Raw genomic sequence first — 56,216 nt, 5'->3', positions numbered from 1 at the left:
TGAAATCCGTTGTCGAGCCTCTTGGATTTCACGGATTTCGTAGGTGGCCGGGTCTGGCTCTGTCGAAAGCGTCACCGGAGGGGCTAGGCTTGGCAGGTCGTCTCAATCATTGGACATGTGATCAGGAGAGTGGCTGTAGTGACCACCGAACTGCGTCGTCTGCGCAACTACATCGGCGGGGAGTTCAAGGACGCCGCCGACGGGCGGACCACCGACGTGGTCAACCCCGCGACCGGCGAGGTGTACGCCACCGCCCCGCTCTCGGGACAGGCCGACGTCGACGCCGCCATGGCCGCTGCCGCCGCGGCCTTCCCGGGCTGGCGTGACACCACGCCCTCGGAGCGCCAGAAGGCGCTGCTGAAGATCGCGGACGCCTTCGAGGCGCGCGCCGAGGAGCTGGTCGCCGCCGAGTCGGAGAACACCGGCAAGCCGCTGGGCCTGACGGCCAGCGAGGAGCTCCCGCCGATGGTGGACCAGATCCGCTTCTTCGCGGGCGCCGCGCGCCTGCTGGAGGGCCGCTCGGCCGGCGAGTACATGGAGGGGATGACCTCGATCATCCGCCGCGAGCCGGTCGGCGTCTGCGCCCAGGTGGCGCCGTGGAACTACCCGATGATGATGGCCGTGTGGAAGTTCGCCCCGGCGATCGCCGCGGGCAACACCGTCGTCCTCAAGCCCTCGGACACCACCCCGGCCTCGACCGTGCTGATGGCCGAGATCATCGACTCGATCCTGCCCAAGGGCGTCTTCAACGTCGTCTGCGGCGACCGCGAGACCGGCAAGGCCATGGTCGAGCACTCCACCCCGGCGATGGCCTCCATCACCGGCTCGGTGCGCGCCGGCATGCAGGTCGCCGAGAGCGCCTCCAAGGACGTCAAGCGCGTCCACCTGGAGCTCGGCGGCAAGGCCCCCGTCGTGGTCTTCGAGGACGCCGACCTGGCCAAGGCCGTCGAGGACATCGCCGTCGCCGGCTACTTCAACGCCGGCCAGGACTGCACGGCCGCCACCCGCGTGCTCGTCCACGAGTCGATCCACGACGAGTTCGTGGCCGCGCTGGCCAAGGCCGCCGCCGACACCAAGACCGGCCGGCCGGACGACGAGGACGTGCTCTACGGCCCGCTGAACAACCCGAACCAGCTGAAGCAGGTCGCGGGCTTCATCGAGCGCCTCCCGGCGCACGCCAAGGTCGAGGCGGGCGGCCACCAGGTCGGCGAGAAGGGCTACTTCTACGCCCCGACCGTCGTCTCCGGCCTGAAGCAGGACGACGAGATCATCCAGAACGAGGTCTTCGGCCCCGTCATCACCGTCCAGTCCTTCACCGACGAGGCCCAGGCCCTGGAGTTCGCGAACGGCGTCGAGTTCGCCCTCGCCTCCTCCGTGTGGACCAAGGACCACGCCCGCGCGATGCGCATGTCCAAGAACCTCGACTTCGGCTGCGTGTGGATCAACACCCACATCCCGCTCGTCGCCGAGATGCCGCACGGCGGCTTCAAGAAGTCCGGCTACGGCAAGGACCTCTCCGCGTACGGCTTCGAGGACTACACCCGCATCAAGCACGTGATGACCTCGCTCGACGGCTGATCCAGCGCCGTCGCCCGGGCGACGGCGCACTGATCACCGAAGGGCCCTGACGGGGCGGGCAGTAGACAGCTTGTCTATTGCCCGCCCCTTCGCGTTGTCCGAGGCTTTGGCCATGCCTCAACTCGTCTCCCGTCGCGCCGCGCTGCGCGGCCTCGGTGCCGCGGGCCTGCTCGCCGCCCTCGCCGGCTGCGGCGTGCCCGCCGCGTACGTCCCGGAGGACCGGCGGCGGGCCCCGGACCTCTCGGACCGCGACCGCGCCCTCGCCTTCTCCAACTGGCCGCTCTACATCGACACCGGCGACGAGGACGAGGAGAGCCGTCCGACCCTGGAGGCCTTCACCCGCAAGACCGGCATCCAGGTCCGCTACACCGAGGAGATCAACGACAACGACGAGTTCTTCGGCAAGGTCAGCCCGGCCCTGATGAACCACCAGGCGACCGGGCACGACCTGGTCGTGGTCAGCGACTGGATGGCCGCCCGCTTCGTCCACCTGGGCTGGGCCCAGAAGATGGACCGCCCGGCGCAGTCCAACGTCGCCAAGTACCTGGACCCGCAGCTGCGTTCGCCCGCCTTCGACGAGGGCCGGCTGCACACCGTGCCCTGGCAGTCGGGGATCACCGGCATCGCCTACAACCGCAGGGCGCTGGGCCGGGAGATCAGGTCCGTCAAGGACCTCTGGCACCCCGACCTGGCGGGCAGGGTGACCCTCTTCTCGGGCCTCGACGAGTCCTTCTCCCTGCTGATGCAGGGCGACGGCACCGACGTCACCCGCTGGACCGAATCCGACTTCCACCGGATGTGCGACCGGGTCGAGGAGATGGTGCGCAAGAAGCACGTCCGCCGCTTCACCGGCAACGACTACACCTCCGATCTCGGCAAGGGCGACGTCCTGGCCTGCCAGGCCTACTCGGGCGACGCCATCCAGCTCCGGGCCGACAACCCCGACATCGAGTTCGTGGTGCCCGAGGAGGGCGCCGAGCTGTGGGCCGAGAGCCTGCTCGTCCCCAACCTCGCGCGGCACAAGGCCAATGCCGAGGCCCTCGTCGACCACTACTACGACCCGGCGGTGGCGGCGGAGCTCGCGGCGGCGGTCAACTACGTCTGCCCGGTGCCCGCCGCCCGCGAGGTGCTGGCCGCCTCACCGGACAGGGAGACCGCCGAACTGGCCGAGAACCCGCTGGTCTTCCCCGACGACGCGATGCGCCGGCGCCTCGCGGTGGCCCGGGACATCTCCTCGGCCGAACGCCCCGCCCTGGCCAAGCGCTGGAACGCCATCGCCGGCCTGTGATCATGATCTCGCCCTGCTCGGCGCGCCGGACCGGGGGATCCCCGGCCGGTGGCCGGTCACCGGCATGCAGCCCCACGACGCCCTGGTCGCCCGGGTGTCCGCCCGGGCGGCGCCTCACCGGCCGAGCCCGGCCCTCACGGCGGCCAGTGCGTCCAGCCGGTTGGTGGTGACGGAGTCCGCCCCGGCCCGGAGGACGGCGCGCATCGACCGCCTGGTGTCCGGCGTCCAGGCCGACACCAGCAGCCCGTCCCGGTGCAGGGCGTCCGTCAGCTCCCGGCTGACCAGCCCGAAGCGGTAGTTGAGCCAGCGCGGCTTCACCGCGTCGATCAGCACCCGGCGCGGCGGCGAGAGGGTGGTCCAGGTCAGCGCGATCTCCGCGCCCGGATCGGCGGCACGGACCGCGAGCATGGTGTCCGGGCCGGCGCAGTAGTACGCGCGGTCGCGCGCCCCGCACTCGCGCACCAGGTCGACGACGGTCTTCACGGCCTCGTACGTCGCACCCGGCAGGTCGATCATCAGCCGGCCGGCCCCGGCCTCCGTCAGCGCCTCGCGCAGGGTCGGGACCCGGCCGTCCGTCAGCTCCTTCAACTGCGGGGCGGTGACGGCGTCGAGCCGCACGTCGTGGCCCCACAGCCGCTCCAGCGTCTCGTCATGGAGCAGGACCGGCACCCCCTCGCGGGTCAGCCGTACGTCGATCTCCACCGCGTCCGCTCCGCGGGCGAAGGCGGAGCGGACGGAGGCGAGGGTGTTCTCACGGAAACGGTAGGGATCGCCGCGGTGGCCGACGGCAGTCAGATCGCTCATGCACCCCATTCTCGGGGGCGCCGGCGATCAAGGGGAGTCAGCGGGCGAGCCATTCGGCGGTGTACGCGTCGATCTCCGCCATCAGCTTCGCCTTGCCGGCCTCGTCCAGGAAGGAGGCCTCGACGGCGTTCTTGGCGAGCTGCGCCAGGCCCCGTTCGTCGAGGTCGAGGAGCCGGGCGGCGACCGCGTACTCGTTGTTGAGGTCGGTGCCGAACATCGGCGGGTCGTCGCTGTTGACGGTGACGAGCACGCCCGCCGCCACCATTTCCTTGATGGGGTGACGGTCGAGGTCGGTCACCACGCGGGTGGCGATGTTGGAGGTCGGGCAGACCTCCAGCGCGATCCGGTTCTCCGCGAGGTACTTCAGCAGTTCCGGGTCCTGGGTGGAGCTGGTGCCGTGGCCGATGCGCTCGGCCCCCAGCTCGCGGATGGCTTCCCAGACGGTCTCCGGGCCGGTGCTCTCGCCGGCGTGCGGGACGCTGTGCAGGCCGGCGGCGCGGGCCGCGTCGAAGTACGGCTTGAACTGCGGGCGCGGGACGCCGATCTCGGGGCCGCCCAGGCCGAAGGAGACCAGGCCCTCTGGGCGCAGGTCGACGGCCAGGCGGGCGGTCTCGGCCGCGGCGTCGGGGCCGGCCTCGCCGGGGATGTCGAAGCACCAGCGCAGGATGACGCCGAGCTCGGCCTCCGCGGCCTTGCGGGCGTCCTCGATGGCCTCCATGAAGGCGTTCTCGTCGATGCCGCGGCGGGTCGACGAGTAAGGGGTGATGGTCAGTTCGGCATAGCGGATGTTCTGCCGGGCCATGTCGCGGGCGACTTCGAAGGTGAGCGTGCGCACGTCGTCCGGGGTGCGGACCAGGTCGACGACCGACAGGTAGACATCGATGAAGTGGGCGAAATCGGTGAAGGTGAAGTAGTCGGCCAGCGCTTCGGGGTCGGTGGGGACCTTCGAGTCGGGGTGGCGGGAGGCCAGTTCGCCCACGATGCGGGGGGAAGCCGAGCCGACGTGGTGGACGTGGAGTTCGGCCTTGGGCAGCCCCGCGATGAAGGGGTGCAGGTCGGGCATGGGGGCCTCCGGAAGGACACTCGTGCGGGCGGGTCGGCTTCATCGTAGGCAGGACCCGGCCGTGTCGGTGGCAGCGCTTAGCATGGCCGTACGAGAGAGGGGGGCGCCGCATGACCGACCACAGCCCTGAACCGAGGGACCCGTGGGCGCCGCCCGAGCGGCCGCCGGCCGGCCAGGCCCAGCCGCAGGGGCCCAAGCCGCAGGGGGCCCAGCCGGTGCCGCCGGTGCACGAGCAGCCGACGATGGCCGGCATGCCCGGCGTGCCCCCCGCGCCCGCGCCGTCCGGGTACCCGCCGCCCCAGCCGGCCCCGCCGGCCGCCGCTCCGTACCCGCAGCCCCCGGCGCCCGGTTCCGCGTACGGGTACCCGGCGCAGCCGGCTCCCGGCGCGTACGCCTACCCCGGCCCGCCGGTGCCCCCGGGCTATCCGGGCTATCCGGGCCAGCCCGGCCAGGCCGGGTACCCGGGGCAGCCCGGATACCCCGGTTACCCGGGCTACCCCGGCTACCCGGGACAGCCGGGGTACCCGTACCCGTACGCGACGCCGCCCGCGAGCAACGGCTTCGGGATCACCGCCCTCGTGCTCGGCATCGTGTCGGTGTTCGCCTGCGCCACCATGTTCGGTGCCATCGCCCTCGGTATCGCCGCGGTCGTCTTCGGGGTGCTGGGCAGGGGCAAGGCCACCCGGGGTGAGGCCACCAACGGCGGTGTGGCCCTGTCCGGCATCATCCTCGGCGCGGTCGGCATGGTGCTGGGCATAGGCATGACCGTGCTCGTCTTCCTCGTCCCCGAGATCGACGACTCGGACGGCGGCAGCGACTCCCCGTCCTCCGTGTCCCAGGTCGACGCGCCGCGCGAGCGGGTCTGAGCGACCCGCCGGCCCCGCCCCGGCCCCCGGGTCAGAGCGGGGCGGCCGACAGGAGGGTGGGGACCATCAAGGGCCCGTCCGGAGCGGCGCGGGGGACCGGCAGCCAGGCCAGCCCCACCATCCGGGGGCACGCGCAGTCCAGGTCCCCGTCCACCCCCAGCACCGGCTCGCCGGGCGCGACCTCCACCCGGAAGCAGGTGGTCCACCCGGAGGGGTACGGCGCCTCGTACGCGTACCGCACCTCCAGGGGGCGCAGCCCCGTCTCCTCGGCCACCTCCCGCCGGACCGCCGCCTCCAGGTCCTCCCCGGGCTCCACCCCGCCGCCCGGCAGCGTCCAGTACTCGGCCCCGTCGTGGAGCCCGGACGGGCCCCGGTGCCGCTCGCGCACCATCAGGACGCTGCCGTCGCGCACGATGACCGCGGCCACCCGGCGCCGCCCGGTCACGCGGAGTCCGCCCGCAGCCGCTCCCGGGCCTCCATCAGGGCGAAGCCCAGCAGGTTCAGGCCACGCCAGCGGTCCGGCCGCAGCGCCCGCTCGTCGTCGGCGGCCAGCCCGATGCCCCAGATCCGGTCCACGGGGCTCGCCTCGACCAGCACGCGCGATCCCGTGCCCAGCAGGTAGGAGCGCAGCGCCGGGTCGGAGCCGAACTTGTGCACGCTGCCCTCGACGACCAGCGCGAACCGCTCCCGCCGCCAGACCTCCTCGTCGAACCGGCGCACCAGCCGCCCGGCCTTCTTGGCCGCCGCCGGACTGCCGGCCGCCAGTGCGGCGCGCTCGGCTTCGGCGTCCCCGAACAGGCGTGCCTTCCCGGCCATCATCCAGTGTTCGGCGGTGGCGTACCGGACGTCACCCACAGTGAAGGGGGAGGGCCACCACTGGCTGAGACAGCTCGGTCCGAGCCGTCCGTCCGGCTGCGGACGGTGCCCCCAGAACGGCAGGTATTTCACCCGCTCACCACGGCTGACCTGCTCGATCAACTTGTCGATCATCTCCATGCACGCGAGTCTTGCAGTCTCCACTGACACTTCGTACGGGATTTCGGGGATGCCTCGACACATGGTCGACCGATTCCGTCGCGTAATCAAAAGGCAACAACGGAATCACTTGGCGGGGGAGAACGCCTCTGCCAGGATCGGCACTCAATTCGAGCTGTAGCTACGGAGAGCGTGAGAGCGATGGGTAACCGCTTCCAGGTCAAGGACCGCTTCGCAGACGGCGCGCAGTACATCGACGGCTGGCTGCGGCCGGGCACCTCGGGGCGGTCGCACACCGTCGTCGACCCCGCCACCGGCGCGGAGGTGCTCACCTGTGAACTGGCCGGGACGGCCGACGTGGACGAGGCCGTGGCCGCCGCCAAGCGGGCCTTCCCCGCGTGGTCGGCCGCCACTCCCGGTGAGCGTTCGGACGCCCTGCACCGGCTGGCCGCCGTACTGGCCGAGCAGGCCGAGGACTTCGCGTACGCCGAGTCCCTCCAGTGCGGCAAGCCCCTCAAGCTGTCGACCGAGTTCGACGTGCCGGGGACCATCGACAACACCGCGTTCTTCGCCGGCGCGGCCCGCCACCTCCAGGGCCAGGCGGCCGGCGAGTACTCGGGGGACCACACCTCCTACGTACGCCGCGAGGCCATCGGCGTCGTCGGCTCCATCGCGCCCTGGAACTACCCCCTCCAGATGGCCGCCTGGAAGATCCTCCCGGCCATCGCCGCGGGCAACACGATCGTCCTCAAGCCCGCCGAGCTCACCCCGCTGACCTCCCTGATGTTCGCCCAGGCGGCCAAGGAGGCGGGCATCCCCGACGGCGTGGTCAACATCGTCACGGGCGCCGGCCGGGACGCGGGCGAGCACCTGGTCGGCCACCCCGACGTGGTGATGACCTCCTTCACCGGTTCCACCGCCGTCGGCAAGCGGGTCGCCGAGATCGCGACCGCCACCGTCAAGCGGCTCCACCTGGAGCTCGGCGGCAAGGCGCCCTTCGTGGTCTTCGACGACGCCGACGTCGAGGCCGCCGCCCACGGCGCGGTCGCCGCCTCGCTCATCAACACCGGCCAGGACTGCACCGCCGCCACCCGCGCCTACGTGCAGCGCCCGCTCCACGACGCGTTCACCGCCCGGGTCGCGGAGCTGATGGAGACCGTCCGCCTGGGCGACCCCTTCGCGCCCGCCACCGACCTCGGCCCGCTCGTCTCGCACGCCCAGCGCGACCGGGTCGCCGCGTTCGTCGAGCGCGCCCGCTCGTACGCCACCGTCGTCACCGGCGGCGAGATCCCCGGCGGGGACCTCGCGGAGGGCGCCTACTACCGGCCCACCCTGATCTCCGGCGCCGCGCAGGACAGCGAGGTCGTCCAGTCCGAGATCTTCGGCCCGGTCCTGGTCGTGCTGCCCTTCGACACCGATGACGAGGGCCTGGCCCTGGCCAACGACACCCCGTACGGGCTCGCGGCCTCCGCCTGGACCCGCGACCTCTACCGGGCGAACCGCGCGACCCGCGAGCTCAAGGCGGGCTGCGTCTGGGTCAACGACCACATCCCGATCATCAGCGAGATGCCGCACGGCGGATACAAGGCGAGCGGCTTCGGGAAGGACATGAGCGCCTACTCGTTCGAGGAATACACGCAGGTCAAGCACGTGATGTTCGACAATACTGCGGTGGCCGCGAAGGACTGGCACCGCACCGTCTTCGGGGACCGATAGCAGCTCGCCGCCCGACCAGCGGCCATCCCTCCCGAAAGGGCAACGCGCATGGAGCAGTTCGAGCCCGACCGCCTCTCGGCGGCGCAGACCGCAGCGATGCGGCGCAGCCTCACCAGCGGGCGCGGCGCCCTCACCCGCCGCTCGCTGCTGCGCGCCTCCGGGGTCGGGGCGCTCACCCTGGGCGGCCTCTCCGCCCTCACCGCCTGCGGCATCCCGCCCGCCAGGCGCGAAGGCGGAGCCGTGGCCTCCGACGACCACTCGGACCGGGAGAAGGAGATCAACTTCTCCAACTGGACCGAGTACATGGACACCAGCGACGACGAGAAGACCCGTCCCACGCTGGAGGAGTTCACCAAGCGGACCGGAATCCAGGTCAAGTACACGGAGGACATCAACGACAACGTCGAGTTCTTCGGCAAGATCCGCCCGCAGCTCGCCGCCGGCCAGGACACCGGCCGCGACCTGATCGTCGTCACCGACTGGCTCGCCGCCCGCATCATCCGCCTCGGCTGGGCGCAGAAGCTCGACCCCTCCCACCTCCCGCACGCCTACGCCAACCTGATCCCGCAGTTCCGCAACCCCGACTGGGACCCGGGCCGCGCCCACAGCTACCCGTGGACCGGCATCGACACCGTCATCGCCTACAACTCCAAGGCAACCGACGGCAAGAAGGTCGACTCCGTCACGCAGCTCCTCGACGACCCCTCCCTCAAGGGCCGCGTCGGCTTCCTCACCGAGATGCGCGACAGCGTCGGCATGACCCTGCTCGACCAGGGCAAGAACCCGGCGGACTTCACCACCGCGGACTACGACGCGGCGATCGGCCGGCTCCAGAAGGGCGTGGACACCAAGCAGATCCGCCGCTTCACCGGCAACGACTACACCGCCGACCTCGACAAGGGCGACCTGGCGGCCTGTCTCGCCTGGGCGGGCGACGTCATCCAGCTCCAGGCCGGCAACCCGGACATCAAGTACGCGATCCCGGCCGCCGGATACATCACCTCCAGCGACAACCTGCTCGTCCCCGTCAAGGCCCGGCACAAGGCCAACGCCGAGAAGCTCATCGACTACTACTACGAGCCCGAGGTCGCGGCCCAGCTGGCCGCGTTCATCAGCTACGTCTGCCCCGTCGAAGGCGTCAGGGAAGAACTCGCCAAGATCGACCCGGCGCTCGCGGACAACCCGCTGATCGTCCCGGACAAGGAGATGGCCGCCAAGGCCCACGCCTTCCGCTCCCTCACCAGCGAGGAAGAGACGGCGTACGAGGAGAAGTTCGCCAAGCTCATCGGCGCCTGACCGGACCCACGCACCGGCACCCCCACCCGCGCCCCGTCCCCTTCCCACGACACACCACCGAAGGCCCAGGCCCATGACCGACAAGACCGCGAGCGGCGACGTCCGCCTCGCCGGGATCAGCAAGCACTACGGCTCCTTCACCGCGGTGCAACCGCTGGACCTCACCATCCCCCAGGGCTCCTTCTTCGCCCTGCTCGGCGCCTCGGGCTGCGGGAAGACCACCACCCTGCGCATGATCGCCGGCCTGGAGGAGCCCTCCACCGGCACGGTCAGCCTCGGCGACCGCGAGGTCACCCACCTCCCGCCGTACAAGCGCCCGGTGAACACCGTCTTCCAGAGCTACGCGCTGTTCCCGCACATGGACATCTTCGAGAACATCGCCTTCGGCCTGCGCCGCCGCGGCATCAAGTCGGTCAAGAAGCAGGTCGACGAGATGATCGACCTGGTCCAGCTCGGCGAGCACGCCCGCAAGAAGCCCCACCAGCTCTCCGGCGGCCAGCAGCAGCGCGTGGCCGTCGCCCGCGCCCTCATCAACCACCCCCAGGTGCTGCTGCTCGACGAGCCGCTCGGCGCCCTCGACCTCAAGCTGCGCCGCCAGATGCAGCTGGAGCTCAAGCGGATCCAGACCGAGGTGGGCATCACCTTCGTGCACGTCACGCACGACCAGGAGGAGGCCATGACCATGGCCGACACCGTCGCCGTGATGAACGGCGGCCGCGTCGAGCAGCTCGGCGCCCCCGCCGAGCTGTACGAGAACCCGCGCACCACCTTCGTCGCCAACTTCCTCGGCACCTCGAACCTCATCGAGGCCGCCGTCGAGTCCACCGGCTCCGACGTGACCGTCTCGGCCTCCGGCACCACCCTGCGGCTGCCCACCGCCCGATGTTCGACCACGCCCCGCGCGGGCGGAAAGCTCCTCGTCGGCGTGCGCCCGGAGAAGATCTCCCTGGTCCCGGCGGCCGACGAACACACCATCGCGGCCGGCCGGAACAAGGTCGCGGGCAAGATCGCCGACTCCTCCTTCATCGGCGTCTCCACGCAGTTCGTCATCGACAGCCAGGTCTGCCCGGAGCTGGAGGTGTACGTCCAGAACATCGAGCGGGACGCCCGCCTCGTCCCCGGCGCCGACGTCGTCCTGCACTGGAACCCCGAGCACACCTTCGGCCTGGACGCCGCCCAGTCCGTGCTCGCGGGGACGATGGGCGAGGCCGGCATCGAGACGGTCGAGGAGAGCGCATGACGGCCACCGCGGCGCCCCCCGAGGCCCCCGCACCCGCCGGGCCCCCGGTCCACAAGGCGTCCCTGAAGAAGCGCCTGGTCCCGTACTGGCTGCTGCTCCCCGGCATCGTCTGGCTGCTCGTCTTCTTCGTGCTGCCGATGATCTACCAGGCCTCCACCTCGGTGCAGACCGGCTCGCTCGAAGAGGGCTTCGAGGTCACCTGGCACTTCCAGACCTACTGGGACGCCCTGACCGAGTACCTCCCGCAGTTCCTGCGCTCCCTGCTGTACGCGGGCACCGCGACCGCGCTGTGCCTGCTGCTCGGCTACCCGCTGGCCTACCTGATCGCCTTCAGGGCGGGCCGCTGGCGCAACCTGCTGCTGGTCCTCGTCATCGCCCCCTTCTTCACCAGCTTCCTGATCCGCACCCTGGCCTGGAAGACGATCCTGGCCGACGGCGGCCCGGTGGTCGGCGCCCTCAACGCCGTCGGCTTCCTCGACGTCACCAGCTGGCTCGGCATGACCGAGGGGAACCGGGTCCTGGCCACACCGCTCGCGGTGGTCTGCGGCCTGACCTACAACTTCCTCCCCTTCATGATCCTGCCGCTCTACACCTCGCTGGAGCGCATCGACACCCGCCTCCACGAGGCCGCCGGCGACCTCTACGCCACCCCCGCCACCGTGTTCCGCAAGGTGACCTTCCCGCTCTCGATGCCGGGCGTGGTCTCCGGGACCCTGCTCACCTTCATCCCGGCGAGCGGCGACTACGTCAACGCCGAACTGCTCGGCTCCACCGACACCCGGATGATCGGCAACGTCATCCAGTCGCAGTACCTGCGGATCCTCGACTACCCGACGGCGGCCGCGCTGTCCTTCATCCTCATGGCCATCGTGCTGATCATGGTCACCATCTACATCCGCCGAGCGGGGACGGAGGACCTGGTCTGATGCGTTGGCTCCGCCGCAATCTCGTGGTCATCGCGGGCCTCGCCACGCTCGCGTACATGATCCTGCCGAACGTCGTCGTGACGGTGTTCTCCTTCAACAACCCCACCGGGCGGTTCAACTACGCCTGGCAGGAGTTCTCCCTCGACGCCTGGAAGGACCCCTGCGGGGTCGCCGACATGTGCGGCTCCCTCGCCCTGTCCCTCCAGATCGCCCTCTGGGCCACCATCGGCGCCACGGTCCTCGGCACCGCCATAGCCTTCGCGCTGGTGCGGTACCGGTTCCGGGCGCGCGGCGCGGTGAACTCGCTGATCTTCCTGCCGATGGCCATGCCCGAGATCGTGATGGCGGCCTCGCTGCTCGCCCTCTTCCTCAACATGGGCATCCAGCTGGGCTTCTGGACGATCCTCATCGCCCACGTGATGTTCTGCCTCAGCTTCGTCGTCGCCGCCGTCAAGGCACGCGTCCTGTCCATGGACCCGCGCCTGGAGGAGGCCGCCCGCGACCTCTACGCCGGACCGGTGCAGACCTTCCTCAGGGTCACCCTGCCGATCGCGGCCCCCGGTATCGCGGCGGGCGCGCTGCTGTCCTTCGCGCTCTCCTTCGACGACTTCATCATCACGAACTTCAACTCGGGCAACACCGTCACCTTCCCCATGTTCGTGTGGGGATCGGCCCAGCGCGGTACGCCCGTCCAGATCAACGTCATCGGCACGGCGATGTTCGTCGTCGCGGTGCTGGTGGTCCTCGCCGGCCAGTGGGCCGGCAACCGCCGCAAGAAGGCACAACCGAAGTAGACCCCGTAGGGAGTTGGAAGCCATGGCCCCAGTCGCCATGCGTAGTGTTGCGAAATCCCTTTCCGAAGCGAAGCCGGTCTCGTACTGGCTGGACGACCCCGGCCGCCCGGCGCCGCAGCCGGCCCTCACCTCCGACGAGCGCTGCGACCTGCTGGTCGTCGGAGGCGGCTACAGCGGCCTGTGGACCGCGCTGATCGCCAAGGAGCGCGACCCCGGCCGGGACGTCGTACTGATCGAGAGCAAGGAGGCGGGCTGGGCCGCCTCCGGCCGGAACGGCGGTTTCTGCGCGGCGTCCCTCACCCACGGCCTGGCCAACGGCATGGCCCGCTGGCCCGGCGAGCTCGCCAAGCTGGAGGAGCTGGGCGCCCGCAACCTCGACGCCATCGAGGAGGCCGTCGCCCGCTACGGCATCGACTGCGACTTCGAGCGCACCGGTGAGATCGACGTGGCCACCGAGCCGCACCAGGTCGAGGAGCTGCGGGAACTGCACGAGGAGGCCGTCAAGCTCGGCCTCGGCGACGGCTCCGAGTGGCTGGAGGGCGAGGCCCTGAGGGCGGAGGTCGACTCGCCGACCTTCCTCGCGGGCCTGTGGGACCGCGACGGCGTCGCCATGCTCAACCCCGCCAGGCTGGCCTGGGGCCTGAAACGGGCCTGCCTGGAACAGGGCGTGCGGATCTACGAGAACACGCGCGGCCTGAAGATGGCCCGGGCCGGCGCCGGGATGACGGTGGAGACCCCCTACGGGACGATCCTGGCCCGCCGGGTCGCCCTGGGCACCAACATCTTCCCCTCGCTGGTGCGCCGCATCCGGCCCTTCACCGTCCCGGTCTACGACTACGCGCTGATGACCGAGCCGCTGGACGAGGAGCAGCTCGCCTCGATCGGCTGGAAGAACCGCCAGGGGCTCGGCGACAGCGCCAACCAGTTCCACTACTTCCGGATCACCAAGGACAACCGGATCCTGTGGGGCGGCTACGACGCGATCTACCCCTACCGGGGCAAGCTCGACTCGGAGTACGACCACCGCCCCGAGACCTACCTCAAGCTCGCCGAGCACTTCTTCACCGCCTTCCCGCAGCTGGAAGGAGTGCGCTTCAGCCACGCCTGGGGCGGGGCCATCGACACCTGCTCCCGCTTCTCCGCCTTCTTCGGCACCGCGCACCGCGGCAGGGTGGCCTACGCCACCGGGTACACCGGGCTCGGCGTGGGCGCCACCCGCTTCGGCGCCGAGGTGATGCTGGACATGCTCGACGGCCTGTCCACCGAGCGCACCCGGCTGGAGATGGTGAGGTCCAAGCCCATGCCGTTCCCGCCCGAGCCGTTCGCCTGGACCGGGATCGCCCTCACCAAGTGGTCGCTGGCCCGCGCCGACGCCCGGGGCGGCCACCGCAACCTGTGGCTCAAGACGCTGGACCGCCTCGGGCTCGGCTTCGACAGCTGATGCGTACGGGTGTACGCCCGTACGTCCGTACGCCCCGGCGCACGCCCGCGGTCCGTCCCGTGACCCGATTCACCTCCATGGCGTAGTGCGACCCGCGTCATAGCCCCGCCCGGCCCCGCTCTCTCCCGGTGAGGACCCTCACCGCGACGAGACGAACGGAGGCCGGGCGATGACGCTCCCGGGAGCGAGGACCGCAGTGGAATGGCTGGTCGAGGCGGCGGCGGATCCGGGCGCCTGCCGGTGGGAGTGGGAGCGCAGTCCCCTCGGGGTCGCCCTGCTGCCCGCCGGCCGGCACTGGGACCTGCTCATCGTGCCCGGGGGACTGGGGCAGGGCGCCCTCGGTGTGCTGCGCATGCTCCCCGCCCCGCCCGGCCCGGTGCTCGCGGACTTCGGCGACGCCCGGGTGGGCTTCTTCGTGCCCCCGGGCACGGCCTCCCGCTGGATCGGCACGGGCGTACGGGGAGCGGGACGCGGAAGCTGGATCGCCGTCCCGTACCCGGGCAGGGCCACGGGCGGCCCGCGCTGGCTCGAACTCCCGGACGGCCGTGGCACCCTCACCGACCCGGCACTGCTGGAGCTCGCGCTGCACGAGGCGGCGGCGAGGGCCCTGGCGGGGGAGGGGCGAGGGGCCCGCGCGAAGCCTTGACGAGGGGGTTGGCCCGGACCGCGTCGGTCGCCGTTCGTGCCCGGATCCTCCGGCGCGTCCGCCCTCAGGGCGAGTTCAGCCGGAACCTCGACTCCTGCTACGGCCGCTGACGGCCGCCGGCCACCCGGTGGACCCCCAGCAGCAGCGGTACGCACAGCAGGGCGCTGGCCAGCACGTCGAGCGGCCAGTGGAAGCCGCGCAGCACCAGGCCCGTGGCCGTCGCCGCCGACAGCACCAGGGCGGCGGCCATCGGCCAGGGGCGGCGGACGAACGGGGCGAGCAGCAGGGCCGCGCCCACGTACGCCGTCAGGGCCGTCGCCGTATGACCCGAGGGGAAGTAGCCGGCCGCCCAGGGCTCCAGCGGGCCGGGGCGGGCGGTCCACGTCTTGAGGGGGACGACCAGCGCCGGCACCAGGGCCATCGCCAGGCCGGCCGCGAGCGCCGCCAGGCGCCGCCCGCGCCAGGCGGCGTACGCCATGGCCAGCGCGAGGACGGGTACGGCGACCTGCACGTTGCCCAGGTCCGCGAGGCGCTCGGTGACGGCGTCGGGCACGGTGCGCACGAGGGCGCCGCTGAGGGCGTGGTCCGGGACCAGGAGCGGCCCCGACACCAGGACCTGCCAGGTGATCAGGGCGAAGAGGCCGAGGCACAGGGCCGTCGGGAGGATGGCCGGCCGTCCCGGAACAGGGGGGATGGTTCCGGGACGGCCGCCCGGATCGGGTTGCCGCGCGCCCCGGGGGGTTTGGGGCGGACGGCCGTCCGATCTGAGAGGAGTGTGCGCGAACGCATGACCAGTACGGCGCTGGGGAAGCCCGGAACCGGTGTCGCCCCCGGTCACCCGGGAACGGTCTGTCTCACTCATCTGCAGAAACCGTACGCCAGCGAAAGGGGGACCGACAGCGGGAACGCGCTCCCGCCATCGGCCCCCCACAGCTTCTTCACAGCGCCCGACCGTTACCGGTGGTAGAGGGCGGGCGCCGCGTTCAAGCGTTCCAGTCCTTCGAACTGGACGTTCGGTCAGATGCCCGCGAACGCCGCCTCGATGACGTCCAGACCCTCGTTCAGGAGGTCCTCGCCGATGACGATCGGCGGGAGGAAGCGGAGCACGTTGCCGTAGGTGCCGCAGGTGAGGACGATGACGCCCTCGGCGTGGCAGGCCTTGGCCAGAGCGCCGGCCGCCTCCGGGTTCGGGGTCTTGGACTCCGGGTCCTTGACCAGCTCGATGGCGATCATGGCGCCGCGGCCGCGGATGTCGCCGATGATCTCGTACTTCTCCTGCATCGCGGACAGGCGCGACTTCATGATGGACTCGATCTTCTTCGCCTTGGCGTTGAGGTCGAGCTCCTTCATCGTCTCGATGGAGCCCAGCGCACCGGCGCAGGCCACCGGGTTGCCGCCGTAGGTGCCGCCCAGGCCGCCCGCGTGCGGGGCGTCCATGATCTCGGCGCGGCCGGTCACGGCGGCCAGCGGCAGACCGCCGGCGATGCCCTTGGCGGTGGTGATCAGGTCGGGGACGATGCCCTCGTCCTCGCACGCGAACCACTGGCCGGTGCGGCAGAAGCCGGACTGGATCTCGTCCGCGACGAAGACGATGCCGTTGTCGTTGGCGAACTTCACGATCGCCGGCAGGAAGCCCTTGGCCGGCTCGATGAAGCCGCCCTCGCCGAGGACCGGCTCGATGATGATCGCGGCGACGTTCTCGGCGCCGATCTGCTTGGTGATCTGGTCGATCGCCTGGGCGGCGGCCTCGGGGCCGCAGTTCTCGGCACCGGTGGGCCAGCGGTAGCCGTAGGCGACCGGGACGCGGTAGACCTCGGGGGCGAACGGGCCGAAGCCCTGCTTGTACGGCATGTTCTTCGCCGTCAGCGCCATCGTGAGGTTCGTACGGCCGTGGTAGCCGTGGTCGAAGACCACGACGGCCTGGCGCTTGGTGTACGCACGGGCGATCTTGACGGCGTTCTCGACGGCCTCGGCGCCCGAGTTGAACAGGGCCGACTTCTTGGCGTGGTCACCCGGGGTCAGCTCGGCCAGGGCCTCGCAGACCTCGACGTAGCCCTCGTACGGCGTGACCATGAAGCAGGTGTGGGTGAAGTCGGCGAGCTGCGCGGTGGCGCGGCGCACGACGGCCTCGGCGGAGCCGCCGACCGAGGTCACGGCGATGCCGGAGCCGAAGTCGATCATGCGGTTGCCGTCGACGTCCTCGAGGATGCCGCCGTCCAGGCGCTTCGTGAAGACGGGGAGCACGGAGCCCACGCCGCCGGCCACCGTGCCGAGGCGGCGGGCCTGCAGCTCCTGCGACTTGGGGCCGGGGATCGCGGTGACGAGCTTGCGCTCCTGCGGGAGAGCAGTCATGGAGGGCTCCTGGGGGGTTTTCGGACGCACTTGTGTCTTTGTCCGCAGGCTAGGCCCGGGGGAGGGGGTAAGGCATGCTCCGTTCGGGAGTGGTACCCGCGTGTCCTTGTCCGTGACGGCCATAGGAAGGAAGCGGTGCGTCGCCCGCGGATCAGCGCGGGGTGCGGGGCGGAGGGCCTGGCCGGGCACTAGATTGAGCGCCGCGGCGCGTTGGCACGGGCAGGGGGCAGGGGTTTCATGAACAGCGAGGGCACGTACGACGGACAGTCGACCCGAGAGGGTCACGTCCCCCGGCCGGCGGGCCCGCCGCCGCCCCTCGGGACCCCGCCGAAGCCGCAGCACGCGCCGGCCGTCGGAGCCCCCTTCACGGACTGGCTGCGCACCGCGCGGCCGACCGCCGATCCCGGGGTGTGGCGCTTCGGGCACGTGCCGCGTGCCGAGAAGGAGCCCGAGGAGGGATCCGACCGGTCCCTGCTCCGCGGCGCCGCCCTTTCCGCCATGGCCTGCGTGCTCGTCTGGTCGGTGATGCGCAACGGCTACCTCCCGTACTGGAGCGCGCCGCTGAAGCTCACGCCTGACGAATGGTGGGCCCCGTTCACCGGCGCACCCGTCAAGGGGACCGGCGGTGAGGTGGCCCAGCCGCTCTACGAGCTCCTCTTCGACGCCGCTCTGCTCTACGGCTTCGGGCGCCTGGGTGCCTGGGCGACGGCGTGGCGGCGTGTGGTCGTCGCGCGCGGCCGGATGCTTCAGGCGGGGGTGGCTGCAGGCGCCTGCCTGATCACCCTCTGGCTGGTGGCGGAGCTGTCGCTGCCGGTCAGGCTCGTCGTGTACCCGTTCCTGCCCCTCGTCCCCGGGGACGTGAACGGCAACGAGTCCACCATGGCCCAGGCGGACACGGTCATCACCGTACTGATCGCGCTCGCCTTCCTGTGGCCCGCGCTGCACCGATCTGCGGCCACCGCCACACCGGCGCTCCGGGGATCCCGGTCCGCCGAACCACACACGGTCGAGCCAGGCTCGTCCGCCGACCCCGCCGACTGGCCGGACGTGCGCGCGGCGGGACTGGGTGGGGCCGCCGCGCGGCTCGCGGCCGAGGCCGGGGGTGGGCGGATGAACGATGTGGACTTCGCGCGGATCCGGCGGGCCTGGGAGTCCGTCCGGGCCGACCCGACCCGGCTGCGGGCCTTCGACGACGCCGTACGGGACAGGGGCGCAGGCGCCTGCGTGCACCCCTCCGGCGACCGCGACCTGCCGGTCCGCGCCGCCCGGCACGACCTGCTCACCCGGCAGGTGCTGCTCGGCACCGTCGAGGACGGGGAGCGCAACCCCTACGCCCGCCGCGGCACCGGGCTCGCCCTGGACCCCGGGGTGCTCGGGACCTCCCTGCTGGCCGTCGGCCCCTCCGGCACCGGCAAGACGGCCCGCCTCGTGCGGCCCGTCGTCGAATCGCTCGCGCTCCAGGCGCTGGCCGGACAGACCGCCGTCGTCGCCGTCGGCGCGGCCGGCTCCCAGCTCGGCCCCGACGACGCCTACGACATCGTCGTGCGCGTCGGCGACCCCGCCTCCGTCCACGACCTCGACCTCTACGGCGGCACCGCCGACCCCGACGAGGCCGCCGGCCTCCTCGCCGAGGCCTTCGTCGGAGACGTCCCCGGCATCGACGTACGCCGGGCCGCGACCACCCTCGCCCAGCTGATCGGCCCCTTCCGCGAGGCGTACGGCCGCTTCCCCGCCGTACCCGAACTGCGCGAACTCCTCGACGGGGTGCCCTCCGCCCTCACCGCGCTCCGCCAGGCACTGGAGGGCACCGGGCGGCAGGCCATGCTCCGCGAGCTCGACGCGCGCCTGCGCCAGCAGGGGGCCCCGGGCGACCCCGGCCCGGCCCTCGCCGACCGCGCCGCCCTGCTCGACCGGCCGGCGTTCAGCGGCTTCTTCGACGTGGGGGCGGTCGTCGGCGGCTCCGACCGGCGCGGGCGCCCCTTCTCGCTGCGCGCCCTCGAACACCCCGTCCGGGTCCGCGTCGACCTCCCCGAGCGCGCGCACGCCGACGCCTCCCGGATGCTGGCCCGGCTGCTCCTCGCCCAGTTCAACGCCGCCGCCGCGGCCCGCGCCGACCGCTCTCTGTTCGCCTTCCTCGCCCTCGACGACGCCTCGCACACCCTGACCCCGGAGACCGTCCGGGGCGTGCAGCGGCTGCGCTCGGCCAACGCCGGCGTGCTGCTGACCCTGCGCACCCTGGACGACGTACCGGAGCCCCTGCGCACGCCGCTGCTGGGCGCGGTCGGCTGCCGGATGGCCTTCTCCGGGGTCACCACGTGGGACGGGCAGCGCTTCGCCGAGGCCTGGGGCACCGAGTGGGTCGAGACCCGGGACGTCACCCACCGGACGGTCTTCGCCGACCAGCCGCTCACCCGGGCCATCCACGCCTTCCGCAAGCTGGTCACCGGCAAGGCCGTGACCACCGACGCCGTCACCGTGCGCCAGGTCGAGCGCGAGCGCTGGTCCGCCTCCGAGCTGGCGCACGCCGTGCCGCCCGGCTGCGCGGTGCTGTCGCTGACCTCCGTCCGGGGGGAGCGGGCCGCTCCGCTGCTGCTCCGGCTGTCGGGAACCGGCTGAGCGGACCCGTACGGGGTGGCAGAATCGAAAGGGGCCGTTCATACGACATGGCGAAAACCCGTGCCGGGCCCCCTCCCCCCGCCCTCCCCGTCTGGAAACCGATGCCGCTCACCCTCGCCTCGCTCGTCCAGCACTCGGCGCTGAAGCTCACCGTCCGGGCCGGGGAGAACCGCCTCGACACCCCGGTGCGCTGGGCCCACGTCAGCGAGCTCGCCGACCCCGTCCCGTACATGGAGGGCGGCGAGCTGCTGCTCGTCACCGCGATGAAGCTGGACGCGGACGACCCCGAGGAGATGCGCCGCTACGTACGCCGGCTGGCCGCCGCCGGGGTCGTCGGCATCGGCTTCGCCGTCGGGGTCAACTACGAGGCCATCCCCGAAGCGCTGCTCCAGGCCGCCCGCGAGGAGGACCTGCCGCTGCTGGAGGTGCCCCGGCGGACCCCGTTCCTCGCCATCAGCAAGGCCGTCTCCGCCGCCCTGGCCGCCGACCAGTACCGGGCCGTGACCGCGGGCTTCGAGGCGCAGCGGGAGCTGACCCGGGCCGCGCTCTCCGCCGACGGTCCGGCCGACCTGCTGGCGAAGCTGGCGGCCCACGTGCACGGCTGGGCCGCGCTGTACGACACCTCCGGCGCCGTCGTGGCCGCCGCCCCCGACTGGGCGGCGCGCCGGGCCGCCCGGCTCACCCCCGACGTGGAGCGGCTGCGGGAGCGGCCCGCACCGGCCAGCGCCGTGGTGGGCGGTGCCGAGGACCGGGTCGAGCTCCAGTCCCTCGGCACCGGGCGGCGGGCCCGGGGCGCCCTCGCGGTCGGGACGGCGGCCCCGCTGGGCACCGCCGAGCGGTACGCGGTGCACTCCGCCGTCGCGCTGCTGACCCTGACCACCGAGCGCTCCCGCTCGCTGCACGACGCGGAGACCCGGCTGGGCGCGGCCGTGCTGCGGATGCTGCTGGAGGGGGAGCACGAGCACGCCCGGGCCGTGGCCGGGGACCTGTACGGGGCGCTGCTGGAGGCGCCGTTCCGGATCGTCGTCGCCGAGCCGGCGCTGCCGGGCACGGCCCAGCCGGAGGGGCTGGCGCTGCTGGCCGACGCGGTGGAGTCGGCGGCGGCGCGGACCGGGGAGACGCTGCTGGTGGTCCCGGAGCCGGGCCGGCTGGTGGTGCTGGCCGCCGACGGGGGCTCGGCGGTGCAGGCGTGCGCGGACCATGCGGAGGCCCTGGAGTCCCGGCGCGGCCGGGAGGCGTCCGGGCCGGAGCCCGACGAACTGGTGGTCGGCCTGTCGGCGGCGGCCGGCCCGGCGGGGGTGGCGGCCGCCTTCAAGCAGGCCGACCAGGCCCTCGCCGTGGCCCGGCGGCGGGGCCGGGCCCTGGTCGAGCACGAGGACCTCGCGGCGGGGTCGGTCCTGCCGCTGCTCGCCGACGACGCCGTACGCGCCTTCGCGGACGGCACCCTGCGGGCCCTGCGGGAGCACGACGCGACCGGCCGCGGCGACCTGGTGGCCTCCCTCCAGGCATGGCTCTCCCGCCACGGCCAGTGGGACGCCGCCGCCGCCGACCTCGGCGTACACCGCCACACGCTGCGCTACCGGATGAAGCGCGTCGAGGAGATCCTCGGCCGCTCCCTCGACGACCCGGACGTCCGCATGGAGCTGTGGCTCGCGCTGAAGGCCAGCCCGGCACCCTCTTGACGCGCTCCTCGCGCCGCTCGGCGCCGGGGCGCCTCCCGGGCTCCGGCCCGCTGCGCCGGACTCCGTCCGTCGGCCCCCCGGCAGGGGCCGGTGGTCCTCTGCGGCGGTGTGCCGCCGCGCGGGAGCCGTCCCGTCCCCGCCCTTCCCCCGTTCCCGCCCTCAAGCGCCGGGCGCGGCTCACCCCGCGGCGCTGCCGCGCCCGCGGCTCAGACGACGGCGTGGCCGGAAAGCGCCGGCGGCGCACCTGCACGCGGCGGCCGCGACAGTGACAAAGCGGCGCAGGTCTGCGCGGAGGTTCTCCAAGGCGGCTAAACACCGAAAGCCCGGCGGCGTCCTACCTTGGTGGAGACAAGACCACCGCACAAACCGAAGGGCCGGGATTCGCATGACTTCCACCCACGCCTTCTGGCTCGCCGGCCGCCAGGCCACCGGCGAGGACAGCTTCGACGTCCACAACCCGTGGGACGGACGGCTGGTCGGCACCGTCAGCGTGCCCACCGACGCCCAGGTCGAAGAGGCCGTGGCCGCGGCGTACGCCGTGACGGCAGAGTTCTCCGCGACCCCCGCCCACGTACGTGCCGCCGCCCTGGACCACGTGTCCAAGCGGCTCGCCGAGCGCACCGAGGAGATCGCGCAGCTGATCTCCGCTGAGAACGGCAAGCCGGTCAAGTGGGCCCGAGGTGAGGTCGGCCGTGCGGTGTCCGTGTTCCGCTTCGCCGCCGAAGAGGCCCGCCGCTTCAACGGCGGAGAGGCCCAGCGCCTGGACACCGACGCCGGTGGCGTCGGCCGCCTGGCCCTGACCCGCCGCTTCGTCAAGGGCCCGGTCCTCGGCATCGCGCCGTTCAACTTCCCGCTGAACCTGTGCGCCCACAAGGTGGCCCCGGCCATCGCCGTCGGCGCGCCGATCATCCTGAAGCCGGCCCCCGCCACCCCGCTCTCCGGCCTGATCCTGGGCGAGCTGCTCGCCGAGACCGACCTGCCGGCCGGCTCCTGGTCCGTGCTGCCCGTCGCCAACGACAAGATGCCGGCCCTGGTCAAGGACGACCGCCTCCCGGTCATCTCCTTCACCGGCTCCGACACCGTCGGCTACGCCATCCAGCAGTCGGTGCCCCACAAGCACTGCACCCTGGAGCTCGGCGGCAACGCCGCGGCCGTGGTCCTCGCCGACTGGTCCTCCGACGCCGACCTCGACTGGGCCGCGACCCGTATCGCGACCTTCTCGAACTACCAGGCCGGCCAGTCCTGCATCTCCGTGCAGCGCGTGATCGCCGACGCCTCGGTCTACGACCGGCTCGTCGAGAAGGTCGTCGCGAAGGTCCAGGCCCAGGTCACCGGCGACCCCTCCGACGACGCCACCGACGTCGGCCCGCTGGTCTCCGAGGACGCCGCCAAGCGCGTCGAGTCCTGGGTGGACGAGGCCGTCTCCGCCGGCGCCAAGCTGCTCACGGGCGGCAAGCGCGACGGCGCCACGGTCGAGCCGACCGTCCTCGCGGACGTCCCGGCCGGCGTGAAGCTCGCCACCGAGGAGGTCTTCGGACCGGTCCTGACCCTGACGAAGGTCGAGAACACCGACGAGGCCTTCGCCGCCGTCAACGAATCGAAGTTCGGCCTGCAGACCGGCGTCTTCACCCGTGACGTCCAGGTCGCCTTCCGCGCCCACCGCGAGCTCGAGGTCGGCGGTGTGATCATCGGCGACGCGCCGTCCTACCGCGCCGACCAGATGCCGTACGGCGGCGTCAAGCAGTCCGGCGTGGGCCGCGAGGGCGTCCGCTACGCGATGGACGACTACACGTACGAGCGCGTCCTGGTCCTCACGGGCCTCGACATCTGACCGACTCGTACGGTCACAGACCGACGGCCGGAGCCTACTGTGCGGGGGCTCCGGCCGTCTTCCTATATCTAGTCTCTGACCTGGTCGAAGGTCCAAAATCTGGCCGAATCTTTTGCAGCAGTGGGAACAGATTGGGAACACCGGGGCTAGTCTCCCGCCATGGCGAGCGTTGTTCCGCGTAAGAACAAGGCCGGCGAAGTCACCAGCTACCAAGTGAAGTGGCGAGAGTCCGGCGAATGGCAGACCGAGCGCTTCGACGATGAGGACTCGGCGAAGGTCTTCAAGACAGCCGTGGAGGAGGCCCGGCAGAGCTGGCCGCCCGGCTGGATCAAGGGCAAGGGGTACATCGAACCCGACGCCGACGACGACGAGCTGAAGTACCGGTTCGACCGCTACGGCCCCGAGATCATCAAGAACCGCCGCGGGAGCAAGAAGTACAAGAAGGGCCGCCTGCGCGCGCTGGAGATGTACATCTTCCCCACCTTCGGCCACTGCGACATCCGGTCGATCAAGCATTTCAGCAAGGCGACCATCGGCGCGTGGCTCAACGAGATGAGCCAGACGCAGGTCAAGCGCGGCGCGAAGATCAAAGACATGTCCCCGGGCACAGTGCGCCTGTACCACGGCCTTCTGTCGATGATCCTTCAGGAAGCCGTGAACGCGGAGCCGCCGCTGAGGGACCGCAACCCCTGCAAGCTCAGCGAGCTTCCCGGCGGCGACGACTGGGGCGTGGACGACGACGTGGCGACCGATGTCATGGAGTTCATGACCCCGGAGGAGATCGCCGGCCTGATCGCCTGCTTCCCCCGTGCCAGTGATCGCATGCTCGTCCGCACTGCCTATGGGACCGGCATGCGCTGGGGTGAACTGACCGCGCTTGCGGCGAAGCACGCCCGTAGCCCGCAACCCGGCAGGTTCGCCGTGCGAGTCACCCGGGCTTGGAAGCGGGCTCCGGGGGAGCCCTGGTTCCTCGGCCCGCCGAAGACGAAGGCAGGGCGGCGGACCGTGGAGATCAGCGCCGGCCTGTGGCTGGAGCTTCAGGAGCACGGCCTCGGGCGACTGGCCAAGGACGACCTGATCTTCCACGACGGCAAGGGGAACAGGCTCCCGTACTCGACGTTCTACGACCGGTGGATGGCGGCCGTCGCCGAGGCCAAGAAGCGCGGGGTGCTCCCCGAGTGGAAGATGCCGACCTTCCACGACGTGCGGCACTCGCACGTGGCCGCGCTGCTGTCGGACCGGCACTCCCTGACGTACGTCCAGCGCCGCTTGGGCCACGAGTCGATCAAGACCACCAGCGACCAGTACGGCCACCTCCTGGAAACCGCGCACGAGGCCGCCCTCATCACCCTCGACCGGATCATGGGGATCACGGCACCGAACGCCGGCGCCGTGACCGTGCCGACGCAGCCGAAGGACACCGGGCGCTGGGTATACGCCGTCGCGCTGGACGATCACTCCGAAGGCTTCTGGAGCGAGGCGGACGCCCAGGCCCTGGCCCGGCAGTGGGCCGAGGACCGCGGCGGCGAGGCGGTACCAGTGGCGACGTGCTCCCCGGCCTGGTGGACCCGCATGGTCCCCGGAGGTCTGGAGACGGTCCGCGACGAAATGGCGCTGCGCGCAAACGTCTGGAGCATCGGCCCAGTCGCGTACGCGCCCGACGGCACCGAGCGCGTTCTCCGGCCGGAAGACCGCGAACCGCGGCAGCGCTGGGTCTGGGACTGGGAGGACGAATACGTCACCGCGGTCGGCGTTCCATACGCGGAGTGGCAGCCGAACGGCGAAACCGTGGCGTACGCCCGGGGCCTGGTCCTTGGGGCCGTTCTCGGCGTCTTCGAAGACGCGAAGGCGGAGGCGCTGCGGAAGTGCGGGCTCAACCCCGCCGTGAGGCGGGCGGCGACGGAGGACGGCCAGGGCGTGGCCATGTGACTGCCCGCGGACATGCGAAGGGCCCCGTCGGGTTGGCTGGGGCCCATCGTCCTGCGGGAGGGTTATCCGGCGTCGCCGACACCCTCGGTGGCGCGGCTGTGCTCGTGCTGGGGCAGGGGGGACTGGCCGCGCGCGTGGAGGCGGATGAGGCTGAGGGGGGAGCCGCCGCACGCTGCCTTGCTGGCGCGGCTAGCGGTGGGGTCGGCGGACACGGGTGTGGTGCGTCGGTTGAAGGCATCTGCACGTTCCTGCATGACCTGCTGAATCAGCTGGTTGTGATCTGCCGCAAGTTCGTCGTAGTCCTGCTGGAGTTCGCCTCGCAGGTACTGTTCGTCCTGGTATGCGGACTCCGCCTCGTCGAGCCGTCGGGCCAGGCCGACGAGGATGGTGTCCCAGGTGTTTGCGGAACGATTCAGCGCTGCTTCGCGCTCGGCGAGTCCACGAAGTCGGCTCCCGTGTTCCTCTTCGAGGCGGCGGCGAGCCTCCGTCAGGTCGGCGAGCGCCTCTCGATTGCGGACATCGTGGCCGTTCATCCACCGCTTGAGCGCAACCATGGCGGTGACGGTAACGGCGACCATCGGGAAGAGTCGCTCTGAGATCAATAGCGTGACGCCACCTACGCCGTTGTCTCCAAGGCCATCGGTGGTCGCCAGAGTGAGGGCGACGCCGGCGGCCATTCCGGAGAGTGCGGCGATGGTGGTTCTACCCGTCATGCGTGCGGCCCCCTAATTTGCGCCTACGGCCCCCGCGGACGCCGCGTCTGACTCTGCTTCACGCTGTAGACGAATGGCCTGCTCGATGTTGCTGATGAGCATTCTGCGGATCATGGGGTCCTTGATTCCCCATGCGTCGGCTGCCGCTTCCGGGGAGAGCGGCTGTGTCTGCAAGGTAGCTGAGCGTACATCTGTGGCCCCCTCTTTTGGCCAGGCTGACTCAGAAATGACTGTGCTTTCAACCAATAGCTCCCGGACGTCAACGTCCAGGGCCTTGGCGAGAGCCTCGTACTGGTTCGGCATGGGGAGGGTCTTGCCGTCCAGCATCCGGCCGATGGCCGATGGGCTCATGCCGACCTCCTTGGCCAGCTGTGATCGGCCGCCAGCACCGGGGGTCAGGTCGTAGCCCGCGCGTGACGCGAGCCTGCGGACGAGGGCGCCGAATCGCTGCGCCACCGTCTCTCGGGTGGTTTCCATGCTCCGCATGAAGCGGAGGCTAGCGCGCATGCGAGCAGACCGCGAGTGCTTGCATGCGTGCATCCTCCCAGGTCGGCACGCCTTTCTGCCATCGCAGCTGGTGATAACGGGCGTTCGCATGAGTCGAACACGAGATATTCATGCCGGAATCCCCGATGGGGAGACTTGCGTGCATGCAAGCCAGCCCTCTATGTTTTGCATGCGTGCCAGTCGTGTGCATGCAAGCCCTAGTTGAAGGGAGGGGCCGTGTCGCCCAGGCTTCGCCTCCGCACGGATGTCCTCAACGAGAAGGCTGAGGAGGCCGGCGACCGCACCAGCAACGCCATCGCGAAGCGCGCTGGAGTCCAGGCATCGACCATTACTCGGCTCGTCGCCGGTGAGACCACGCCGACCGTAGCGACGCTCGTCGCTCTGGGAAACGCGTACGAGATCAGCCTTGACGACCTCGTCGTCGGGGCGCCGGAGGCCGGGCAGGTCCCGGCATGAGCCGGGCCCTCCAGGTCCGCGCAGCGGCTGTAACCGCCCGGCGCGAGTACTGCCAGTGCACCACCGTGCGGAACTACAGGTACCCCGAGGCCGCCGACAAGCTCGGCTGCAAGGAGGGGTGGCTGCGTGACCACATCAGCAGCCTGCCGCATCAGCGAATCGGCGAGGCCGCCGTCTTCTGCGAGTGCGAACTCGCCATCATCCAGGCCCTTTGCAGCGTCATGCCGACCACGGTCGAGCCTGCGCTGACCCAGGCCGACGCCGCGCCCACCAGCACGGCAACTCCCGCCGCCAGCCTGCGCGCTATTCGCCCCTCCCAGAGGCGCAACCGCGGCGCCTGACGCCGAACGGGGCAGCCCGGACGGCCAGATCCGAGAAGCCCCAGGCACACCTCACCAATCAGAGAAGCGAGGTACACCGTGACCACAGGGCCTATCGGCATCCCGAACCAGCCCCCGTTTGACGCGAGCATCTGCGTCCAGTTTCCGGTGAGGGCCACGCCGACCCGCGGCGCGGTCGAGATCAAACACCCCTCGTTCGCCCGGACCCGTGCGCACCTCCACGCCCACCCGCTGCCGACGCAGCACCGGAGGGCCGCGTGATGTTCATCCGCCGCACCACCTACAACCGGCTCGCCTCCCGCGCAGGGGCCTACGCGGAGGCGTATCGCGCCGCGCGCAGCACCGATGTGGCCGCCGCGCGCCTAGACCGGCGTCGGGCCCGGCTCCTCGTCGCCTGTCGCGAGTACCGGCGAGTGATCGCCGAACGCGACCACCGCATCGCGACCCTCCAGTCCAGGCTCGATGACCTGCTCGGCCTGAACAGCGACGCGGTCCGCTCCGGCGAGCGCTGGCAGCAGCGACGGACCGACAAGCCCCACAACCACGGGGCCGCGCTGTGATCGCCACGGGGAACGACGAGTACAGCACCGTCCTGGCGGAGCACATCGGCCAGTTCATCATCGACGCGGACACCAACAGCTCGCGGTCCCTGCAACGGGCCATCGGTCCGAGCGAGGTCGGCGAGCCGTGCGAGAGGCAGCTCTCCTACAAGATCCTCGACTGGCCCGAGACCAACAGCAACCGGGACCCCATCGCCGCGATTATCGGCACCGGTTTCCACATGTGGATGGCCGAGAAGTTCACAATCCGGCAGACCAAGCTCCCAGACGGTCGGCCCCGCTACCGGATCGAGGAGCGTGTCACGGTCCGCGAGGGCCACACCCCGGCCGGGACGCTGACCGGGTCGGCTGACCTCTTCGACCGGCTCGCCCTGCTCAACAACGACTGGAAGCTCGTCGGCGTCAGCTCTCACGACAAGTACCGGCGGCAGGGTCCCGGCGGCAAGTACCGGATCCAGGCCCACCTGTACGGCCTCGGTCAAGAAAACGCTGGACACCGTCCCGTCCGCGTCGCGGTCACCTTCATCGCCAGACACCACGAGCTCCGCGTGCACGTGTGGTCCGAGCCCTACGACCCGCAGGTCGCACTCGACGCGCTCGCCCGGCTCGACCGGATCCATCAGCGGCTCTACGACCTCGACCCGGAGGCCGCGGCGGAGCACTGGCACCAGATCCCCACGGACCCCGCGGCCACCTGCCGCTTCTGCCCGTGGCTCCTGCCCGGAAGCACGGACCTCTCCCAGGGGTGTCCTGGCACGCAGTCCCCTCACCCGGGCGCCTCCCTCGTAGCCCTCATCGCATAGGAGCACAGCATGACCATGCCCTATCAGGCACCCGAAGCCGACGAGTTCCTCATGGGCGGGGCCGGCGCACCCTCCGCCAAGTTCCCCGCGCTCGGACACACGGTGACCGGGCAGATCACGGTGAAGCCCACCGTGGAGCAGCAGCGCGACTACGACGACGACAAGCTGCTGTTCTGGGACGACGGCAAGCCGCGCATGCAGCTGGTCGTCACCCTCGCCACCGCAGAGCGGGACCCGGAGATCCCCGAAGACGACGGAATCCGGCGCCTCTTCGTCAAGGCCAACCTCAAGACGGCAGTTGCCAATGCGGTACGCCAGGCCGGCGGAAAGGGCCTGGAGGTCGGCGGTGTCCTCACCGTGACCTACTCCGCGAACGGCGAGCAGACCAACCCGAAGAAGAACCCGCCGAAGCTGTACAGCGCCGCGTACACGCCGGCCGCGGCTGCGGAGCTCCACGCACCGGACCCGGCGGCTACGCAGCAGCCGGTGCCCGCCGCGCCGCAGGTTCCCGGGCTGACCGCCGAGCAGATTCAGGCGGCGATGGCCAACCCGGCCACCGCAGCGCTCATCGTCCAGCAGCAGGCCATGCAGGCGGCCGCTGCTGCGGCGCCCCCGCCGTTCTAGCCCCTCAACGCCGTCCGGGGCTGCGCGACCTCCCCTCGCTCCGCAGCCCTGGACGGACCACCCCGCCTCGGCCCCGGCGCGACGCCGCGGGATCGACTCCCGCCCGAGGCGCTGCACCAGGCCCGCACCACGCAAGGAGCCGATGTTGAGCGACACCGCACCCGACATGCTCGCCGCGGCGCTCGCGCTGCACGCGGCCGGCTGCTCGGTAGTCGCCGTGCGAGCGGACGGCTCGAAGCATCCGCGCGGCAGCTGGAAGACCGCGCAGACCCAGCGAGCCACCGAGCAGCAGGTCTACCACTGGTTCTCGGAGGGGCACCCCGGACTGGGTATCGTTTGCGGCGCCGTGTCCGGCGGTCTGGAGATGCTGGAGCTGGAGGGGCGCGCGGTCGACGAGGGCGTGCTCGCCCAGCTCGTCGAGATCATCGCCAACTCCGGGATGTCCGATCTGTGGGCCCGCATTGCCAACGGCTGGCTGGAGCGCAGCCCCTCCGGCGGCCTTCACCTCCACTACCTCGTGGACGGCGGCGCTCCGGGCAACACGAAGCTGGCGAGCCGACTCGCCCGCGAGGACGAGCTCACCGAGGCCGAGCGCGAGCTCCTCACCCGGCATCCGAACAAGAAGATCCTGCGGGGCCTCATCGAGACCCGGGGTGAAGGCGGCTTCGTCGTCACCGCGCCATCACATGGGCCCGTGCACAGCACAGGCAAGCCGTACGAGCTCCTTGCCGGGGGCCCGGCCACCCTGCCGACCATCACCGCAGACGAACACGCGGCGCTGCACACGGTGTGCCGGATGCTCGACAGCATCCCTCCGGACGAAGCCACGGTCGCCCCGGCCTCGATGCGGCTCGACGAGGCGACCGCGTTTCTCTTCGGCGGTGACCACACGGCCGAAGAAACAGGCAGCCTCTCCCCTGGCGATGACTTCGAGCAGCGCGCCACGTGGAAGGACATCCTCGCTCCGCACGGCTGGAAGCTGATGTTCGTCTCGGGGGCGACCTCGTACTGGCAGCGCCCCGGTAAGGACGGCCGGGAACCCTCCGCGACAACTGGGAGGGCGCTCGATCGGGACCGGCTGTATGTGTTCACGACCTCGACGGAGTTCATCGCCGAGCGCCCGTACACCAAGTTCGGCGCGTACGCGCTCCTGAACAACGGCGGCGACCACAGCGCGGCCGCGAAGGAGCTCCGCCGCCTCGGCTACGGCGAGCGCGGCCCCGAGCCTGTGCGCCACCTCACCGCGGTGCCAAGCCCAAGCTCACCCGTGGACGGGACTGCGGCGCTCAACGTGGTTGCACACCCCACCGCCGAAGCCGGGCCGGACAACTACTCGCGGACCGACGACGGGAACGCCCTCCGGCTCGTCGACCTCCACGAGGGCGAACTGCGGTACGTGCCGCAACGCGGCCGGTGGCTGCACTGGGACGGGCACCGCTGGGCCTGGGACGAGGCCGGGGCGGTGCGCGAGATGGCCCGCGCGATTGCCCGAGACCTCCCCAGCGGCGAAGGCGAGGCCAAGCACCGCGTGCGCAGCCTCTCCACGGCCGGGATCTCCGCCATGGTCACCATGGCGCAGACCGATCCGCGCATCGTGGTCCACGCGGGCCAGCTCGACGCGCACCGAATGCTCCTCAACACCCCGGCAGGTGCGATCGACCTGGTCACCGGCCAGCTCAGTCCGCCAGACCCGGTCGAGATGCACACGCGCGCAACCCGGGTGGCGCCGGACTTCGATATGCCGACGCCGCGATGGAACAGCTTTCTCGCCCAGACCTTCGGCGACGACGAGGAACTGAAGGGCTATGTCCAGCGGATGGCCGGCTACTCGGCTTCTGGGTCGGTGCGCTGGCACATCCTGCCGTTCCTTCACGGGCCCGGCGGCAACGGCAAGGGCGTGTTCCTCAACGTCCTCCGCGCCGTCCTCGGCGACTACGCGGCGACCGCACCGAACGCCTTTCTCATGGCCGGCGCCCAACGCCACGAGACCGAGATCGCCCGGCTCCACGGACTGCGGCTCGTCATCGCGTCCGAGGTCAACCAGGAAGCCAAGTTCGACGAGGCCAAGGTGAAGGAACTCACCGGCGGCGACGGCCTCACCGCGCGGTTCATGCGCCAAGATCACTTCACCTTCGAGCCCACCCACAAGCTGTGGCTGATGGGCAACCACCAGCCACGAGTCAGCGCCGGCGGGAAGAGCTTCTGGCGGCGCCTGCGGCTCATGCCCTTCACCCGCACGCCGGACAAGGTCATCGAAGACCTGGAGCTGTTCCTTGTATCCGAGGAAGGCCCGGGAATCCTCGCCTGGGTCGTCGCCGGCGCGGTCGAGGTCTTCCGTGACGGCCTCCAGGACCCGGCGTCCGTCACCGCGGCAACCGCACAGTACGCGGCCGAAGAGGACGCGCTGGCCCGGTTCCTGGAGGAGGCGTGCCACGTCGGCGGCGGCACCCAAGTCCGCACCGTCACCGAGGTGTTCCGCACGGCGTACGAACGCTGGTGCCGCGCCGAGGGCGAGGATCCGCTGCCGTCGCGGCAGCTCGGCCGAGAGCTGAAGGACCGATTCCAGATCGTCCGCAAGTCGTCGAACAACGTCTACTCGTACCTCAACGTGGCCCTGCAAGCGCCCACCGACGATCGGTGGGACGACAAGTGATCACGAAATCAGTGCCGTTGAAGTGCCGTTGCAGTGCCGTCAAAAGTGCCATTGAAAATCGACGTTTGCGCAGTTCAGGGCATGACAGTGCCATCAGTGCCGTTGAAATCCGCCAGCCAGCTCCGTACGCACGCAAGAGCATCAATGCTCAGAAGCTGGCCCCAACGGCACTGACGGCACTGCCACCCGCGCTGACCTGCGGAAATGAAAGCGCCGTCAACGGCACTGCAACGGCACTGCCCCGAAGCGGTGCCCCGTGACCAATCCGAGCATCGCCGCGAAGATCGCCGTCAGCGCAGACCACGCAGTCGAACGCCCCTGCCGACGGTGCGGAGCCCCTGTGCTCACCGCGTGGGCCGGCCGCACCGCCGCCGTCCAAGTGATCGCAGACCCCGAGCCCGTAGACGCACTCGACGAGATCCGGGCCCGCACCGAAGGCCGCCTCACCTGGCGCCTGATCACCAGCACCCTCGGCGTTCGCCGCATCGTCTGGCGCGACCCGGGCTTCGTACCCCACTCCAAGCACCCCGTACTGCGTGACCACCTCTGCAAGGGAGAGTCATGATCCACAACCCGCACGGGCTCCCCATCGTCCTCAACTTCTACTGCTGCCAGGGCGGCAGCGGCGCAGGCTACGCGGCAGCCGGCTTCCTCCCCTTCGGCGTGGACATCGAGCCGCAGCCCCGCTATCCGTTCCCGTTCGCCCAGGCCGACGCGCTGGAGTTTCTGCGCCAGCACGCCGAGTGGATCCGGGAGAACGTGGCGCTCGCCGATGCGTCCCCGCCGTGCCAGCTCTACAGTCGCACTCACAAGATCCGGAAGAACAGCCACCCCGACCTGATCGGACCGACCCGGGACCTCCTCGAAAAGACCGGCGTCCCGTACGTCATCGAAAACGTTGAGGAGGCCTGGGGTGAGCTGCGTGACCCGGTACTCCTCTGCGGCGCCTCCTTCGGCCTCCGCACCTACAGGCATCGCCTGTTCGAGGCCGGCGGCTGGACCCTCACCCCGCCGGAACACCGGGACCACACGGCGCCCGTGACCAAGATGGGCCGCCCGCGGAAGCCGGGCGAGTTCGCCCACTACGTCGGCAACTTCTCCGGTGTCGCCGAGGCCCGGCTGGACATGCGGATGCCCTGGGCCACTCGCGACGGGCTGCGCGAGGCCGTGCCGCCCGCATACACCGAATTCATCGGGCGCCAGCTCCTCACCCAGAGGGGGATTTCAGCATGAACCGGCACTTCGTTGTCAGGCTGCCCGCCGGGATCGCGCTGCTCAACAGCAACCAGCGCCCCCACCACGCGGTAAAGGCCCGGCTGACCGCGGCAATCCGCAGCGCTGCGATGGCCGCATGCAGCGACGACCCGACAATGCGCGCCGCGCTCGTCCTCGCTGGCGACGGGCCCGCGCTGCGGCATGCGTACATCCTCGGAGTGCTCCACCCTCCGTCGCGGCGCCGCGCCGACCCGGCCAACTGGTATCCGAGCTTCAAGGCTGCGATCGACGGCTTGGTGGACGCCGGCGTGCTGGAGGACGACGACCACACCCGGGTGATCGGCCCCGATATGCGTATCGGCCCCGTGGTCAAAGGCGGTCGCATTTCCCTGCATATCCAGGAGCTCACCCCGGCTGAACACGAGGCGTTCCACTGGGGGGCCGCATCGTGAGCCGTTTCGACTGGCACGACGGCGCGCCGTGCAACGAGATCGGGTCGGAAATCTTCTACCCGGAGCGCGGCAGCACCGAGACCTACCGCCAGGCCCGAGGGATCTGCGGCACCTGCCCCCTCCGGGAGCGGTGCCTGGAGGAGGCCCTCCTCATCGAGGGCGCTCTCGCGCACGAGTTCCGGTCGGGCATCCGCGGCGGCCTCTCGCCCCGGCAGCGGGCCGACCTGTCCCGGGAGCGGCGGGCGGCAGCATGACCCAGCCCCCGATCGCCGCGGCGGACATCTGGCAGCCCGTGATGGACGCGGCTGGCGACCGGTGCCAGTGCACCGGGCAGTGCGGCAAGCGGCACGCCGAGCATGGGCGCCCCGGGCGCTGCGACGTCTGGAACGGCACCAACCGCAAGGGACACGGGGTCGTACGGCTGATCGCCGCGCCCCTGGTACTCACCGAGAAGTGGCCGCCGGACCCCCGCGAACAGCTCCTCGCCTGGTGCCCCGAGTGCGACACCGCGCGCAGACCCTCCCGGCGCCGCAAGCCGGCCGCGACACAGGAGGAGTTCCTCTTCGACGTCGCGGAATTCCACACCGCACCGAACAACGACGCGGCCTGACCTACAGCCACCTCGAAGGAGACCGCACATGACGCTCCTCGCCTACATCGCCGTCGGCCTTGCCGCCTGGTCCCTCCTCGCCCTGCTCGTCGGCCTCACCGTCGGGGCTGTCCTGCGACTTCTCAACGAAGGCTCGCGATGACCGGGCGGAAACAGCTCGACCAGCTCACCGACGACGAGCTCGACGAGCTGTACGACGAGCTGGACCGACTCCGCGCCCTCGTCGGCCGGCGCGAACACCGAGTTCACGTCCACACGCCCGCCGTTCCCGCCGAACCGAAGGAGTCCCGTTCGTGACCGTCTGCCTCTGCCGTACCGAGCTGGAGACCGGCCATCTCTGCTGGCGCTGCCGGGCCGCGACTGCTGGCCGCCTTCAACGAATCCCCGCGATGTACAGGCTCCTCGCCCATGAGTTGCAGCCGTCCAGCAGCCCGGCCTCGTTCGGGTGGGTCCGTCTCGTCGAGGCGCCGCTCCCGGTGTCCGGTCGGGTGCTGACGTTGCGCGGCCCCGGCGGCATCGTCGGCGTCCTGGAGGACTGGCGCGCTGCGATGCAGGCGGCACGCGGCTGGGATGAGCCTGTGATCAGCGGCGCGATCGAGGACAGAGTGTCCCGAGCCGCCCGCGGGCTGGCGCTCAACCTCGACTGGATTGCCGAGAGCTGGTCGGAGGCCGGCACCCTCGCCACCGAGGTGCGCGAGCTCGACGAGGCCGCGCTGGCCATCGTCTGCCCGCATGACACCACCGAACGCGGTACCCGCCTGGGGCCCTGCCCCGCAGAGACCGCCGGAGAGGTGTGCGGCGCCATGCTGCGCCACTACCGCAGCGCCAGCGCGGTGACGTGCGCATGGTGCGGCGCCTCCTACCCGCCCAGCACTTGGGCTGACCTCAAGGCCTGGATCGACCACGACGAGGAGGCACGCCTGGCCGGATAGCACCCGACAGCAAGACGGCCCCCGCTGGTGCTACCAACACCGCGCGAGGGCCTGACCAGAACCCTTGAGCAACCAAGGAGAGCGGCTGTGTCCGAGCTTACGCCCGACCGCCCCACCCCCCAGCAGTCCGGACGGCGCCTCGTCGCCGTCGGCACCATCCGTCGCCGCGGCGGCCGAACCCTCACGCTGCGCGCCACCCCCGCCGGCGTCACCGGCACCATCACCCCGGCGGTGAGCCGATGACTGGCACGCCTCCCACCGAGGTCGTCGTACAGCGTCGCGCCGAAGTCGCGCGACTGTCGCGCGACAACGTCCCCATCCGGAAGATCGCCGAGCAGCTCGGCGTGACCAAGGACGTCGTCTACCGCGACCGCAAGGCGCTGCGCGCGACAACCCCCGCGACACGGATGGAATATCACCTGAAGCGCGCGACAGACACCGCCGAATTGATGCGACAACTCCGCGACACCGTCAGCGAAGTGGCCGACGCGCGGCCTGCGTACCAGCTGTTCGTCGATGACGAAACAGCCACCCAATGGGCGGAGCAGCTCCGGGCCGACGCCGCCCGCCTGCTGGCCGTCGCGGAGACCTTCCGCGACTACTACCCCCACACCGCGGCCAAGGCCTGAGATCAACGGGTCGTGAGTGACACTGGACGGCATGGAGTACCTGGCCCTGCCTCCCGGACAGCTCACGACATCCACGGCCGCACTCGCCTGCGGAGTGCGGCCGGCCACCGTCCGCGACTGGGTTCGCCGCGGCCTCCTCGCCCGGTACGCCGGCACGCCTAGGAAGCCGATCTACCGACTCCAGGACGTGCTCGCTGCCCGCGACGCCCCCAAGCCCACAAGGCCCGGCCAGCGCCAAAGCGATCAGGCCGCTTGACACCCGGACCACAGCGCGCGCCACGGTTTACGCGTACAACCATGACCGCATGCAGGCTGACGAAGACATATGCAGAGGCCCCGACCGTCACCGGCCGGGGTCTCTGCGCGCCTACTAAAGGCGTCGTGAGCATATACGGTGCCGCTGCACCCGCCTGGCGACTCAGAGTTGCCGGCTCATGCTCGGGGGCGCAGCCTGGAAGGGCCGCTTCTGCGATATCACACCTGCCCCCGTGTAGCTAATGGTCAAGTAGGCGGTCCCCATGAAAGTGAATCCCAAAGCTAGAGCGATCGCGTCTGCCGTCTCCAGCGCAACCGCAGTCATCGCATGTTTTGCAGTAGCACCCCCGGCCCACGCCTCCCCATCCCATGCAACGGCGACTGGCTGGAATAGCGAACCTAGTCCGCCTCCGTGGAATACGGAACAACAGGTGCCCGAGGCACAGTCAGGACAATCCCTTAGGAGCGAATCGAGTTCAGGTGGCGTGGTCGATGTCGTGGGCTTCCTGGCTGAGGTAACCAACGATGCCACACGTATATGGACAGAGTACTTTTCGCGGACGCCCGGCTTGCAGGCGCCGGTCGTCACGACCCACATCATAGGCACCAACCAGGAACCCACTTATACCTTCTCGCCAGAATGTGGCGGCAACACGATAGGTGGAGACTTTCCGAACGCATACTACTGTCCGACCGGCACGGGTGACATCATATTGCCCGTGCTCAGCTTCGCTAAAATCTGGAACGGCGAATTCTTCGGAACAATCCCGCAGACAACCGGTGACTTCGCCGCGGCGGTCGTCGTTGCACATGAGTTCGGCCACCACATACAGGATGAAATATATCTCCAGTACAACAGCCAGAACGTTCCTGTGCCGAACATTCCAAATAACGACAAGAACAAGGAGTTGATCGCCGACTGCTTCAGTGGGGTCTGGGCATACGCCGCCTTCTACAAGGGAGTCATTGAACCAGGCGACTACGACGAGGTCATCGCGTCCCTACGGGCGCTGGGCGACCCGCCAGGAGAATCGAGTCACGGCAGCGCTGATGAGCGACAGGCGGCCTTTGAACAGGGATACAACACTGGAGCCCCCGCTAAGTGCATCGTCGACTACTGGCCGGGAGCCGCGACCGTCCTAAACATTGCGTGAGACGTCGCTCCTTATGGTGTGATCGCCACTACGCCCGCCTCTGCCCATGGCTCCCGCAAACGAGGTATACGCCAGGCGGGCAGCGCCAAAGTGATCATGCCGCTCGACGAACAGCAACGGGCACCAAAGTCGGGCGAACAGCCGTTCACACACTGGCACGCCATCGAACATTGATCGACTAAGGACGAACGGTCGCCAGCCACGCGGAAACTCGGGGTCACGAGTCCGGGCCACTCAGCAACCCCGCGCTGCGCCCCGAAGGCTGGGATCGCGGTTACCTCCGGACGGTGACACCCTGGAACTACACGGTCCCGATGCTCCTTCGCGAGCCTTGGTGAACCTCAGTATCAGGGGCGCGTCGTCGAGTAACGCCAGGAAGGACGGCGCCCATGCGTGACAACCCTGCCGGCTATGAAGCCTGGATCGGCCTGCCGACGTTCGACCGGCACAACATCAACCTCGGTCCGGCCGATGCGGTGATCAGCGATGTGTCAGGCGACTCGTGGCTGGTCGTCCTCCTGGACTCGAAGACTCGCGCCCCGATCCCTATCGATCGGGTCGCGCGTGAAGGGGAGCACCTCAGGGTCGCCTACGACGCGCGGACCGTATCGCGAGCACCGGCCCTGAATACCATTGTCAAGGAAATAACGCGCGGAGATGTGGTGCGCCTGGACTCTCATTATCATCACGAGCTGCCAAAGGGCCTATATGAAACACCGCTGGACGTTGCACAGGCTTTCGAAAAACAAGAGGTAGGTGAGGATTTCCTGATAAAGGAACTCGCCTCATGGCCCTATGTGGTACCCGCGAGGATGGACTCTCACACGGAGACAGCCGACATCCTGGACGACCCCCCCGTCTGGCGACGAGGAACGGTCCATGACCTCGAAATTGCAGTAGATCGGAAGCTGATCTCTGTTGAGATCTATGGGGCCATATTGGCCGAGATGACGGGCAAGGCGGGCGAGCGCAACGCAGGTGGTGATGATGGTGGCCGTACCTCTGGCGCGCGGGAGACACCGGAATGACATTCTGGACCACAAGCAAGTCCTGATCGAGGCAGAGAGAGGCGGAAGCCTTACCGAGCGTTCTCCTTACGCGACCATCTCGAACACTAGATGGTTCACTGAGGTACCCGGAGGCGTACTGCTTCCCACAGAGGCCCGCATCGCCACTCAGGAAGAAATTCTTAAGGAATTCAGAAAAGGCCATGAAAATGTGCCGCGAGACCGCCTCGCCATCATCATGGCAGGCCCGCCGGGGGCAGGAAAATCGTCGACGGAGGCCACGGTACGAGAGGAGCTAGCCCCCGGATCCACGTGGTGCCAAATCGATGCGGACGAATTCAAAGACCTGATCCTGAAGCGGGCATTCAGCAACGGAGAATACGAAGAGATCGTTCCACCGGAGCTCCACGAAGAAAGAGCCCGCGCATACCTTAGAGAGCTCGCCGCTCTCGTTCACGAAGAGTCCAGCAACTTGGCGGCACGGGCACGCGAGGAGGCAATAAAGGAAGGTGAGAATATCGTAATCGACGGCACGCAGAAGACCTACCATAAGGCCGAAACGCTCATCGACATACTGCTTGCCGAACATTATTCCATCCAAGTAATGGACGTAGAAATAGGCTTTACTACCTCCCTAGAGCGCGTAGAAAGGCGCTGGTCCAAGGGCTATATTGCAGCCGAGGACAGTTACATGAGCGGAAGAAGCCTTATCGATCACCTCGGGGGGCGTTGGATTCCCTATCGGTGCGTGTCAGGCATTTTCCCAGGCGAGGATGGCGGCCACATATCGGCTTGCCAGAGGGTGGTCGAAAGACTGAAAGTTAGATATCCGGACCTCAAAGTGCGGATCAAGCGTCATGACTCCCCGCTGCAAGGATCTCCGCGAATTGGCGGCGACGGAGGCGGGAAGTGACAATACTTCCCATACTCGCGGCGTTTACCTCTGTGATTCCATGGCTGACACACGACAGCCACTCGGGACGTATTGCCGCTTGACAACCACGGTTGACACGCGCCACGATTTGCGAGTACAGCCATGCCCATTGGCAGGCTGACCGGGAGACTTCAAGGCCCTGACCACTCCAGTCGGGGCTTTTGCCATGTCCCACCGCAGGCAGGAGGCTCCATGGACGTCCAAGCCCCCGGGCCCGTATCGGCGCCAGAGCTCGGCCGCCCCGTCTGCGCCCTCTGCGGCGATCAGGCCCTCGTGCACTGGCAGCGGCGGCTCACCGACACGGAGTTCGCCGCACATCGCGCCCAGGAACAGGAACGCCGGGATGCTCGGGCCCTCCTCGCCGACCCGCGGTTGCCCAAGCCGGAGCAGGCTCCGCTACCGATGCCCGCTGACTGCACAAGGCCCGTGTACGCGTGCGGCCGGCACGCCATCGGCATTGAGGCCGCGGCGCTCGTCCACGCGAAGACCTGCACCGCGCCCGACGAGCGGACGCTGCCCGCGTGCGACTGCACCCCCGAACGGACGCCCGCACCCCTGCCGGAGCCTGAGGCGCTGCCGATCCCGGAATCGTGGATCCGTGCCTAAGCGGCCTTGCCTGGACTGCGACCGCCTCACCCCCAACCCCTCACGCTGCGACGCCTGCGCCACCCGGTTCAACCAGCGGCGAGGCTCGGCCGCGCAGCGCGGGTATGGCTCGGACTGGCGTCGCGTGCGTGCGCAGGCCCTCGCCCGGCACCATCAGGTCCACGGCAGTTGGTGCCCCGGCCACGGCGTACCGGGCCACCTGTCCGACGACCTCACCGTCGACCACGTCACTCCCCTGTCCAGGGGCGGCCGCAGCACCCTGGATAACGCGCAGATCCTGTGCCGGGCCTGCAACTCCCGCAAGCGCAACGGCTGAGACCCCCCGTCCAAGTTCTTGGGGCCTATCGAGAGTGCGCTCCAGCTCTGTGGGGGTAGGGGTCAGACCCTTGGTCGGAAGATCAGAAACGCCGTCCCTTTGCCGTCGTACACCGTGTGGGGGCTAAACGTGGACTGCTCCAGCCGCCAGCCCACGGCCTCAATCGCCTCAATCGCTCCCGACACGGTGGGTAGAGGTCTGATGTCTTCGTAGGTGGGCCATGCCACATCGATGTGGCACACGAACACACTGCGCCCCTCACCTGCCGCGCGCTGCGCCAGCGCGCCCATGTCGTTCATGGCGTACTCCATCTCTAGCCGAACTCCGGTCCACCGCCCGAAGCAGCAGCCGAGGACCGCTCGGTAAGCCGCCGACGGTGCAGCACGGTACCTCCGCGTTGTGCGCAATCAGGATTCAGAGAGTGACGACACGCATCTGACGTCACACACGGTGAGGAACTCGCCATCTGTCACCGCGCACCCGGGGGTGGGTGAAAGTCGAAAACCATGATCGTTAAGGGACCCGGCCCCCAGGGGAGAAACACGGCCGCGAAATTTTGACCCCCGGGGTCTGGGAGGGGGCGGTGATCGTGACCGCTGGACGGCCGCCAACGCCTACGGAACGTAAGCGGAAGCTGGGGAACCCCGGCAAACGGGCCCTCCCGGCCGCCTCGAACGTGGTCGCGCTGCCGCCCGTCGCCGACGACACCCCGGACCACCTCGGCCCGGTCGGCGGAGCCGTGTGGCGCCTCGTCGTCGACCAGTGCAAGTGGCTGGCGGAGACGGACCGTCCCGCCCTGGTGGTCGTCTGCGAGAAGTTCGACCGCCGGCAGGACTTCATGGCCCGCCTGGAGTCGTCGGAGCCCGTGCTCTACACCGACAAGGGATACGCGTACGCCAATCCGCTCGTCGGCATGCTCTCCACGCTGGAGACCGAGATCGTCAAGCTGCTGGCGGCGCTGGGGCTCACGCCGACGGACCGGACGCGCCTGGGGGTGGCCGAGGTGAAGGCCAAGTCGTCCCTGGAGCAGCTGCTGGAGCGCAAGGCGAAGCGGGGCGGCAGTGCTTGACGGGCCGCCGCGGTTCCCTGCCCTGCTGCCCCGGGGCCCGGAACTATGGGCGCCCGAGCGGACCCTGTGGACCGAGGAGAACACCGACGGGCTCTTCGCCTGCGACCTGATCCAGTCGTACCTCCGGCTGACGAAGGGCCCCCGCCGCGGGGACCTTGTGCAACTGCGGATGTGGCAGGGCGACCTCGTGTGCGACATCCTGCGCCGCGACGACACGGGCCGCGCCTACTGGACGTACCTCGTGCTCGTGCCGCGCAAGAACTCCAAGAGCCTGCTGGGTGCTGGCCTCGCAGTCGACGGGATCTTCGACGAACCGGGCGCAGAGGTCTACTCCTGCGCCGCCGACAAGGACCAGGCGAAAATCATCTTCGGCGAGGTCAGGGCCGCGATCGAGATGTCCCCGGAGCTGGACGCGAAACAAGGCGGCCTGCTGAAGGTCTACCGGGACGCGATCGAGTACCCGGCGATGGGCTCCGTGTACCGGGCTCTCTCCTCGGAAGCCTTCACGAAGGAAGGCCTCAACCCGTCGCGGGTGCTGTTCGACGAGCTGCACGCACAGCCCAACTGGGAGCTGTGGAACGTCATGAACCAGGGGTCGGACACCCGGCAGCAGCCACTGATCCTGGCCATCAGCACGTTCGGGGTGCGCACGGACTCCTCCGGCGAGGATTCCGTCTGCTACACCCAGTACCAGTACGCGAAGAAGATCATGTCGGGCGAGGCCGACGATCCCCGCTACGGCGCGAGGATCTACGAGACCAACGACCAGGCGAAGGGCTTCGACTACCTGGACCGCGGGGTGTGGGCGGCCGCCAACCCGGCCATGGGCGACTTCCTCGACGAAGAGAAGATGGCCGCGGTCTCCCGCAAGATGCCGGCCCCCGACTTCCAGACGAAGCGGCTGAACATCTGGGTCAACTCCGCGAAGGCGTGGCTCCCTGACGGCGTCTGGGACCTGTGCGAAGCCCCGGGCGAGGTCATCGAGGACGGTGCCGAAGTGTGTCTCGGCTTCGACGGGTCGTACAACAACGACTCCACCGCGCTGATCGTGTGCCGCGTCCCGGACCCCGGCCGGTTCGACCCGGGCGACCCGCAGTACGAGGCCCTCGACGAGGCGGCGCTCGCCGCCCTGGAGGCCGAGACGAACGCCGGGCTCCGGCCGGCCCACCTGGACGTGGTGCAGGCCTGGGAGAAGCCAGGCGACGCCCGGCCCGACTGGGCGGTGCCGATCCTGGAGGTAGAGGACGCGATCCGCGCGGCCTGCAAGCGCTGGCGGGTCCGGGAGATTGTGTGCGACCCCGCCCGCTGGGCGCGGACCTATCAGGTGCTGGAGGACGAGGGTCTGCCGGTCGTCGAGTACCCGCAGTCGCCGGCGCGCATGGTCCCGGCCACGCAGCGCTTCTACGAGGGCGTCCTGAACAAAGGGCTCACGCACTCGGGGGATCCGCGCCTGGCCCGGCACGTGAAAAACGCGGTGGTCCGGCAGACCCCGCGCGGCCTGATGATCTTCAAGGAAGCGAAGGGCTCGCCCCGCAAGATCGACCTCGCGGTCGCTTCGATCATCGGCCTTGACCGTGCCTGCACCACCCCGGAACCCGAGCCCACACCCCAGTTCTTCGCCTGGGCCGACCTGTAGGGGGTGCCATGGGACTCACCAAGGCCCACCTGGCCCGCATTCCGCGCGGCCCGGTCTCCGACGCGGTCGACCTGGCCGGCCTCTCATGTCTGGACACGGCCGCGTGGTGGCTGCACCCGGTCGCGGGGATGGCCGTCCTCGGCGGGATGCTGCTGCTGATCGGGTGGGTGGTGGACCGGTGAGCATCCTCCGCAGGGCCGCCGAGCGCCGCGTTCTCACCCAGTTCGGTGACTCCTCCATCCCCACCAACGGTTCCCTGGCCGCGGTGAGCGCGGCCGGAGTCGCCGTCAACGACCAGACGGCGATGCAGCTGACCGCGGTCTGGGCGTGTGTCCGGATCCTGTCCACCACCCTGTCCGGACTGCCGTTGAACGCCATGACCGCCAGGCAGGGCATCCAGGTAGCCGCTGCCCCTCAGCCTCCGATCGTCGCGGACCCGTTCGGCGGCGCGTCCGGCGCCCGCTTCCCCTCACGCCGCGCCGGATTCAAGCAGCTGGCCATCTCGCTGCTGCTGCGCGGCAACGCCTACTCCATGGTCACCGCCCGCGATCACCTCCTACGCCCGTCACGGGTACAGGTACTGCACCCGGACTGGGTCAAGGTCGACCTCGACGACGAGGGCGGCCGCGTCTACGAAGTGCACCGCCAGCCCGTCGCCGCGCACGACATGCTCCACATGAGCGGCCTGTCCATGCCGGGGGCCGCGACCGGCATGTCGCCGATCAGCTACGCCCGCCAGTCCATCGGCCTGGGCCTGGCCGCCGAGCAGTTCGGCGCGAGCTTCTTCGGGCAGGGCGCGCACCTCAGCGGCGTCATCTCGGTACCCGGCGACCTCGACAAGGCGCGGGCCCGGCAGATGAAGGAAGCGTTCGAGGCCTCCCACTCCGGGATGCGCAACGCCCACGCGATCGGTGTCCTGTCCGGCGGAGCCGAGTGGAAGCCCATCTCCATCTCCCCGGAGGATGCCCAGTTCCTGGGCACGCGCGCCGGCCAGAACCTGGATATCGCGATGCTGTACGGGGTCCCGCCGCACATGCTCGGCCAGGTCGACCGCACCACCTCCTGGGGCACGGGCATCGAGCAGCAGTCCATCGGATTCCTCACGTACACCCTGGCGGACTGGATCGGCACCTTCGAGGACGCCTGGACGGCGATGCTTCCCCGCACCCAGACGGCCCGGTTCGACACGACCGAGCTCCAGCGCACCGACACCACCGGCCGATACGCCGGATACGTCCAGGCGCGGACCGCAGGCCTGCTGACCCAGAACGAGATCCGGGCCAAGGAGAACATGCCGCCCGTCGAGGGCGGAGACGACCCGAACGCCCCGCTCAACTCCGCGCACGCCGGTAAGAAGCCCGGCGACGACGCGCCCGCACCCGCCGAGGAGCCGTGATGGACCTGTCCGCCCGTGCCGCACGGCCCAACACCGTCGAGCACCGCCAGATGCCCTTCCGTGACGTCGAGCTACGGGCCAAGCCCACGGGCAGCGGCGGCGACACCCTCACCTTCACCGGGTACGCCTGCGTGACCGAGCAGGGCTACGAGATGGAGGACTGGCTCGGCTCATACACCGAGGTCGTCCGCTCCGGCGCCTTCACCAAGACCCTGTCCGAGGGCGCTGACGTCCCCTTCCTCGTCAACCACGGCGGCCTCACGCTGGCCCGTACGAAGTCCGGGACGCTGCGCCTGGCCGAGGACGGCACCGGCCTGCACACCGAGGCCGATCTCGATCCCGCCTCCCCGCACGTGCAGGCGCTCCGCTCGGCGATGGAGCGCGGCGACGTCGACGAGATGTCCTTCGGATTCTGGGTGACCCGCCAGCAGTGGAGCCCCGACTACGACCAACGCGACATCCTCGAAGTCAACCTGTCCAAGGGCGACGTCTCCGTCGTGAACTACGGCGCGAACCCCGCCACCGCGGGCGCCCAGCTGAACGCCCGGGACGTGGCCGGCCAGCTGGAACGGCTGACGCCCGCCGAACGCCGCGCCCTCTTCGAGCGCCTGGCCGCCGAGTTCCAGGCCGCCCCCGAGCCCGCCGAACTGGGCCTGTACGCCGCGCGCGCCCGCGCGCTGGCCCTCTGACCACACCACCCCGCCCCCATTTCGCGCCGGAGCCGCGCCGGCCGCCCACGCCGGACCCCCACCGGGGGAACCACCTGGGCCGCCACCCGGACCACCACCCGGATACGGGCACGCCCCCCATCACCTCCCAGAAGGGAAACCGCCATGTCCAGGGCCCTCATCGACGCCCTCATCCAGCGGCGTGCCGAGCGCAAGACCGACCTCGACACGCTCCTGGCCGCCCCCACCGCCGAGACCCGCGACCTCACCACCGAGGAGCGTGGCAAGTTCGACGGGATCGAGCAGGAGATCCGCGACCTCGACGCCCGGATCCAGGAGCTCGACGAGCAGCTGACCCGCGACGACGCGGCGGCCGAGGTCGCCAAGCGCTACCAGGCCCCGGCCGGCGGCCGCGTCGAGGTGCTGTCCGAGCCGCTGACCTACCAGCGCGGCGCAGGACAGTCGTACTTCATCGACCTGGCCAACGCCCAGCTGTTCAACAACTCCGAGGCCCGCGAACGGCTCCAGCGCCACGGCAAGGAGATGGACGTCGAGATGCCCCGGCGCGAGAAGCGCCGGACGGCCAAGGCCGAAGAGGAGATGCGCCGCATCGACCCCGGCAGCGTCTTCGAGAAGCGCGTCAACCCCAACCGCACGGACGGCCAGGGCGGCTACTTCGTGCCCCCGCTGTGGCTGGTCGACCAGTACATCGACCTCCCCCGCTTCGGCCGGACCTTCGCCAACAGCGTCCGCAACCTGGACCTGCCGCCCGGGACCGACTCCGTCAACGTCCCGAAGATCGCCACCGGTACGGCCACCGCCGTACAGACCGCCGACGCGGCCGCGGTAACCTCCCAGGACCTGACCGACACCTACGTGACCGCCCCGGTGCGCACGATCGCCGGCCAGCAGGACGTCGCGATCCAGCTCCTGGACCAGTCCCCGATCAGCTTCGACGAGATCGTCTTCGCCGACCTGATCGCCGACTACAACCAGCGCCTGGACCTCCAGTGCATCAACGGCTCCGGCGCCTCCGGCCAGCTCAAGGGCGTCCTGAACGTCTCCGGCATCAACGCGATCACCTACACCGACGCGACGCCGACCCTGCCCGAGATGTACCTGCCCTCCATGCAGGCCCTCTCTCAGGTCGCCACGAAGCGCAAGGCGATGCCGACCGCCGTGTTCCTCACCCCGGCCCGCTGGTTCTGGATGGCCTCACAGCTCGACTCGCAGAACCGGCCGTTCATCCTCCCCGAGACCCAGAGCCCCTTCAACCCGCTCGCGCTCCAGACCGGCGGCGACGTCGAGGGCCCCGTCGGCCGGATGCTCAACTTCCCGCTGCTGGCCGACGGGAACATCCCCGCCAACCTCGGCGGCGGCACCAACGAAGACCGGGTGATCGCCCTGCGGACCTCGGACCTCTTCCTGTGGGAGGGATCCATGCGGACCCGCGTCATGCAGGAAGTCCTCTCCGGGACGCTCCAGATCCGCTTCCAGGTCTACAACTACGCCGCGTTCATGGCCGACCGGCGCCCCGAAGCCATCTCCGTCATGTCCGGCACTGGCCTCATCGCCCCGTCCGGGTTCTGATCCCCGCCCCGGGCCCGCTCCACCCGGGGCGGGCCCGCCCTCTGGAAGGAGTTGCGATGCATGACCGCGTCGCTGAACTGGCCGGGCTCCGGGCGGAGCTGGCCACCTGCGAGAACGGGCCGCGCACGTCGTGGCGCGAGAAGGCCGACGAGGTGCGAACCCAGATCGAGCGGGTACGCGGCGAGCTGGACGCCGAGGCCGAGCGCCTGGAGGACCGGGCCGAGAAGCTGTCCGGCGCCGGCCAGGACACCCCGGCCGCCCAGGCCGCCGTCGCCGCCCGGGAGATCCGGGCCGTACTCGACGAGGACGAGCCCTCGGCCACGGCCCGGCGCGGCACTGGCGGCAAGCGCACCGCCGCGGCCGCGAAGGCTCCCGAGACCACCGGCGGAGGCTCCTGATGCCGCTCACGAACGGGCGCTACCCGTCCAAGAACCCCCAATGGCTGCTGGCCGGACAGCCCTCCGGCACCTACCGGACCAACCTCGACCGGGCCCTGGTCGTCTCCGACTTCGCGTCGCTGACCACGCAGGTGATGCAGTCCACCGCCCTGTACCTCCAAGCCGGCGACCTCGTCACGAACCTCACGTTCAAGTCCGGCGCGACCCCGGCGGGCACCCCCACCAACTGGTGGTTCGCCCTGTACGACGACAGCGCCACCCCGGCCCTGCTCGCCCAGTCCGCCGACCAGACCACGGCAGCGTGGGCGGCCACCACCGCAAAGACGCTGGCCCTGTCCAGCCCGGTCACCATCGCCCGGTCGGGCATCTACTACGCCGCGGTCATGGTCAAGGCGACCACCCCGCCCAGCCTGCTGGGCGCGGGCACCATCGCCGGCGCCGCGTCCGGCTTCGTCGCGGGCGACCTCGTCCTCGCGCAGAACTCCGGCGCCTCCCTCACCGCGACCGCCCCGGCCACCATCACCGGCGGATCGGCGATCGGGTTCCTGCCGCGCGTCGTCGTCACCTGACACCGCAGGAAGGGGCGCTGCCATGCCGTTGATCTACTACACGGGCCAGGACATCGGCCTGACCACCACCGTGGTCGACGACACCGGCGCCCCGCCCGGCGGCTCGCTCACCGTCGCCCTCACTGTCACCAACCCCGCCGGCGCGGTCACCACCCCGAGCGTGACCGCCGCCGGAGCCGGCCGGTACACCGCGGTCGTCCCGGCCGCCGCGGTGGCCGGGATCTGGCTCTACCGCTGGACGGCCACCGGGACCGGCACCGGGTACGTGGACGAAGGACAGTTCAGCGTGCGCCCACTGGGCGTCGAGCAGCTCGTCGACCTCGCCTCGGTCAAGGCCCACCTGAACATGAACCCGGCCGACACCCGGCAGGACGCCGAACTACAGGGTTTCATCCTGGCCGCCGCGGACCTGGCCCGCGACGCGGTCGGCCCGCTCCTGCCCGAGCAGCACACCGAGTGGCACGACGGCGGCGTCCCGGCCCTCAGCCTGGACTGGAAGCCGGTCGCCTCCGTGCAGTCCGTCACCGAGTACGTCGCCGCGTCCACCTGGGTCCTGACCGAGCAGCCGCTCGGCACCTCCACCGACGCCTACGGCTACACCGTCGACCTCGACCGGGGGCAGATCGTCCGCCGGGCCACCGGCGGCGCGGTCTGCTTCCCCCACGGGACCAAGAACATCAAGGTCGTGTACACCGCCGGCCGGGCCGGAGCCGTGCCCTGGAGTGTCCGCCTGGGCACCCTGGAGCTCATCCGCCACCTGTGGCAGCTCACCCAGCAGGGCGGCCGGACCCGCTTCGGCGGCAACGCCCTGGACAGCGAGGGCAACGGGATCGTGCCCATCGGGTTCGCCCTGCCCCAGCGCGTCGTCGAGCTGTGGGCCCCCCACCGCAGAGGACCGGGGATCGCATGACCATCCCCTCCTCCTCCGCCCCGGCCGCCCGCCGCTACCTGTACGAGCAGTGCACCGCGCAGATCGCCGCGGACCCGCTCAACCCTTCGGGGTCCCTGCTGGTCTGCTACGACCAGCCCGGCCCCCAGCAGCCTGGCGACATCATCGCCATCGGCAAAGTGACCCGCGCCATCGGCGTCTCCAGCCTGGTCGGCTCCGGCGGCGCCGGCTGGCTCGAGGAGCAGTACACCGTGACTGTCACCGTCGACCTCTTCCGCGGCGACGACGAAGCCCAGGCCATCTTCGAACGCGGCGCACTCCTCGTCGACCAGGTCGCCGCGCTCGTCCGGGCCGACCCCACCCTCGGCGGCCTCGTCCAGGTCGCGCGCCCCATCTCCTCCGAGATCGAAGGCGAATGGGACGACGAGAACCAGGGCCGCCACCTGCTGGCCACCCTCGAAATTCACTGCACGCTGCGGATCTAGGAGGTGGCCCTCGATGGCCGCGTACACGTACAGGGGAGAGCAGCCCCGCTACTACCCGGGCATCGGCATCGAGGCCACCCCGGGCCTGACCGTCGAACTCGCCGAGCTGCCCGGTGACGGTCGCTGGGAGTCGGCGCCCGCGAAGGTCCCGGCGAAGACCACCACGAAGGAAGAGGACCACTGATGCCGCAGCCCACATTCCGGTCATTCCTCGGCATCGCCAAGGAGGCCGTCTACGGCACCCCGGTGGCCGCGACCGCGTTCCTGCCGGTCAAGTCCATGAAGCCCAAGGACAAGCTGGAGCTGCTCGACGACGCAGGCCTGCGCGGCTCCATGGTCAGCTCCTACGGCAAGATCGCCGGACCGATCTTCGCCGAGTACGACTTCGACGGCGACGTCTTCCCCGACACCGTCGGGTTCGCGCTGGCCGGGGTGCTCGGCGACGTCGCCACCACCGGGGCCTCCGCCCCGTACACGCACACCATGGCCGTCCTGAACACGGGCACCGGACAGCCCCCGTCCTACACGGTGAGCGACTACTACGCGATCGCCACCCGCCAGTTCGCCGGCCTGAAGTTCAGCGAGGTCTCGCTGAAGTTCTCCGGCGACGGACTGCTGACCTACGGCGCGAAGGCCGTCTCCCTGGCCTCGGCAACCACCTCCGCGCCCACCGCCTCGTACACGGCCGTGACCCCGCTCGCCGGCTGGGTGGGCGCGGTCACCATCGGCGGCGGCGCCAACCTGACCCTGATCGACGGGGAATGCACCATCAAGCGGCCCGTCACCGTCATCCACACCGTGGACGGCTCGCAGGCCCCCTACGCCCTGTGGTCCGGGCCGGTGACCGCCTCTGGCAAGCTCACGCTCGTCATGGAGGACGACACCCAGCTCACGAACTACCTCGCCAACTCCCAGCCCGCGCTGGACATCAACTACCAGCAGGGCGCCGGCGCGGCCGCCGTGCAGGTCAAGCTCCATGCCACGAAGGCCGCCTACACCAACGCCGAGATCGACCGGGGCAAGGACTACCTGGCCCTCTCCGTGGACTTCGAAGCCATCGCCAACACCACCGACGTGGGCGGCTCCGGCGGCTACTCGCCGATCAAGGTCACCCTCCAGAACGCACTCGCCTCCGGGACGTACAAGTGACCGACCTCGACATCACCCAGCCCAACCGCGTCCCCCTGCCTGGCGGCTGGGCCGACCTGCGGCCGCTGTGCGACATCACCGAGCGGATGCGCCGCCCGATCAAGCGGCTCTCGGCCAAGCTCACCAGCTTCCCCTCCTTCATGGAGGCGGTGCGCGTCGCGCAGGACGCCCGCAGCGCCACCGGCGGGGAGCTGTCCCCGCAGGAGCAGCTCGGCCTGGCCGCGTCCATGGGCGACGCGTTCGACGTGCTGGAAGAGCTCCAGGACCAGCTGGTCGTCGCTGCGGTACGCGGCTGGAGCTGGGACTTCCCGGTCACCACGGATGCGGTCCTCGACCTGCCGACCCCGGCTCTCGACGCGCTCCGCAAGGCGGTCAGCCCTTACCAGCAGGCCCTGAACCCGAACTTCGAGCCGGATCCCGATCCCGCGTCCCCTACCGAGCCCTCCAGCGGCTGAGGGGCCAGCTGGAGGGGTCCTTCACCTACAGCGCGAACGAGATCCCCGAAGACGAGTACCGCACGTGGCGGCTGTGCACCCTGCTGCACTGCCGCCCGTCCGAGCTCGACGACGAGTCCGCCCTCACGCTCGACTGGCTCCTCGCGGTCGACAACACCGTCGCCGCGGCCCGCAAGAACAGGGAGGAGGCGGCGGCCCGTGGCTAACGGCATCGGCATCGCCGTACGCGGCGCCCGGGAGTGCAGCGCCGCCGTGTCCGCGATGAACAAGCGGATCGACGTCGCCACCATCAGCGCGCTGAAGTCCTCCCAGAACCTGGCGAAGGCCTCGATCCGTTCCGGGCTCCGCGGCCGGCCCCGCTGGGATCACCGAGGCAAGAGCGCACGCACCGGCGACCGCGTGAGCCTCAATCTGTCCCCGCACCACGTCACCAAGTCCGGCGGCCCCGGCCGACTGACGGGCAAGCTCCACCGCGGTGTCGGCGGCGTCCGCAAGCCCAAGCCCCTGCCCGGCGGCGGCTTCCAGGGCGGGGTCGGGGTCGGCGGCGGCGTCCGCAACCTCTACAAGAAGCGCCTCGAAGGCCAGTACCCCTACGTGAAGCCGGGCGTGAAACGGGCCGAGCCGAAGATGGCTGCGGTCTGGAACGCGGCCTACGCGAAGGCCACCCGCGTGTGATCACTCGCTAGCAGCACCAAGCCGGATGGGGGTGATCCGGCATGGGCGCCCTGCCTCCGGTGTTCATCGAGTTCCTGGGCTCCCACGCGGGTGTCAAGACCGCGATGGCCGGGGTCAAGGCCGAGCTCGCCGCCGCGGACACCGCGGGCGCCGGCGCGTTCGCCCGGACCGGCATGCTCGGCAAGGCGGCCCTGCTCGGCCTCGGGGTCGCCGCAGGCGCGGTCGCCCTCAAGACCGTCCACATGGCGGGCGACTTCCAGCTCCAGATGACCCGTGTCCGCACCGGCGCGGGCGAAGCCGCCGAGAACATGCGGATGGTCGGCCAGGGCGTCCTGGCCATGGCCGGACAGGTCGGCCAGTCCACCGAGGAGCTCACCGCCGGCCTCTACATGGTCGAGTCCGCCGGCTACCACGGCGCGGACGCCCTGAAGGTTCTCCAGACCTCCGCCCAGGGCGCGAAGGTCGGCGCGGCGGACCTGAAGACCACCACCGACGCGGTCACCACCGCAATGAATGCCTACAAAATGGGCAGCGGTGAGGTCACCACCGCGGTGAACGCGCTGATCGCGACGGAGGCCGAGGGCAAGACCAACCTGGAGGCCCTCGCGGGGTCGATGTCCTCGATCCTGCCAGTGGCCGCCGCCGCGCACGTCCGGCTCAACGAGGTCATGGGCGCCATGGCCACGATGACCGCCCAGGGCACTCCGGCCGCGGTCGCCGCGACCTACCTGCGGCAGACGATCGGCCAGCTCTCCAACCCGTCCGGCAAGGCCTCGCGCGAGATGGAGTCCCTCGGCCTGTCCGCCGTCCAGGTCGGCCAGCGCCTGGGCAAGGAGGGCCTCGCCTCCACCCTGATGCTGCTGACCGACGCGGTCGAGAAGCACATGGGCCCGGCCGGCACGGTCCTGATCTCCCACCTCCAGAAAGCGGCCTCCAACACCACCGCGTTCGAGAAGGAGCTCGCCAACCTCAGCCCGGCGCAGCAGACCTACGTCGGCGCGCTCGCCACGATGGTCGGCGGCACCAAGTCCATGCAGGCGGCCCTCCAGCTCACGGGCCCGCACATGCAGGACTTCATCGACAAGACCAAGCGCATCGACGAGCACGTCAAGGCCGGCGGCAAGGAGGTGGAGGGCTGGGCCGACGTCCAGAAGAACTTCAACCAGCACACGGCCGAAGCCAAGGCCAGCCTGGAGGCCCTCGGCATCCAGATCGGCCAGTACCTCATGCCGGTGGTCCAGCAGATCGTCGTCTGGTTCGCGCTCGGAGCGTCCTGGCTGACTAAGCACACACTGGCCGCTCAGATCGCGGCCGGGGTGATCGGCGGAGTTCTCCTCTTCTCCATCGCCGCGCTGACGGCCGCGCTGTACGGGATGGCGGCGGCGGCCGCGGTCAACCCGGTCACGTGGATCATCTTGGCCGTGGTCGCGCTGATCGCGATCATCATCCTCCTCGCGACGCACTGGGCGACCGTCTGGGACTGGATCAAGTCCGTCGCCCAATCGGTCGGCCGCGCCGTCGTCGCCGCGTGGGATTGGGTCGCCAACGGGACGATGTCCATCTGGCACAGCATCACGTCCCACGTCGCCGGAGCCTGGAACAGCACCGCCGCGTTCTTCGCCTCGGCCTGGCACGCGGTGGCGGACCCGGTCGTCGCGGCCTGGCACTGGATCGCCGGAGTGACCAGTGGCGTGTGGGGTTCGATCTCCGCGTTCTTCGCGAAGTGGTGGCCCTTGCTCCTGGTGATCTTCGCGCTGCCCATCGCGATGCTGGTCGCGCTCTGGAACCACTGCCACGAAACGGTGGCCGCCGGGGCCCGCGCCACCTGGGGCGGCATCTCAGCGTTCTTCGCCTGGGTGTGGTCCGGCATCCTGCTGGTGGCCGGGGTGATCTGGGACGGCGTGAAGCTGGCGATCATCAACCCGATCCTGTGGGTCTGGCGCATGCTTCAGTCCGCATGGAACACGGCCTCAGGCTGGCTCTCGGCAAAGTGGGGCGCGATCCGGCTCGTAGCCTCCCTGATCTGGAGCCAGATCAGGACGGCCATGATCACGCCGATCGCCAGCGCAGTTTCCTCGATCAGCGGGTACATCAGCCGGGTCGCCTCCATCATCTGGAGCGGCCTGCGCTCGGCCTGGGACACGGTCAAGGGCGTCGGTAGCTGGTTCCAGTCGATCGGCTCGGCCATCGTCAACGGCATCGTCGCCGGCGTCCGCAACGCTGGCAGCTACCTCTACAGCACGCTGCGGAACCTGGCCAACAGCGCCCTACAGAGCGCGAAGGACTTCCTCGGCATCAACTCGCCCTCGCGCCTGTTCGCGGACCACGTGGGCATGGCCATCCCCGAGGGCATCGCCCAGGGCATCGACAACCACGCAGGCCTGGCTGTCTCCTCCGTCCGCTCGATGTCGGGGCTCCTCACTCGCCAGCCGGTCGGCATCCCCTCCCTGGCCTTCGGCACCGCGGCCGGTGGTCCGGGCGCCGCCGCGGCTAGCACCACCCACGTCCACATCACCGTCCAGGGGTCCGTTCTCTCCGAGCGCGACCTGCGGGACACCGTGCAAAAGCAGATGCTCCAGCTCGGCGCCCGCAACTCCCAGACCTGGCCGAACTACAAGAGGTAGGGGGACCTGTGGCGATCAACCCTAACTGGCCGGTGATCGAAGACTCCTGGGGACCGTACTGGGACGCAAGCGCAGGTGCACCGCCCACCCGCTTCACCGAGGTCACCCCTCGCACCCTGCATCGCTCCGGGATCCAGCGTGGCCGCCAGTACGAACTCGATCAGGTCCGAAGCGGCGAGCTCACCACCACCCTCTCCAACACCGACGGCGTCCTCGACCCCGTCAACGGCGCCGGCCCGTTCGCCGGGCATATCCAGCCCTATCAGCCGTACCGCAAGCGCGCCCAGTGGCCGCCGACGGCCAACCTCTTGTCGCAGGTCATGGCGACCGGCGGCGACCTCGGCGGCTACGCCGTCGGCGCGAACGTCTACAGCGCCGACCTGTACAGCGACACCGACCCCACCTTTTCCGGTGTCGTCACCGCGAGCGGCACCGCCTGGCAAGGCAGCAATGTGATCCAGTTCAGCGTGCCCAACGGGGCCCTGGCGCCCGCGAGGATCACCCACACTCCCCAGCCGGCAGCGCTGCCCGGCCAGATGTACACCGCACAGTTCTGGGTCCGCAACATCACGCCCTCGACCACGTTGCAGGTCAAGGCCGCGCTCGGCTGGTACCTCACGCCGGGCGGCGCCGCCAGCAGCTTCACCTATAGCTCGCCCGTGACCCTGACCGGATCCGCGACCGCGCCCTGGACCCAGATCACGGTCACCGCGACCGCCCCGGCCGGCGCGATGGGCGTCAACATGGCCGTCGCCCTGGACGCAACAGCCGGCGCTGCGTGCTCCGTCCAGGTTGACGGCATGCAGCTGGAGAAGGGCGCCAGCGCCAGCGCCTGGACGGTCCCGGGCGTTTGGTACCCGATGTATCAGGGGTTTGTGGAGCGCTGGCCCTCGCAGTGGGCCGATGGGCAGTACGGGACCGTGTCGCCGACGGCGGTCGACGCGATGGCGCTTTTCTCGCAGGTAACCCTCTCCGACCCCCTTACGCAGGAGATCAATTCACACAGCCCCCGATTCCTGTACCGGCTCGACGACCCCGCGGGCAGCAGCGGAGCATCCGACGCGGCAGGGAACTGCCCTCCCGTACAGATCGCCGTCTCGAAGTACGGGGCCGGATCTCTGACCTTCGGGAACCAGATCACCGCGACCGACCCGGTGAACGGCGTCTACACCGGCAGTACCGGATCCGTCATGACCATCAGCAACGCCAACCCTGGTACGAACCTGACGGGCGCCGCCTCATTCCTCTCCCTGTCCGGCGCGGGCATCAAGGGGCCGGCCGACCCGGGCATGTGGACCCGGATGATCGCTTTCCGGTACACCGGGCCGGTCCCCGCAAGCCGCACCGATATCTGGGCAGCCATGGACAATCAACGTTCCGGCGGCCCCTCGGGAAGCCGGGTTCATTTCACCATCACCTCGTCGAGCTTTCTGCAACTGTGGCTGTACGGCCCGACGGGTGCGAGTGCCAGTTTCGCGTTTCCGCTCACCAATGTGGTGGATGGGAACTGGCATCTGGCGACTGCTGCATACGACGCGACGGCGGCCACCATGAGGGCCACCCTCGACGGGGCTACCTTCTTCTACGGCAGCACCAACCCCCTGTTGACTCCCATAGGGCTGGCCGGGGACCATCTGGGAAACTTCGTCGACATCACCGTCGGAAACGGCACCGCATTCAACTACCAGGGGGATCTGGCTTTCGCGGCCGAATTTCCCACCGCTCTCGGCACCACCGACGCGGCGAACCTGTACACCGCCTGGAAGAACTCGTTCACCGGCGACGCGACGCACACGCGGTACAACCGCATCCTGGCCTACGCAGGGTGGAAGTCCAGCACCTCGATCCAGACCGGGCTCACCACCAGCATGGGACCCGCCGACTTTGCAGGCCAGGACGCCCTGACCGCTCTACAGTCGGTCGTCGACACAGAGGGCGGCGCCCACTTCATCGGAGCCGACGGGCGCATCAACTTCCGCTCCCGGGGCGCCCGCTACAACTCGCTCACCCCGACGTACACATTCGGTGAACGCACCGACCTCGGCGAGTACCCGTACGAAGAGTGCGCCCTCGACTACGACCCCACCCGGCTCTCTAATCAGGTCACCGTCACACAGAAGTCCACCGGCCAGGTGTTCGCCGCCCAGGATTCCGCGTCCGTTACGGCGTACTTCCCGCGCACGCTGTCCCGCACCGTGAATTCATCCTCCGGCGGCGAATGCCAGGATGCGGCTGGGTACCTCCTGTCCCGCTACAAGCAGCCCGCCACCCGCGTATCAGCTATCAAGCTGCACCCATCCGCATACACGACACTCTGGCCCGTATTGCTGGGCATGGAGCTCGGGACGCGGATCCGGGTAATGCGCCGACCGCCCGGGATCACCCCAATTCAAGTCGACTGTTTCGTCGAGTCGGTCCAATGGGATATGGGCGATAACGGCGAAGCGTTCGTCACCCTCCAGTGCTCACCCGCAGACCTCACGCCGTACGGCCTCTTCGCCGGATGGCACACCACCCTTAAAACCACCCTCGGCTCCGGGGTCACCTCGATCACCGTCAACCCGAGCCAGGACAACACCAACCTGCTCGCCGCGCAGCTCGCCGCGGGCACGCAGATCGTCCTCGGCCAAGGCACCGCCAACCAGGAGACCGTCACCGTCCTCGCCGTCGGCGCGACCTCCCCGGGCTGGACCAGCGCCACCATCACCCTCACCGCGGCCACCACCAAGGCCCACACCGCCGGGGACCTCATCAACGAAGTCCTCCCGGCCGGAACGACCGACCCCACCACCTGGGACGCGGT

59 protein-coding genes (1 of these 59 only partly in view) are annotated in these 56,216 nt (G+C 70.0%); 50 read left to right on the top strand and 9 right to left on the bottom strand.

Annotated elements, in window-relative coordinates; translation table 11 throughout:
- Nucleotides 1-138 precede the first annotated feature (138 nt).
- Both ACZ518_RS00545 and ACZ518_RS00540 read left to right on the top strand, forming a co-directional pair.
- On the top strand, nt 139-1,578 hold the full coding sequence (locus ACZ518_RS00545; RefSeq protein WP_469110866.1) for a gamma-aminobutyraldehyde dehydrogenase: 1,440 nt from the start codon (nt 139-141) through the stop codon (nt 1,576-1,578).
- Between the two features lie 112 nt (nt 1,579-1,690).
- On the top strand, nt 1,691-2,866 hold the full coding sequence (locus ACZ518_RS00540) for a polyamine ABC transporter substrate-binding protein (RefSeq protein WP_469110865.1): 1,176 nt from the start codon (nt 1,691-1,693) through the stop codon (nt 2,864-2,866).
- A gap of 114 nt (nt 2,867-2,980) precedes the next feature.
- Here the strand turns inward: ACZ518_RS00540 and ACZ518_RS00535 are convergent, their stop codons facing one another.
- Both ACZ518_RS00535 and ACZ518_RS00530 read right to left on the bottom strand, forming a co-directional pair.
- Nucleotides 2,981-3,679, bottom strand: a complete 699-nt coding sequence (locus tag ACZ518_RS00535) for a glycerophosphodiester phosphodiesterase (protein ID WP_469110864.1) — start codon at nt 3,677-3,679, stop codon at nt 2,981-2,983.
- Nucleotides 3,680-3,707: 28 nt separating this feature from the next.
- Nucleotides 3,708-4,733, bottom strand: a complete 1,026-nt coding sequence (locus tag ACZ518_RS00530) for an adenosine deaminase (RefSeq protein WP_469110863.1) — start codon at nt 4,731-4,733, stop codon at nt 3,708-3,710.
- Nucleotides 4,734-4,843: 110 nt separating this feature from the next.
- Between ACZ518_RS00530 and ACZ518_RS00525 the strand changes: the two genes are divergently transcribed.
- Nucleotides 4,844-5,599 carry a DUF4190 domain-containing protein gene (locus ACZ518_RS00525; protein ID WP_469110862.1) on the top strand — a complete coding sequence of 252 codons (756 nt, stop codon included), beginning with the start codon at nt 4,844-4,846 and terminating at the stop codon, nt 5,597-5,599.
- Nucleotides 5,600-5,630: 31 nt separating this feature from the next.
- Here the strand turns inward: ACZ518_RS00525 and ACZ518_RS00520 are convergent, their stop codons facing one another.
- Both ACZ518_RS00520 and ACZ518_RS00515 read right to left on the bottom strand, forming a co-directional pair.
- Complete coding sequence (locus tag ACZ518_RS00520) at nt 5,631-6,044, bottom strand: NUDIX domain-containing protein (protein WP_469110861.1); 414 nt, start codon at nt 6,042-6,044, stop codon at nt 5,631-5,633.
- A complete protein-coding gene (locus ACZ518_RS00515; RefSeq protein ID WP_469110860.1) occupies nt 6,041-6,595 on the bottom strand; it encodes an NADAR family protein in 555 nt (184 codons plus the stop codon). Before ACZ518_RS00515 ends, ACZ518_RS00520 begins: the two co-directional genes overlap by 4 nt.
- Before the next feature lie 180 nt (nt 6,596-6,775).
- On the opposite strand from ACZ518_RS00515, the gene ACZ518_RS00510 reads away from it, so the two are divergent.
- The 7 genes from ACZ518_RS00510 (at nt 6,776) to ACZ518_RS00480 (ending at nt 14,633) form a co-directional block, all read left to right on the top strand.
- Entirely contained in the window at nt 6,776-8,290 is a 1,515-nt protein-coding gene (locus tag ACZ518_RS00510; RefSeq protein ID WP_469110859.1) for a gamma-aminobutyraldehyde dehydrogenase, read from the top strand.
- Between the two features lie 48 nt (nt 8,291-8,338).
- Nucleotides 8,339-9,586 (top strand): polyamine ABC transporter substrate-binding protein, encoded by a 1,248-nt coding sequence (locus tag ACZ518_RS00505; RefSeq protein WP_469110858.1) that lies wholly within the window; start codon nt 8,339-8,341, stop codon nt 9,584-9,586.
- A gap of 73 nt (nt 9,587-9,659) precedes the next feature.
- Nucleotides 9,660-10,826 (top strand): ABC transporter ATP-binding protein, encoded by a 1,167-nt coding sequence (locus ACZ518_RS00500; protein WP_469110857.1) that lies wholly within the window; start codon nt 9,660-9,662, stop codon nt 10,824-10,826.
- Nucleotides 10,823-11,752, top strand: coding sequence for an ABC transporter permease (locus ACZ518_RS00495; RefSeq protein ID WP_469110856.1), 930 nt, complete (start codon nt 10,823-10,825; stop codon nt 11,750-11,752). Before ACZ518_RS00500 ends, ACZ518_RS00495 begins: the two co-directional genes overlap by 4 nt.
- Nucleotides 11,752-12,546, top strand: coding sequence for an ABC transporter permease (locus ACZ518_RS00490; protein ID WP_469110855.1), 795 nt, complete (start codon nt 11,752-11,754; stop codon nt 12,544-12,546). The genes ACZ518_RS00495 and ACZ518_RS00490 overlap by 1 nt, the downstream gene beginning before the upstream one ends.
- Nucleotides 12,547-12,568: 22 nt before the next feature.
- A complete protein-coding gene (locus ACZ518_RS00485; RefSeq protein WP_469110854.1) occupies nt 12,569-13,987 on the top strand; it encodes an NAD(P)/FAD-dependent oxidoreductase in 1,419 nt (472 codons plus the stop codon).
- A gap of 169 nt (nt 13,988-14,156) precedes the next feature.
- Nucleotides 14,157-14,633 (top strand): hypothetical protein, encoded by a 477-nt coding sequence (locus tag ACZ518_RS00480; RefSeq protein ID WP_469110853.1) that lies wholly within the window; start codon nt 14,157-14,159, stop codon nt 14,631-14,633.
- A gap of 97 nt (nt 14,634-14,730) precedes the next feature.
- On the opposite strand, the gene ACZ518_RS00475 is transcribed toward ACZ518_RS00480, so the two are convergent.
- A complete protein-coding gene (locus ACZ518_RS00475; RefSeq protein WP_469110852.1) occupies nt 14,731-15,243 on the bottom strand; it encodes a phosphatase PAP2 family protein in 513 nt (170 codons plus the stop codon).
- Nucleotides 15,244-15,650: 407 nt separating this feature from the next.
- Complete coding sequence (gabT, locus tag ACZ518_RS00470; protein ID WP_469110851.1) at nt 15,651-16,985, bottom strand: 4-aminobutyrate--2-oxoglutarate transaminase; 1,335 nt, start codon at nt 16,983-16,985, stop codon at nt 15,651-15,653.
- A gap of 237 nt (nt 16,986-17,222) precedes the next feature.
- Between gabT and ACZ518_RS00465 the strand changes: the two genes are divergently transcribed.
- From ACZ518_RS00465 to ACZ518_RS00450, 4 genes are all read left to right on the top strand, one after another.
- On the top strand, nt 17,223-19,601 hold the full coding sequence (locus tag ACZ518_RS00465) for an ATP/GTP-binding protein (RefSeq protein WP_469110850.1): 2,379 nt from the start codon (nt 17,223-17,225) through the stop codon (nt 19,599-19,601).
- 101 nt (nt 19,602-19,702) lie between these two features.
- On the top strand, nt 19,703-21,283 hold the full coding sequence (locus ACZ518_RS00460; protein ID WP_469110849.1) for a PucR family transcriptional regulator: 1,581 nt from the start codon (nt 19,703-19,705) through the stop codon (nt 21,281-21,283).
- A gap of 385 nt (nt 21,284-21,668) precedes the next feature.
- The gene (locus ACZ518_RS00455; RefSeq protein ID WP_469110848.1) at nt 21,669-23,114 is read left to right on the top strand and encodes an aldehyde dehydrogenase family protein; all 1,446 of its coding nucleotides are present in this window, start codon (nt 21,669-21,671) and stop codon (nt 23,112-23,114) included.
- Between the two features lie 159 nt (nt 23,115-23,273).
- A complete protein-coding gene (locus ACZ518_RS00450; RefSeq protein WP_469110847.1) occupies nt 23,274-25,043 on the top strand; it encodes a tyrosine-type recombinase/integrase in 1,770 nt (589 codons plus the stop codon).
- A 62-nt stretch (nt 25,044-25,105) separates the two neighbouring features.
- Here the strand turns inward: ACZ518_RS00450 and ACZ518_RS00445 are convergent, their stop codons facing one another.
- A complete protein-coding gene (locus tag ACZ518_RS00445) occupies nt 25,106-25,756 on the bottom strand; it encodes a hypothetical protein (RefSeq protein WP_469110846.1) in 651 nt (216 codons plus the stop codon).
- Nucleotides 25,757-25,768: 12 nt separating this feature from the next.
- Nucleotides 25,769-26,242, bottom strand: a complete 474-nt coding sequence (locus tag ACZ518_RS00440; protein ID WP_469110845.1) for a helix-turn-helix domain-containing protein — start codon at nt 26,240-26,242, stop codon at nt 25,769-25,771.
- Between the two features lie 237 nt (nt 26,243-26,479).
- Here ACZ518_RS00440 and ACZ518_RS00435 point away from each other — a divergent pair, with 237 nt between their 5' ends.
- The 20 genes from ACZ518_RS00435 (at nt 26,480) to ACZ518_RS00340 (ending at nt 39,810) form a co-directional block, all read left to right on the top strand.
- Nucleotides 26,480-26,719, top strand: coding sequence for a helix-turn-helix domain-containing protein (locus tag ACZ518_RS00435; protein WP_469110844.1), 240 nt, complete (start codon nt 26,480-26,482; stop codon nt 26,717-26,719).
- A gap of 65 nt (nt 26,720-26,784) precedes the next feature.
- Complete coding sequence (locus ACZ518_RS00430; protein WP_469110843.1) at nt 26,785-27,060, top strand: hypothetical protein; 276 nt, start codon at nt 26,785-26,787, stop codon at nt 27,058-27,060.
- Nucleotides 27,061-27,317: 257 nt separating this feature from the next.
- Complete coding sequence (locus ACZ518_RS00425; protein ID WP_469110842.1) at nt 27,318-27,620, top strand: hypothetical protein; 303 nt, start codon at nt 27,318-27,320, stop codon at nt 27,618-27,620.
- Entirely contained in the window at nt 27,617-28,423 is an 807-nt protein-coding gene (locus ACZ518_RS00420; protein ID WP_469110841.1) for a hypothetical protein, read from the top strand. The genes ACZ518_RS00425 and ACZ518_RS00420 overlap by 4 nt, the downstream gene beginning before the upstream one ends.
- A gap of 9 nt (nt 28,424-28,432) precedes the next feature.
- Nucleotides 28,433-29,047 (top strand): hypothetical protein, encoded by a 615-nt coding sequence (locus ACZ518_RS00415; protein ID WP_469110840.1) that lies wholly within the window; start codon nt 28,433-28,435, stop codon nt 29,045-29,047.
- 166 nt (nt 29,048-29,213) lie between these two features.
- Nucleotides 29,214-31,700 carry a phage/plasmid primase, P4 family gene (locus ACZ518_RS00410; protein WP_469110839.1) on the top strand — a complete coding sequence of 829 codons (2,487 nt, stop codon included), beginning with the start codon at nt 29,214-29,216 and terminating at the stop codon, nt 31,698-31,700.
- 256 nt (nt 31,701-31,956) lie between these two features.
- Entirely contained in the window at nt 31,957-32,265 is a 309-nt protein-coding gene (locus ACZ518_RS00405) for a hypothetical protein (protein WP_469110838.1), read from the top strand.
- Entirely contained in the window at nt 32,262-32,933 is a 672-nt protein-coding gene (locus ACZ518_RS00400; protein WP_469110837.1) for an SAM-dependent methyltransferase, read from the top strand. Before ACZ518_RS00405 ends, ACZ518_RS00400 begins: the two co-directional genes overlap by 4 nt.
- A complete protein-coding gene (locus ACZ518_RS00395; RefSeq protein WP_469110836.1) occupies nt 32,930-33,367 on the top strand; it encodes a RusA family crossover junction endodeoxyribonuclease in 438 nt (145 codons plus the stop codon). Before ACZ518_RS00400 ends, ACZ518_RS00395 begins: the two co-directional genes overlap by 4 nt.
- Nucleotides 33,364-33,621 carry a WhiB family transcriptional regulator gene (locus ACZ518_RS00390; protein ID WP_469110835.1) on the top strand — a complete coding sequence of 86 codons (258 nt, stop codon included), beginning with the start codon at nt 33,364-33,366 and terminating at the stop codon, nt 33,619-33,621. The genes ACZ518_RS00395 and ACZ518_RS00390 overlap by 4 nt, the downstream gene beginning before the upstream one ends.
- Complete coding sequence (locus tag ACZ518_RS00385) at nt 33,618-33,977, top strand: hypothetical protein (protein WP_469110834.1); 360 nt, start codon at nt 33,618-33,620, stop codon at nt 33,975-33,977. The genes ACZ518_RS00390 and ACZ518_RS00385 overlap by 4 nt, the downstream gene beginning before the upstream one ends.
- A gap of 138 nt (nt 33,978-34,115) precedes the next feature.
- Nucleotides 34,116-34,274: a hypothetical protein gene (locus tag ACZ518_RS00380; protein ID WP_469110833.1), complete on the top strand. Its 159-nt coding sequence runs from the start codon at nt 34,116-34,118 to the stop codon at nt 34,272-34,274.
- On the top strand, nt 34,271-34,909 hold the full coding sequence (locus ACZ518_RS00375) for a hypothetical protein (RefSeq protein WP_469110832.1): 639 nt from the start codon (nt 34,271-34,273) through the stop codon (nt 34,907-34,909). Before ACZ518_RS00380 ends, ACZ518_RS00375 begins: the two co-directional genes overlap by 4 nt.
- A gap of 87 nt (nt 34,910-34,996) precedes the next feature.
- Complete coding sequence (locus ACZ518_RS00370) at nt 34,997-35,152, top strand: hypothetical protein (protein WP_469110831.1); 156 nt, start codon at nt 34,997-34,999, stop codon at nt 35,150-35,152.
- Nucleotides 35,149-35,538, top strand: coding sequence for a helix-turn-helix domain-containing protein (locus ACZ518_RS00365; RefSeq protein WP_469110830.1), 390 nt, complete (start codon nt 35,149-35,151; stop codon nt 35,536-35,538). The genes ACZ518_RS00370 and ACZ518_RS00365 overlap by 4 nt, the downstream gene beginning before the upstream one ends.
- A gap of 518 nt (nt 35,539-36,056) precedes the next feature.
- Nucleotides 36,057-36,947, top strand: a complete 891-nt coding sequence (locus tag ACZ518_RS00360) for a neutral zinc metallopeptidase (RefSeq protein WP_469110829.1) — start codon at nt 36,057-36,059, stop codon at nt 36,945-36,947.
- Between the two features lie 389 nt (nt 36,948-37,336).
- Complete coding sequence (locus ACZ518_RS00355) at nt 37,337-37,975, top strand: hypothetical protein (RefSeq protein ID WP_469110828.1); 639 nt, start codon at nt 37,337-37,339, stop codon at nt 37,973-37,975.
- Nucleotides 37,935-38,867: a zeta toxin family protein gene (locus ACZ518_RS00350; protein WP_469110827.1), complete on the top strand. Its 933-nt coding sequence runs from the start codon at nt 37,935-37,937 to the stop codon at nt 38,865-38,867. Before ACZ518_RS00355 ends, ACZ518_RS00350 begins: the two co-directional genes overlap by 41 nt.
- A gap of 213 nt (nt 38,868-39,080) precedes the next feature.
- A complete protein-coding gene (locus tag ACZ518_RS00345) occupies nt 39,081-39,494 on the top strand; it encodes a hypothetical protein (RefSeq protein ID WP_469110826.1) in 414 nt (137 codons plus the stop codon).
- Entirely contained in the window at nt 39,487-39,810 is a 324-nt protein-coding gene (locus ACZ518_RS00340; RefSeq protein ID WP_469110825.1) for an HNH endonuclease, read from the top strand. The genes ACZ518_RS00345 and ACZ518_RS00340 overlap by 8 nt, the downstream gene beginning before the upstream one ends.
- A 62-nt stretch (nt 39,811-39,872) precedes the next feature.
- Here ACZ518_RS00340 and ACZ518_RS00335 read toward each other — a convergent pair whose 3' ends face one another.
- Entirely contained in the window at nt 39,873-40,109 is a 237-nt protein-coding gene (locus ACZ518_RS00335; RefSeq protein ID WP_469110824.1) for a hypothetical protein, read from the bottom strand.
- A 290-nt stretch (nt 40,110-40,399) separates the two neighbouring features.
- On the opposite strand from ACZ518_RS00335, the gene ACZ518_RS00330 reads away from it, so the two are divergent.
- From ACZ518_RS00330 to ACZ518_RS00255, 16 genes are all read left to right on the top strand, one after another.
- The gene (locus ACZ518_RS00330; protein ID WP_469110823.1) at nt 40,400-40,879 is read left to right on the top strand and encodes a phage terminase small subunit P27 family; all 480 of its coding nucleotides are present in this window, start codon (nt 40,400-40,402) and stop codon (nt 40,877-40,879) included.
- The gene (locus ACZ518_RS00325) at nt 40,872-42,515 is read left to right on the top strand and encodes a terminase large subunit domain-containing protein (protein ID WP_469110822.1); all 1,644 of its coding nucleotides are present in this window, start codon (nt 40,872-40,874) and stop codon (nt 42,513-42,515) included. The genes ACZ518_RS00330 and ACZ518_RS00325 overlap by 8 nt, the downstream gene beginning before the upstream one ends.
- A gap of 8 nt (nt 42,516-42,523) precedes the next feature.
- On the top strand, nt 42,524-42,697 hold the full coding sequence (locus ACZ518_RS00320; protein WP_469110821.1) for a hypothetical protein: 174 nt from the start codon (nt 42,524-42,526) through the stop codon (nt 42,695-42,697).
- Nucleotides 42,694-43,911: a phage portal protein gene (locus ACZ518_RS00315; RefSeq protein ID WP_469110820.1), complete on the top strand. Its 1,218-nt coding sequence runs from the start codon at nt 42,694-42,696 to the stop codon at nt 43,909-43,911. The genes ACZ518_RS00320 and ACZ518_RS00315 overlap by 4 nt, the downstream gene beginning before the upstream one ends.
- The gene (locus ACZ518_RS00310; RefSeq protein ID WP_469110819.1) at nt 43,911-44,600 is read left to right on the top strand and encodes an HK97 family phage prohead protease; all 690 of its coding nucleotides are present in this window, start codon (nt 43,911-43,913) and stop codon (nt 44,598-44,600) included. Before ACZ518_RS00315 ends, ACZ518_RS00310 begins: the two co-directional genes overlap by 1 nt.
- A 144-nt stretch (nt 44,601-44,744) precedes the next feature.
- Nucleotides 44,745-46,169 carry a phage major capsid protein gene (locus ACZ518_RS00305; protein WP_469110818.1) on the top strand — a complete coding sequence of 475 codons (1,425 nt, stop codon included), beginning with the start codon at nt 44,745-44,747 and terminating at the stop codon, nt 46,167-46,169.
- A 56-nt stretch (nt 46,170-46,225) separates the two neighbouring features.
- Nucleotides 46,226-46,567 (top strand): hypothetical protein, encoded by a 342-nt coding sequence (locus tag ACZ518_RS00300; protein ID WP_469110817.1) that lies wholly within the window; start codon nt 46,226-46,228, stop codon nt 46,565-46,567.
- Nucleotides 46,567-47,136, top strand: a complete 570-nt coding sequence (locus ACZ518_RS00295; RefSeq protein WP_469110816.1) for a hypothetical protein — start codon at nt 46,567-46,569, stop codon at nt 47,134-47,136. Before ACZ518_RS00300 ends, ACZ518_RS00295 begins: the two co-directional genes overlap by 1 nt.
- Nucleotides 47,137-47,158: 22 nt before the next feature.
- Nucleotides 47,159-48,046: a hypothetical protein gene (locus ACZ518_RS00290; RefSeq protein WP_469110815.1), complete on the top strand. Its 888-nt coding sequence runs from the start codon at nt 47,159-47,161 to the stop codon at nt 48,044-48,046.
- Nucleotides 48,043-48,510 carry a hypothetical protein gene (locus ACZ518_RS00285; protein ID WP_469110814.1) on the top strand — a complete coding sequence of 156 codons (468 nt, stop codon included), beginning with the start codon at nt 48,043-48,045 and terminating at the stop codon, nt 48,508-48,510. Before ACZ518_RS00290 ends, ACZ518_RS00285 begins: the two co-directional genes overlap by 4 nt.
- Nucleotides 48,511-48,523: 13 nt before the next feature.
- Nucleotides 48,524-48,694: a hypothetical protein gene (locus ACZ518_RS00280; protein ID WP_469110813.1), complete on the top strand. Its 171-nt coding sequence runs from the start codon at nt 48,524-48,526 to the stop codon at nt 48,692-48,694.
- The gene (locus ACZ518_RS00275) at nt 48,694-49,659 is read left to right on the top strand and encodes a phage tail tube protein (protein WP_469110812.1); all 966 of its coding nucleotides are present in this window, start codon (nt 48,694-48,696) and stop codon (nt 49,657-49,659) included. Before ACZ518_RS00280 ends, ACZ518_RS00275 begins: the two co-directional genes overlap by 1 nt.
- On the top strand, nt 49,656-50,114 hold the full coding sequence (locus tag ACZ518_RS00270; RefSeq protein WP_469110811.1) for a hypothetical protein: 459 nt from the start codon (nt 49,656-49,658) through the stop codon (nt 50,112-50,114). The genes ACZ518_RS00275 and ACZ518_RS00270 overlap by 4 nt, the downstream gene beginning before the upstream one ends.
- Nucleotides 50,115-50,312: 198 nt before the next feature.
- Nucleotides 50,313-50,789, top strand: a complete 477-nt coding sequence (locus tag ACZ518_RS00265) for a hypothetical protein (protein WP_469110810.1) — start codon at nt 50,313-50,315, stop codon at nt 50,787-50,789.
- A gap of 41 nt (nt 50,790-50,830) precedes the next feature.
- Entirely contained in the window at nt 50,831-53,413 is a 2,583-nt protein-coding gene (locus ACZ518_RS00260) for a phage tail tape measure protein (RefSeq protein ID WP_469110809.1), read from the top strand.
- 8 nt (nt 53,414-53,421) lie between these two features.
- Nucleotides 53,422-56,216, top strand: partial view of a hypothetical protein gene (locus ACZ518_RS00255; RefSeq protein ID WP_469110808.1) — the 5' portion only. The gene runs 34 nt beyond the window's last position; only the first 2,795 of its 2,829 coding nucleotides appear in the window; the start codon lies at nt 53,422-53,424; its stop codon lies beyond the right edge, outside the window.

It is taken from the genome of Streptomyces sp. NPDC033966 (assembly GCF_055575955.1).
The sequence above is the reverse complement of the archived record's forward strand: the minus strand, read 5'-3'. Positions and strand labels throughout refer to the sequence as shown.

Bases quoted from the DNA above. Each gene is read 5' to 3' on its own strand.
- ACZ518_RS00540 (WP_469110865.1), top strand. From the start codon at position 1,691: ATGCCTCAACTCGTCTCCCGTCGCGCCGCGCTGCGCGGCCTCGGTGCC.
- ACZ518_RS00535 (WP_469110864.1), bottom strand. From the start codon at position 3,679: ATGGGGTGCATGAGCGATCTGACTGCCGTCGGCCACCGCGGCGATCCC.
- ACZ518_RS00530 (WP_469110863.1), bottom strand. From the start codon at position 4,733: ATGCCCGACCTGCACCCCTTCATCGCGGGGCTGCCCAAGGCCGAACTC.
- ACZ518_RS00525 (WP_469110862.1), top strand. From the start codon at position 4,844: ATGACCGACCACAGCCCTGAACCGAGGGACCCGTGGGCGCCGCCCGAG.
- ACZ518_RS00515 (WP_469110860.1), bottom strand. From the start codon at position 6,595: ATGGAGATGATCGACAAGTTGATCGAGCAGGTCAGCCGTGGTGAGCGG.
- ACZ518_RS00510 (WP_469110859.1), top strand. From the start codon at position 6,776: ATGGGTAACCGCTTCCAGGTCAAGGACCGCTTCGCAGACGGCGCGCAG.
- ACZ518_RS00505 (WP_469110858.1), top strand. From the start codon at position 8,339: ATGGAGCAGTTCGAGCCCGACCGCCTCTCGGCGGCGCAGACCGCAGCG.
- ACZ518_RS00500 (WP_469110857.1), top strand. From the start codon at position 9,660: ATGACCGACAAGACCGCGAGCGGCGACGTCCGCCTCGCCGGGATCAGC.
- ACZ518_RS00495 (WP_469110856.1), top strand. From the start codon at position 10,823: ATGACGGCCACCGCGGCGCCCCCCGAGGCCCCCGCACCCGCCGGGCCC.
- ACZ518_RS00490 (WP_469110855.1), top strand. From the start codon at position 11,752: ATGCGTTGGCTCCGCCGCAATCTCGTGGTCATCGCGGGCCTCGCCACG.
- ACZ518_RS00485 (WP_469110854.1), top strand. From the start codon at position 12,569: ATGGCCCCAGTCGCCATGCGTAGTGTTGCGAAATCCCTTTCCGAAGCG.
- ACZ518_RS00480 (WP_469110853.1), top strand. From the start codon at position 14,157: ATGACGCTCCCGGGAGCGAGGACCGCAGTGGAATGGCTGGTCGAGGCG.
- gabT (WP_469110851.1), bottom strand. From the start codon at position 16,985: ATGACTGCTCTCCCGCAGGAGCGCAAGCTCGTCACCGCGATCCCCGGC.
- ACZ518_RS00465 (WP_469110850.1), top strand. From the start codon at position 17,223: ATGAACAGCGAGGGCACGTACGACGGACAGTCGACCCGAGAGGGTCAC.
- ACZ518_RS00460 (WP_469110849.1), top strand. From the start codon at position 19,703: ATGCCGCTCACCCTCGCCTCGCTCGTCCAGCACTCGGCGCTGAAGCTC.
- ACZ518_RS00455 (WP_469110848.1), top strand. From the start codon at position 21,669: ATGACTTCCACCCACGCCTTCTGGCTCGCCGGCCGCCAGGCCACCGGC.
- ACZ518_RS00450 (WP_469110847.1), top strand. From the start codon at position 23,274: ATGGCGAGCGTTGTTCCGCGTAAGAACAAGGCCGGCGAAGTCACCAGC.
- ACZ518_RS00445 (WP_469110846.1), bottom strand. From the start codon at position 25,756: ATGACGGGTAGAACCACCATCGCCGCACTCTCCGGAATGGCCGCCGGC.
- ACZ518_RS00440 (WP_469110845.1), bottom strand. From the start codon at position 26,242: ATGCGGAGCATGGAAACCACCCGAGAGACGGTGGCGCAGCGATTCGGC.
- ACZ518_RS00415 (WP_469110840.1), top strand. From the start codon at position 28,433: ATGACCATGCCCTATCAGGCACCCGAAGCCGACGAGTTCCTCATGGGC.
- ACZ518_RS00410 (WP_469110839.1), top strand. From the start codon at position 29,214: ATGCTCGCCGCGGCGCTCGCGCTGCACGCGGCCGGCTGCTCGGTAGTC.
- ACZ518_RS00400 (WP_469110837.1), top strand. From the start codon at position 32,262: ATGATCCACAACCCGCACGGGCTCCCCATCGTCCTCAACTTCTACTGC.
- ACZ518_RS00395 (WP_469110836.1), top strand. From the start codon at position 32,930: ATGAACCGGCACTTCGTTGTCAGGCTGCCCGCCGGGATCGCGCTGCTC.
- ACZ518_RS00385 (WP_469110834.1), top strand. From the start codon at position 33,618: ATGACCCAGCCCCCGATCGCCGCGGCGGACATCTGGCAGCCCGTGATG.
- ACZ518_RS00380 (WP_469110833.1), top strand. From the start codon at position 34,116: ATGACCGGGCGGAAACAGCTCGACCAGCTCACCGACGACGAGCTCGAC.
- ACZ518_RS00365 (WP_469110830.1), top strand. From the start codon at position 35,149: ATGACTGGCACGCCTCCCACCGAGGTCGTCGTACAGCGTCGCGCCGAA.
- ACZ518_RS00360 (WP_469110829.1), top strand. From the start codon at position 36,057: ATGAAAGTGAATCCCAAAGCTAGAGCGATCGCGTCTGCCGTCTCCAGC.
- ACZ518_RS00355 (WP_469110828.1), top strand. From the start codon at position 37,337: ATGCGTGACAACCCTGCCGGCTATGAAGCCTGGATCGGCCTGCCGACG.
- ACZ518_RS00350 (WP_469110827.1), top strand. From the start codon at position 37,935: ATGGTGGCCGTACCTCTGGCGCGCGGGAGACACCGGAATGACATTCTG.
- ACZ518_RS00345 (WP_469110826.1), top strand. From the start codon at position 39,081: ATGGACGTCCAAGCCCCCGGGCCCGTATCGGCGCCAGAGCTCGGCCGC.
- ACZ518_RS00335 (WP_469110824.1), bottom strand. From the start codon at position 40,109: ATGAACGACATGGGCGCGCTGGCGCAGCGCGCGGCAGGTGAGGGGCGC.
- ACZ518_RS00320 (WP_469110821.1), top strand. From the start codon at position 42,524: ATGGGACTCACCAAGGCCCACCTGGCCCGCATTCCGCGCGGCCCGGTC.
- ACZ518_RS00310 (WP_469110819.1), top strand. From the start codon at position 43,911: ATGGACCTGTCCGCCCGTGCCGCACGGCCCAACACCGTCGAGCACCGC.
- ACZ518_RS00305 (WP_469110818.1), top strand. From the start codon at position 44,745: ATGTCCAGGGCCCTCATCGACGCCCTCATCCAGCGGCGTGCCGAGCGC.
- ACZ518_RS00300 (WP_469110817.1), top strand. From the start codon at position 46,226: ATGCATGACCGCGTCGCTGAACTGGCCGGGCTCCGGGCGGAGCTGGCC.
- ACZ518_RS00295 (WP_469110816.1), top strand. From the start codon at position 46,567: ATGCCGCTCACGAACGGGCGCTACCCGTCCAAGAACCCCCAATGGCTG.
- ACZ518_RS00290 (WP_469110815.1), top strand. From the start codon at position 47,159: ATGCCGTTGATCTACTACACGGGCCAGGACATCGGCCTGACCACCACC.
- ACZ518_RS00285 (WP_469110814.1), top strand. From the start codon at position 48,043: ATGACCATCCCCTCCTCCTCCGCCCCGGCCGCCCGCCGCTACCTGTAC.
- ACZ518_RS00280 (WP_469110813.1), top strand. From the start codon at position 48,524: ATGGCCGCGTACACGTACAGGGGAGAGCAGCCCCGCTACTACCCGGGC.
- ACZ518_RS00275 (WP_469110812.1), top strand. From the start codon at position 48,694: ATGCCGCAGCCCACATTCCGGTCATTCCTCGGCATCGCCAAGGAGGCC.
- ACZ518_RS00260 (WP_469110809.1), top strand. From the start codon at position 50,831: ATGGGCGCCCTGCCTCCGGTGTTCATCGAGTTCCTGGGCTCCCACGCG.